Annotated in this window: 48 protein-coding genes and 1 tRNA gene (1 of these 49 cut by a window edge); 21 read left to right on the plus strand and 28 right to left on the minus strand. The window is 71.1% G+C overall.

All coding sequences use genetic code 11. The annotated features are described in order from the left end of the window. Positions 1 to 461: 461 nt before the first annotated feature. Together ACZ66S_RS30795 and ACZ66S_RS30800 are read right to left on the minus strand one after the other, a co-directional pair. Positions 462 to 2054, minus strand: coding sequence for a sodium:solute symporter family protein (locus ACZ66S_RS30795; RefSeq protein WP_469904824.1), 1593 nt, complete (start codon positions 2052 to 2054; stop codon positions 462 to 464). Positions 2055 to 2181: 127 nt separating this feature from the next. Continuing rightward, complete coding sequence (locus tag ACZ66S_RS30800) at positions 2182 to 2970, minus strand: SDR family oxidoreductase (RefSeq protein WP_469904825.1); 789 nt, start codon at positions 2968 to 2970, stop codon at positions 2182 to 2184. 78 nt (positions 2971 to 3048) lie between these two features. On the opposite strand from ACZ66S_RS30800, the gene ACZ66S_RS30805 reads away from it, so the two are divergent. After that, positions 3049 to 3876, plus strand: coding sequence for a hypothetical protein (locus tag ACZ66S_RS30805; protein WP_469904826.1), 828 nt, complete (start codon positions 3049 to 3051; stop codon positions 3874 to 3876). A gap of 32 nt (positions 3877 to 3908) precedes the next feature. Here ACZ66S_RS30805 and ACZ66S_RS30810 read toward each other — a convergent pair whose 3' ends face one another. Both ACZ66S_RS30810 and ACZ66S_RS30815 read right to left on the minus strand, forming a co-directional pair. Next, entirely contained in the window at positions 3909 to 5762 is a 1854-nt protein-coding gene (locus ACZ66S_RS30810) for an MFS transporter (protein WP_469904827.1), read from the minus strand. A gap of 155 nt (positions 5763 to 5917) precedes the next feature. Then, positions 5918 to 8395 (minus strand): D-alanyl-D-alanine carboxypeptidase, encoded by a 2478-nt coding sequence (locus ACZ66S_RS30815; protein WP_469904828.1) that lies wholly within the window; start codon positions 8393 to 8395, stop codon positions 5918 to 5920. A gap of 235 nt (positions 8396 to 8630) precedes the next feature. Between ACZ66S_RS30815 and ACZ66S_RS30820 the strand changes: the two genes are divergently transcribed. The 3 genes from ACZ66S_RS30820 to ACZ66S_RS30830 all read left to right on the plus strand — a co-directional run bounded on the left by ACZ66S_RS30820 (position 8631) and on the right by ACZ66S_RS30830 (position 10991). Next, complete coding sequence (locus ACZ66S_RS30820; protein WP_469904829.1) at positions 8631 to 9386, plus strand: GOLPH3/VPS74 family protein; 756 nt, start codon at positions 8631 to 8633, stop codon at positions 9384 to 9386. Positions 9387 to 9728: 342 nt separating this feature from the next. Continuing rightward, positions 9729 to 10598 carry a helix-turn-helix domain-containing protein gene (locus ACZ66S_RS30825; RefSeq protein WP_469904830.1) on the plus strand — a complete coding sequence of 290 codons (870 nt, stop codon included), beginning with the start codon at positions 9729 to 9731 and terminating at the stop codon, positions 10596 to 10598. A 201-nt stretch (positions 10599 to 10799) separates the two neighbouring features. Next, complete coding sequence (locus ACZ66S_RS30830; protein WP_469904831.1) at positions 10800 to 10991, plus strand: DUF397 domain-containing protein; 192 nt, start codon at positions 10800 to 10802, stop codon at positions 10989 to 10991. 177 nt (positions 10992 to 11168) lie between these two features. Here the strand turns inward: ACZ66S_RS30830 and ACZ66S_RS30835 are convergent, their stop codons facing one another. Beyond that, entirely contained in the window at positions 11169 to 11672 is a 504-nt protein-coding gene (locus tag ACZ66S_RS30835) for a glutathione peroxidase (RefSeq protein WP_469904832.1), read from the minus strand. Beyond that, entirely contained in the window at positions 11669 to 12673 is a 1005-nt protein-coding gene (locus tag ACZ66S_RS30840) for an ArsR/SmtB family transcription factor (protein WP_469904833.1), read from the minus strand. Before ACZ66S_RS30840 ends, ACZ66S_RS30835 begins: the two co-directional genes overlap by 4 nt. A 72-nt stretch (positions 12674 to 12745) precedes the next feature. Here ACZ66S_RS30840 and ACZ66S_RS30845 point away from each other — a divergent pair, with 72 nt between their 5' ends. Continuing rightward, positions 12746 to 13960, plus strand: coding sequence for an MFS transporter (locus ACZ66S_RS30845; protein ID WP_469904834.1), 1215 nt, complete (start codon positions 12746 to 12748; stop codon positions 13958 to 13960). Here ACZ66S_RS30845 and ACZ66S_RS30850 read toward each other — a convergent pair. The 4 genes from ACZ66S_RS30850 to ACZ66S_RS30865 all read right to left on the minus strand — a co-directional run bounded on the left by ACZ66S_RS30850 (position 13926) and on the right by ACZ66S_RS30865 (position 17762). Then, positions 13926 to 15071 (minus strand): DUF2235 domain-containing protein, encoded by a 1146-nt coding sequence (locus tag ACZ66S_RS30850; protein ID WP_469904835.1) that lies wholly within the window; start codon positions 15069 to 15071, stop codon positions 13926 to 13928. The two genes, ACZ66S_RS30845 and ACZ66S_RS30850, sit on opposite strands and share 35 nt — an antisense overlap. A gap of 130 nt (positions 15072 to 15201) precedes the next feature. Next, positions 15202 to 16119 (minus strand): peptidoglycan recognition protein family protein, encoded by a 918-nt coding sequence (locus ACZ66S_RS30855; RefSeq protein ID WP_469904836.1) that lies wholly within the window; start codon positions 16117 to 16119, stop codon positions 15202 to 15204. Between the two features lie 297 nt (positions 16120 to 16416). Beyond that, positions 16417 to 17094, minus strand: coding sequence for a polysaccharide deacetylase family protein (locus tag ACZ66S_RS30860; RefSeq protein ID WP_469904837.1), 678 nt, complete (start codon positions 17092 to 17094; stop codon positions 16417 to 16419). Further along, positions 17094 to 17762 carry a glycoside hydrolase family 11 protein gene (locus ACZ66S_RS30865; RefSeq protein WP_469904838.1) on the minus strand — a complete coding sequence of 223 codons (669 nt, stop codon included), beginning with the start codon at positions 17760 to 17762 and terminating at the stop codon, positions 17094 to 17096. The genes ACZ66S_RS30860 and ACZ66S_RS30865 overlap by 1 nt, the downstream gene beginning before the upstream one ends. Before the next feature lie 324 nt (positions 17763 to 18086). Here ACZ66S_RS30865 and helR point away from each other — a divergent pair, with 324 nt between their 5' ends. Further along, positions 18087 to 20252, plus strand: coding sequence for an RNA polymerase recycling motor ATPase HelR (gene helR / locus ACZ66S_RS30870; protein ID WP_469904839.1), 2166 nt, complete (start codon positions 18087 to 18089; stop codon positions 20250 to 20252). 7 nt (positions 20253 to 20259) lie between these two features. Here the strand turns inward: helR and ACZ66S_RS30875 are convergent, their stop codons facing one another. Then, positions 20260 to 21504, minus strand: coding sequence for a hypothetical protein (locus tag ACZ66S_RS30875; RefSeq protein ID WP_469904840.1), 1245 nt, complete (start codon positions 21502 to 21504; stop codon positions 20260 to 20262). Positions 21505 to 22224: 720 nt separating this feature from the next. Between ACZ66S_RS30875 and ACZ66S_RS30880 the strand changes: the two genes are divergently transcribed. Beyond that, positions 22225 to 22566 (plus strand): hypothetical protein, encoded by a 342-nt coding sequence (locus tag ACZ66S_RS30880; protein WP_469904841.1) that lies wholly within the window; start codon positions 22225 to 22227, stop codon positions 22564 to 22566. A gap of 239 nt (positions 22567 to 22805) precedes the next feature. Further along, the gene (locus tag ACZ66S_RS30885; RefSeq protein WP_469904842.1) at positions 22806 to 23444 is read left to right on the plus strand and encodes a DUF6928 family protein; all 639 of its coding nucleotides are present in this window, start codon (positions 22806 to 22808) and stop codon (positions 23442 to 23444) included. A 182-nt stretch (positions 23445 to 23626) separates the two neighbouring features. On the opposite strand, the gene ACZ66S_RS30890 is transcribed toward ACZ66S_RS30885, so the two are convergent. From ACZ66S_RS30890 to ACZ66S_RS30900, 3 genes are all read right to left on the minus strand, one after another. After that, positions 23627 to 23702 (minus strand) — tRNA-Arg (locus tag ACZ66S_RS30890). Between the two features lie 73 nt (positions 23703 to 23775). Further along, on the minus strand, positions 23776 to 25362 hold the full coding sequence (locus tag ACZ66S_RS30895) for an IclR family transcriptional regulator domain-containing protein (RefSeq protein ID WP_469904843.1): 1587 nt from the start codon (positions 25360 to 25362) through the stop codon (positions 23776 to 23778). Positions 25363 to 25618: 256 nt separating this feature from the next. Next, a complete protein-coding gene (locus ACZ66S_RS30900; protein WP_469904844.1) occupies positions 25619 to 26899 on the minus strand; it encodes a M6 family metalloprotease domain-containing protein in 1281 nt (426 codons plus the stop codon). Positions 26900 to 27146: 247 nt separating this feature from the next. Here ACZ66S_RS30900 and ACZ66S_RS30905 point away from each other — a divergent pair, with 247 nt between their 5' ends. Together ACZ66S_RS30905 and ACZ66S_RS30910 are read left to right on the plus strand one after the other, a co-directional pair. Continuing rightward, on the plus strand, positions 27147 to 27785 hold the full coding sequence (locus ACZ66S_RS30905) for a TetR/AcrR family transcriptional regulator (protein ID WP_469904845.1): 639 nt from the start codon (positions 27147 to 27149) through the stop codon (positions 27783 to 27785). A 198-nt stretch (positions 27786 to 27983) separates the two neighbouring features. Further along, positions 27984 to 29525: an MFS transporter gene (locus tag ACZ66S_RS30910; protein ID WP_469904846.1), complete on the plus strand. Its 1542-nt coding sequence runs from the start codon at positions 27984 to 27986 to the stop codon at positions 29523 to 29525. Between the two features lie 107 nt (positions 29526 to 29632). Here ACZ66S_RS30910 and ACZ66S_RS30915 read toward each other — a convergent pair whose 3' ends face one another. Continuing rightward, entirely contained in the window at positions 29633 to 30142 is a 510-nt protein-coding gene (locus tag ACZ66S_RS30915; protein WP_469904847.1) for a MarR family winged helix-turn-helix transcriptional regulator, read from the minus strand. 119 nt (positions 30143 to 30261) lie between these two features. Here ACZ66S_RS30915 and ACZ66S_RS30920 point away from each other — a divergent pair, with 119 nt between their 5' ends. After that, a complete protein-coding gene (locus ACZ66S_RS30920) occupies positions 30262 to 31053 on the plus strand; it encodes a dioxygenase family protein (protein WP_469904848.1) in 792 nt (263 codons plus the stop codon). 16 nt (positions 31054 to 31069) lie between these two features. On the opposite strand, the gene ACZ66S_RS30925 is transcribed toward ACZ66S_RS30920, so the two are convergent. Then, on the minus strand, positions 31070 to 31600 hold the full coding sequence (locus tag ACZ66S_RS30925) for a GNAT family N-acetyltransferase (RefSeq protein WP_469904849.1): 531 nt from the start codon (positions 31598 to 31600) through the stop codon (positions 31070 to 31072). Positions 31601 to 31793: 193 nt separating this feature from the next. Between ACZ66S_RS30925 and ACZ66S_RS30930 the strand changes: the two genes are divergently transcribed. Then, complete coding sequence (locus ACZ66S_RS30930) at positions 31794 to 32792, plus strand: sigma-70 family RNA polymerase sigma factor (RefSeq protein ID WP_469904850.1); 999 nt, start codon at positions 31794 to 31796, stop codon at positions 32790 to 32792. 580 nt (positions 32793 to 33372) lie between these two features. On the opposite strand, the gene ACZ66S_RS30935 is transcribed toward ACZ66S_RS30930, so the two are convergent. Then, complete coding sequence (locus ACZ66S_RS30935; RefSeq protein WP_469905026.1) at positions 33373 to 34344, minus strand: helix-turn-helix transcriptional regulator; 972 nt, start codon at positions 34342 to 34344, stop codon at positions 33373 to 33375. A 62-nt stretch (positions 34345 to 34406) separates the two neighbouring features. Here ACZ66S_RS30935 and ACZ66S_RS30940 point away from each other — a divergent pair, with 62 nt between their 5' ends. From ACZ66S_RS30940 to ACZ66S_RS30960, 5 genes are all read left to right on the plus strand, one after another. Next, on the plus strand, positions 34407 to 35933 hold the full coding sequence (locus ACZ66S_RS30940; protein ID WP_469904851.1) for an MFS transporter: 1527 nt from the start codon (positions 34407 to 34409) through the stop codon (positions 35931 to 35933). Positions 35934 to 36190: 257 nt separating this feature from the next. Next, positions 36191 to 36952: a DeoR/GlpR family DNA-binding transcription regulator gene (locus ACZ66S_RS30945; RefSeq protein WP_280850968.1), complete on the plus strand. Its 762-nt coding sequence runs from the start codon at positions 36191 to 36193 to the stop codon at positions 36950 to 36952. Then, positions 36949 to 37896 carry a 1-phosphofructokinase gene (pfkB, locus tag ACZ66S_RS30950; RefSeq protein ID WP_469904852.1) on the plus strand — a complete coding sequence of 316 codons (948 nt, stop codon included), beginning with the start codon at positions 36949 to 36951 and terminating at the stop codon, positions 37894 to 37896. Before ACZ66S_RS30945 ends, pfkB begins: the two co-directional genes overlap by 4 nt. A gap of 220 nt (positions 37897 to 38116) precedes the next feature. Beyond that, complete coding sequence (locus tag ACZ66S_RS30955) at positions 38117 to 40219, plus strand: PTS fructose transporter subunit IIABC (protein WP_469904853.1); 2103 nt, start codon at positions 38117 to 38119, stop codon at positions 40217 to 40219. 99 nt (positions 40220 to 40318) lie between these two features. After that, the gene (locus tag ACZ66S_RS30960; RefSeq protein ID WP_469904854.1) at positions 40319 to 40573 is read left to right on the plus strand and encodes a hypothetical protein; all 255 of its coding nucleotides are present in this window, start codon (positions 40319 to 40321) and stop codon (positions 40571 to 40573) included. A 19-nt stretch (positions 40574 to 40592) separates the two neighbouring features. Here the strand turns inward: ACZ66S_RS30960 and ACZ66S_RS30965 are convergent, their stop codons facing one another. From ACZ66S_RS30965 to ACZ66S_RS30980, 4 genes are all read right to left on the minus strand, one after another. Beyond that, positions 40593 to 41339: a DUF6227 family protein gene (locus ACZ66S_RS30965; protein ID WP_469904855.1), complete on the minus strand. Its 747-nt coding sequence runs from the start codon at positions 41337 to 41339 to the stop codon at positions 40593 to 40595. 189 nt (positions 41340 to 41528) lie between these two features. Further along, positions 41529 to 42755 carry a L,D-transpeptidase gene (locus ACZ66S_RS30970; protein ID WP_469904856.1) on the minus strand — a complete coding sequence of 409 codons (1227 nt, stop codon included), beginning with the start codon at positions 42753 to 42755 and terminating at the stop codon, positions 41529 to 41531. A gap of 674 nt (positions 42756 to 43429) precedes the next feature. Further along, on the minus strand, positions 43430 to 44458 hold the full coding sequence (locus ACZ66S_RS30975) for a P1 family peptidase (protein ID WP_469904857.1): 1029 nt from the start codon (positions 44456 to 44458) through the stop codon (positions 43430 to 43432). Positions 44459 to 44577: 119 nt separating this feature from the next. After that, positions 44578 to 45777 carry a low temperature requirement protein A gene (locus ACZ66S_RS30980; protein WP_469904858.1) on the minus strand — a complete coding sequence of 400 codons (1200 nt, stop codon included), beginning with the start codon at positions 45775 to 45777 and terminating at the stop codon, positions 44578 to 44580. Between the two features lie 149 nt (positions 45778 to 45926). On the opposite strand from ACZ66S_RS30980, the gene ACZ66S_RS30985 reads away from it, so the two are divergent. Then, a complete protein-coding gene (locus ACZ66S_RS30985) occupies positions 45927 to 46109 on the plus strand; it encodes a hypothetical protein (RefSeq protein WP_469904859.1) in 183 nt (60 codons plus the stop codon). Between the two features lie 22 nt (positions 46110 to 46131). Here ACZ66S_RS30985 and mscL read toward each other — a convergent pair whose 3' ends face one another. From mscL to ACZ66S_RS31015, 6 genes are all read right to left on the minus strand, one after another. Further along, positions 46132 to 46605 (minus strand): large conductance mechanosensitive channel protein MscL, encoded by a 474-nt coding sequence (gene mscL / locus ACZ66S_RS30990; protein WP_469904860.1) that lies wholly within the window; start codon positions 46603 to 46605, stop codon positions 46132 to 46134. Positions 46606 to 46743: 138 nt separating this feature from the next. After that, positions 46744 to 47295: a hypothetical protein gene (locus ACZ66S_RS30995; RefSeq protein WP_469904861.1), complete on the minus strand. Its 552-nt coding sequence runs from the start codon at positions 47293 to 47295 to the stop codon at positions 46744 to 46746. 133 nt (positions 47296 to 47428) lie between these two features. Beyond that, positions 47429 to 48262 (minus strand): S-methyl-5'-thioadenosine phosphorylase, encoded by an 834-nt coding sequence (locus tag ACZ66S_RS31000; protein WP_469904862.1) that lies wholly within the window; start codon positions 48260 to 48262, stop codon positions 47429 to 47431. Between the two features lie 98 nt (positions 48263 to 48360). Next, positions 48361 to 48684 (minus strand): FmdB family zinc ribbon protein, encoded by a 324-nt coding sequence (locus ACZ66S_RS31005; RefSeq protein ID WP_469904863.1) that lies wholly within the window; start codon positions 48682 to 48684, stop codon positions 48361 to 48363. 68 nt (positions 48685 to 48752) lie between these two features. Continuing rightward, complete coding sequence (locus ACZ66S_RS31010; protein ID WP_469904864.1) at positions 48753 to 50021, minus strand: MFS transporter; 1269 nt, start codon at positions 50019 to 50021, stop codon at positions 48753 to 48755. 198 nt (positions 50022 to 50219) lie between these two features. After that, on the minus strand, positions 50220 to 51755 hold the full coding sequence (locus tag ACZ66S_RS31015; RefSeq protein WP_469904865.1) for a potassium/proton antiporter: 1536 nt from the start codon (positions 51753 to 51755) through the stop codon (positions 50220 to 50222). A gap of 245 nt (positions 51756 to 52000) precedes the next feature. Between ACZ66S_RS31015 and ACZ66S_RS31020 the strand changes: the two genes are divergently transcribed. Continuing rightward, positions 52001 to 54844: a penicillin acylase family protein gene (locus tag ACZ66S_RS31020; RefSeq protein ID WP_469904866.1), complete on the plus strand. Its 2844-nt coding sequence runs from the start codon at positions 52001 to 52003 to the stop codon at positions 54842 to 54844. 45 nt (positions 54845 to 54889) lie between these two features. On the opposite strand, the gene ACZ66S_RS31025 is transcribed toward ACZ66S_RS31020, so the two are convergent. Continuing rightward, the gene (locus ACZ66S_RS31025) at positions 54890 to 55474 is read right to left on the minus strand and encodes a 5-formyltetrahydrofolate cyclo-ligase (protein WP_469904867.1); all 585 of its coding nucleotides are present in this window, start codon (positions 55472 to 55474) and stop codon (positions 54890 to 54892) included. Positions 55475 to 55606: 132 nt separating this feature from the next. On the opposite strand from ACZ66S_RS31025, the gene galU reads away from it, so the two are divergent. Together galU and glp are read left to right on the plus strand one after the other, a co-directional pair. Continuing rightward, positions 55607 to 56509 (plus strand): UTP--glucose-1-phosphate uridylyltransferase GalU, encoded by a 903-nt coding sequence (galU, locus tag ACZ66S_RS31030; RefSeq protein WP_469904868.1) that lies wholly within the window; start codon positions 55607 to 55609, stop codon positions 56507 to 56509. 5 nt (positions 56510 to 56514) lie between these two features. Then, positions 56515 to 56800, plus strand: the start of a protein-coding gene (gene glp, locus ACZ66S_RS31035) for a molybdotransferase-like divisome protein Glp (protein WP_469904869.1). It continues 1037 nt past the right edge of the window; only the first 286 of its 1323 coding nucleotides appear in the window; the start codon lies at positions 56515 to 56517; its stop codon lies beyond the right edge, outside the window.

Raw genomic sequence — 56800 nt, forward strand, 5'->3', positions numbered from 1 at the left:
GCCCGTGGCCCGGGGACCTGAAGCCCGAGCCCGTGGCCCGGGGACCTGAAGCCCGAGCCCGTGGCCCGGGGACCTGAAGCCCGAGCCCGTGGCCCGAGCGCGAGGCCTGAGCCTGAGGCCCGTGGCCCGAGCCCGAGCCTGAGGCCCGTGCCCCGAGCGCGAGGCCCGAGCCCGTGGCCCGTAGCCCCAGCCCGAGTGCGAGTGCGAGTGCGAGGCCTGAGCCTGAGGCCCGTAGCCCGAGCCCTGAAGCCTGAGCCGGAGGTCCGTGGCCCGACCCCGAGGCCCGAGGCCTCGAGTCCGAGGCCCGACCCCGAGGCCCGAGGCGCGAACCGAGGCCTGAAGCCCGAACCCGAGCCCCGAGGCCCGAGGCGCGAACCGAGGCCTGAAGCCCGAGCCCGAGGCCCGAGCCGAGGCCCGAGGCTTGAAGTCCAGGGCCCAGGCCCAGGCCCAGGCCCCAGGGGCTAGGACCGCGGCTGGTCCTTCGCTCCCGTGCTGATCACGTCCTCCACGCCGCCCGCCGGCGTCGGGATGGCCGCGGCTGCGCCACCCTCCCCGTCCCCGTCCGTGTTGATCTTCTCGATGATCGCGAGGCGCTCCGGGCTGTCCTCGGGCTTGACGAACCCGATGAGGATGTACAGGACCAGGGAGACGGCCAGCGGGATCGAGACCTGGTACTGGAGCGGGACCCCGCCGTCCACCTCCCAGTTGATCGGGTAGTTGACCAGCCAGAACGCGAGCAGACCCATCGACCAGCTCGTGAGCGCGGCGGTGGGGCCGGAGCGGCGGAAGGGCCGGAGCAGGCCGAGCATCATGGGGATGGCGATCGGGCCCATGAGACCGGCGACCCACTTGATCACGACGGTGATGATGTCCTTGAAGGTGGGGGAGTTGACCTGGGTGGCCACCGCCATCGACAGGCCGAGGAAGACGACCGTGGTCACCCGGGCCGCGATCAGGCCGGACCGGTCGTTCCACGCTTGTGCCTGCTTGGACAGCACCGGTGCCACGTCCCGGGTGAAGACGGCGGCGATGGCGTTGGCGTCGGAGGAGCACATGGCCATGGTGTGCGAGAAGAAGCCGACGATCACCAGGCCCAACAGGCCGTGCGGCAGGAGCTGTTCGGTCATCAGGCCGTAGGAGTCGGAGCCGTCCGGCTTCTGCGACTGGACCAGCAGCGGGGACATCCACATCGGGAAGAAGAGGACGACCGGCCACACCAGCCACAGGATCGCCGACAGCCGGGCCGAGCGCTCCGCCTGGTGGGCGTTGGCCGTGGCCATGTAGCGCTGGGCCTGGTTGAGCATGCCGCCGTTGTACTCGAAGAGCTTGATGAAGAGGAAGGCGAGCAGGAACACCGTGCCGTACGGCCCGACCAGCGGCTCACCGTGGCCCTGGAGCTCCGGCTCGTCCCAGGCGCCGAAGAAGCCGATGCCCTTGTCGTTGAGCTTGAGGACGACGGCGACGAACATCGCGACACCCGCGAGGAGTTGGATGATGAACTGGCCCAACTCGGTGAGCGCGTCGGCCCACAGTCCGCCGATCGTGCAGTAGATGGCGGTGATGCCGCCGGTGATCAGGATGCCCTGGTTGAGGGAGATCCCGGTGAACACCGACAACAGGGTGGCGATCGCGGCCCACTTGGCGCCCACGTCCACGATCTTCAGCAGCATGCCGGACCAGGCCAGCGCCTGCTGGGTCTTCAGGTCGTAGCGGTTCTTGAGGTATTCGAGCGGGGAAGCCACGTGCAGGCGTGAGCGCAGCCGGTTGATGCGCGGCGCGAACAGCTTCGATCCGATCGCGATGCCGAGGGCGATGGGGAAGGACCAGGTGACGAAGGACGTGACGCCGTAGGTGTAGGCGATGCCCGCGTACCCGGTGAACATCACCGCGCTGTAACCCGACATGTGGTGCGAGATGCCCGACAGCCACCACGGCATCTTGCCGCCGGCGGTGAAGAAGTCACTGACGTCGTCCACGCGTTTGTGCGACCAGACGCCGATCGCGACCATCACGCCGAAATAGCCGATGAGCACGGCCCAGTCGAGACCGTTCATATGCGCCCTCCCAGGGGATCAGCCCGGCGCTCATCGTGGGCGCCACCGCGTGGACACGACAAGGCGGTGTAGGGTCAAGGGGAGGTAAAATCATTCGAGATGATGGCCTGCGTTCACCTACGTGAACTCACCGCATCAGCTCCCCCGCGTTGACCAGCAACGACTGTCCGGTGATCGCCCGGGCCCGGTCCGAGGCCAGGAACACCGTCGCGTCGGCCACGTCCCCGTCGGTGGCGAGCTCGGGCAGCGCCATCCGGTCGGTGAGCCGCTTCAGCACCTCCTCCTCCGGCACCTTCTCCGTGTGGGCCGTGAACTGCACGTACGCCTGCACCGGCGGCCCCCACATCCAGCCCGGCAGCACGGTGTTGACCCGGATCCGGTCCGGCCCGAGCTCCCGCGCCAGCGAGTACATCGCACTGGTCAGCGCCCCCTTCGAGGCGGCGTACGCGGCCTGCCGCACCTGCGAGGGGGCGGCCACGGCCGACTGGGTCCCGACGAACACCACCGAGCCCCCGCCCGCCGCCCGCAGCCCCGCCAGACAGGCCCGGGTCATCCGCAGCGATCCCAGCAGGTTCACGTCGATGACCGACTGCCAGGTCGCGAAGTCCGCGTCCGCCAGCCCGCCGAAGTAGCTGTCCCACGCGGCCACCTGCACCAGGGCGTCCAGCCGCCCGAACCGCTCCACCGCCAGCTCCGCGAGCGCCGCGCACTGCTCCTCGTCGGTGATGTCCGTCGCGCGGTACGCGGTGTGCGCCCCGTCCGGGTCGATCTCGGCGGCGCTCTTCGCGAGGTTCGCCTCGGTCCGCGCGGCCAGCACGGCGTTGCCGCCGTCCCGTACGACGGCCGCGGCGACCTGGTGCCCGAGCCCGGCGCCCACTCCCGACACGACGACGGTCTTCCCGGAGAGAAGTGACATACCGGCGGCCTCCCTGCTCTGGCGCATCATCTGACGGAGCGTCAGAGTATGGGCGAGCGCTGGAGGAGGGAAGGTCCCATGTCAGAAGAGACCCGCAGCGAGACGTACGCCGAACTGGCCGCCACCGGACCCTACGGAGTCCGCCCCGGCCACGCCCTGATCACCTTGGTCGAACCGCATCCCGGCCACGAGCACGCCTACAACCGCTGGTACGAGGACGACCACTACTACGCCGGCGCGATGGCCATGCCCTGGATGTTCGCGGGCCGCCGCTGGGTGGCCACCCGGGACCTCCAACTCCTGCGTGTGCCGGAGAAGTCGGCGGTGGCCCAGCCGGTGACGACGGGCTGCTACCTCTCCGTGTACTGGGTCACCGAGGGCCGCTACGACGACCACATGAAGTGGACGGTGGCCATCAACAAGCGCCTCAACCGCGACGCCCGCGTCTACCGCGACCGCACCCACGTCTTCACCGCGTTCCAGGACCACGAGGCCACCGTCTACCGCGACGGAGCGGCGGGCCCGCGGGACTTCCACGCCCTGGACCACCCGTACGCGGGCCTGGTGCTGGAGGTGCTGGACACGGAAACCCCGCAGGAGCGGGGCGAGTTGCTGGAGTGGCTGGTGGCGCGCCACCTCCCGAAGCGGCTGGCGGGCTCACCGGCGGCCATGGTGACCGTGTTCCGCCCCACCCCCCTGCCCGGCGACCGCATGACGTACGTGAAGCAGGTGGAGGGCGTGGACACCCGCCTCACCCTCCTGTGGTTCCTGGAGAGGGACCCGAGAGAGTGCTGGGACCCTCACTTCACCGACCTGGAAGAGCCGGCGGTGGGCCGCCGCGAGCTGTTGGCGTCTTTCCTCCCGACGGTTCCGGGCACGGACACCTACGTGGACCGACTGCGGTAAGCCCTTGAGGGGCGCGGGGCTGTGCCGACGAACTACTTCAGCTCATCAGGACAGGGCGTCCCGCGCGGCACGGTATAGGGCGCAGCCAACCGGTACGTCCCCGCCCGCGGAGCGAGCAGCATCGTCCACTTGTCCCCGTCCGCGTCCTCAGGCGTCTCCATCAGGCACCCGTTGACGTTGTCGAAGGTCTTCGGCTCGCCGTCCTCGCGGTCCTTCGAGGCGTCCGTCTCCTGCGGCGGCTTCAGCTTCTTGCCGTCCGCGTCGACGATCGACAGCCAGGGCGAGTACGGGATCCGGATGAGGATGCGCCCGGCCTTCTTCACCCGCATGGTCATCTCGCCCTGCGCGGCCCGGTCCACCACGGTGTTCGGCGAGGCGAGCGGCGCCGGGTCGGTCACCCGGAAGAGCTGCCAGTTCGCGTCGCCCCAGATCTGCCGCAGATACGGCATCCCGCGCTGGACCAGCTCCCGCTCGCGCTCGCCGCCGTCCCCGTCGGGCTCGTCCTTGGGCACGACCACGAAGTGCACGGCCCAGCGCTGGAGCCACTCGTGGTAGTTCGCGGAGTTCAGGGTGTCGTCGTAGAAGAGCGGGTTGCGCTCCATGTCGGCCTGCCGGTTCCAGCCCCGGGCGAGGTTGACGTACGGCGCGAGCGCGGACGCCTCGCGGTGGGAGGCGGCCGGTACGACCTCGACGCGGCCCTTCTCGGCGCCGACCTCCTGGAGCTCGTTGACGAGGGGGGCCAGCTCGCGCGCCCAGGACGCCGTGGGGGTCGTGTGGACGACGTCGTCGACGGACTTGAAGCCGATCCACACGGTGAAACCGGCGAAGGCGACGACGACGGCGTACCACTTGCGGGTGCGCGGCACCGTGAACGGCAGCGCGGCCGCCAGCGCCACCCCCGCGAACAGCATCGACAGACGCGAGATGTTGGAGCCGATCTGCGAGCTGACCAGCCACACCAGGACGACCGAGAGGCTGTACACCCCGGCGGTGATCCGGACCGTCGTCCACTCGCGCGGGACGAGGAGGAGGACCAGGACGCCGTAGACCAGGGGCAGCAGCACCGAGGCGATCTTCATCGGCTGGGTGCCGGCGAACGGGAAGAGCCAGGCGGACAGAGCGACGACGACTGTGGGCGCGAGGCCCAGCGCCCAGGCGCCCGGACGCCGTTTCTGCAGGAAGAGGGCGACCGCGACCAGGCCCACGAAGAGACCGGCGACCGGTGAGGCCATGGTCGCCAGCGCCGCGAGCGGGGCCGCGCACAGGGCCTTGGCCCAGCGTTTGTAGCGCCAGCGGTGCGGCCAGCAGAAGACGACGGCGACCGCGCCGAGCGCGAAGACCGTGCCCAGCCCGAAGGTCACCCGGCCCGAGGCCGCGTTGCACAGGAAGGCGTACACCCCCGCGAGCGAGGCCCACAGCGGGTTCCGCACCGACCGGCTGCGGATCAGGACTAGGGTCAGCAGCCCGGCCGAGACGGTCCCGGCCAGCATCATCGTCGTACGGACGCCGAGGACCGACATCAGGTACGGCGAGACGACGCTGTACGACACCGGATGCATACCGCCGTACCAGGCCAGGTTGTACGCGGAGTCCGGGTGCCGGCCCACGAACTCGGCCCAGGCGTCCTGCGCCGCGAGGTCACCGCCGCTGTTCGCGAACGTGAAGAACCAGACGATGTGGAGGACACCGGAGAGCGCGGTCATGGAGAGGACGGGGTGCCGCAGCAGCTTCTCGCGCAGTGCGAGGAGCGCGGTCCAGGTCCGGCCCCGGACGCCCTTGGGCGCCCCACCGCCGCCGGTGCCGGAGTCGGCGGGCACGCCTATTCGCGGGCCGGTACCCGGGCCCGGGTCGGTGTCGTCGGCGCGTGTCGGCTCCGCAGTGGCCACCTGAAGGCACTCCCCGTGGTGTCCCGTCTTCATTTCTCGGCCGCGCCCCAGCGTCGACCTGCCCCGGTTCGTGACGCTAGCACGCGGCCCGCCGACCGGAACCCGGGCGGGGTCCGGCCGACGGGCCGAGAAGGTGAGTGCGTCCCGTCCCGGGGTCAGCCGACGCGGGTCAGCTTGGCGGTGAGACCCGGTTCGCTCAGGTCCTTCTGGAGGGTGACCGGGACCTTGACCGCACCGCCCTCGCCGTCGCCGACGGTGAGGGTGCCGACCTTGGTGCCGGCCTTCGCGGTGTGCGGTACGTCGTCGGCGGCGAAGGACAGCTTCACCTTGTAGCCGGCCCAGCCGACGGCGGTGACGTCCTTGGTCAGCACGACGGGGGTGTGGCCGCCGAGGCCGTCGTCCACATAGCCGACGACGTCGCCCTTCTTCAGGATCTTCGCCGAGGTCAGGTCGTCCTGGGCGGCGAGCATCGCGACCCGGCTGACGTCGTTGACGGTCTTGATGATCGGTGCCTTGTGCTGGCCGAGGATCGCGCCGACGAGGGTGACGGTCTCACCGCCGACCTCCTTGCGCGCGGCGAAGAGGAGATTGCCGCCGGCTGCGCTGGTGGTGCCGGTCTTGATGCCGATCGCGCCGTTGTAGGGGACCAGATAGTTGTAGTTGTACCACTTCTGTCCGGACGGATCGATCCACTGCCCCATGGACGTGATCTCCGTCAGCGCCGGGATCTTCACGAGCTCGTTGCCGAGCTTCACCTGGTCCTCGGCGGTGGAGACGGTGCTCTCCTTCAGGCCCGAGGCGTCGGTGTACGTCGTGTTCTTCATGCCGAGTTCCTTGGCGGTGGCGTTCATCTTCGCGATGAACGCCTTCTCGGAACCGGCGTCCCAGCGGGCGAGCAGCCGGGCGATGTTGTTGGCGGACGGAATCATGATCGCCGCGATCGCCTGCTTCTGGGTCAGGACGTCGCCCTGCTTCACGGTGTCGAGGGTCGACTCGCCGTCCTTGTTGTAGCCGCCCTCCTTCTCGGCGAGCGCGTCGACGGTGATCTTCGCGCCCTCCTCGCCGGACTTGAGGGGGTGGTCCTTCAGGACGATGTAGGCGGTCATGGCCTTGGCCACGGAGCCGATCGCGACCGGGGTCTGCTTGCCGAAGTCGCTCATCGTGCCGACCCCGTTGACGTCCATCCAGCCCTGGCCCTGGGTGGGCCACGGGAGGGTGACCTTGCTGCCGTCGAAGGTGTAGGAGTCCTCGGCGGTCAGGCTGAGCGTGGGCTCCGGCAGCGGACGCAGGGCCTGCACGGTCGCAAACGCGACGACCAGCAGGATGACCAGCGGGGTCCAGATCTTGACCCGGCGCCCGAAGGTGCGCAGCGGGCTGGGCGGGGGCGGCGGAGTGTTGGTGAGCTCCGCGAGCAGGTCGAGGGGCGGCTTCGGCGGCAGGGGCTGCTGCCTGGTCCGCTCCGGGCCGACCTGCGGGACGGCGGCGGTCACGTCCGGACCCGGCCGTGCCTCGCGGGGCTCGTCGAGGGCCTTCAGCGCGACGAACTTGCTCGTCCGCTCGGCCTCGGCCTCCGGCTGGGGCTTGGACCCCTTCCCGGGCTCGGGCTTCGCCTCGGGCTCCGCCTCCGGCTCGGCATCCGGTGCCTTGCCGAGCTTGAGCATGGTGGTGGGCTGGTCCACGGGGGGCCGGGGAGCCTTGAAGACGGCCGTGGGCTGGTCGACGGGGGGCTTGTCGGCCACGTCCGCGTCATCGGGCACGCGGTCCTCGGGAGCGTCTTCGGGCTCGGGCTCGTCTTCGGGCTCGTCGTCCGGCTGCGGGCCGGTGGGGGCCGGTCGCGCAGTTCCCCGCGCCCCTGGGGTGTCCGACTCGCCGGTGTCCGGATCGTCGGCCTCGTCGGCGGGCTCGGCGTCCTTGTCGCCGGGCTTCTCCTCGGGCTCGACGGGCTTCACGGCGTCCGAGGGCTCCGCGGTCTCCGCCTTGCCGGAACCGGCCTCGGCGTCGGCACCGGCCTCGGAGCCGCTCTTGTCCCCCGTGGCGACCCACGCCGCCACCGCGTCCCGCAGTCGCGCGTCGCCCGCCGCGGCCGGCTCGTCCCGCTCGTCCGGGTCACCGGCCTCGCCGGCGGCCTCGTCGGCGCTCCCGTCCGTATCGGAGTCACCCGTGTCGGACTTCTCCGCCCCGTCCGGTTCCTCCGCCGAAGCCGCGTCCCCCGACTCGTCCACTGCGTCGTCGTCCGGGTCATCCGACCCGTCCCCCGTCTCGTCCGCCGCGTCGGCGGCCTCCGGGCGCTCCTCCGCGGGCGCAGGGGCGTCCTCGGGCTCCCCGGTGCCGGAACCGTCCGTTCCGGCCGCTGCGGGGCTCTCGTCGCCGTCCTTGGGGCTCTCGCCGCTCTCGCCGCTCGCGGCGTCCTCGGGGGCCTCCGGGTTCTTCGGGAGGTCACGCACCGAGAAGACCTTCGTGGCCGTGTCGACGCCTCCGAGGGAGACGGACTCCCGCGCCACCGCGAGCCGGGGATCGCGGGCGGAACTCCTCGCCTCGGGAACCGGACTCGCGCTCCCCGACGTCGGTTCTGCCGACGACTCGCGCTGCTTCGACCTGTCGGGGGACTCGCCCGCCACCGATGCCTCCTCCATGTGCCGCGGGTGATCGGTCTCCGTCACCCTGCGTCTGCCGAACCGTTGAATCGCCGCCCGGACAGCCGCCACACCACGCTGTCCGAACCATGTACCAGTGTCCTGTGTGCGGCCCTGCCCCAAGCGGTAGACGAGAACGACATACCTACCGGTTCCACTACGAACAGGTCACGCACCCTCGACAGACCAATGTGAGAGGGGTCACCCTGTCTTTCATCCACGCGGGGAGGCATGGATGGGCAGGAGCCGCAGAACACTTCCGGAGGAGCTTCTGCTGCTGGCGTTGGACCCGGCCACGGGTACCACCGCACAGCCGCAGTCGCTCGACCTCGGTCTGGCCGGAGCACAGCTAGTGGAGCTGGCGCTGGCCGGACGGATAGCCCCAGACGGGGATCGTATCGCCGTGGTAGCCCCACGGCCGACTGGAGATCCGACTTTGGACTGCGCGTTGGAGTTGCTGCGAAGGCGTGGCGCTCCCGTGCGGGCAGTGAACTGGATCGGCGGGCCGCGACTGGGGCTCCGCCAGACCTACCTCTCGCATCTGGAGCGGTGCGGCATGGTGCATGCCGTGGCGGGCCAGATGTGCGGAGTGCTGCCGACGACCCGCTACCAGGCGACGGACAACGAGATCAGCCGGGAGATCAGGGCCCGGCTGGACTCGGCGATCCGCACCGGCGTACCGCCGGACCCGCGGACCGCGGCGCTCGCCGCCCTGGCACACGCGGTCGGCCTCGGCAAGCACCTGTATCCGGGCAACGAGGGCCGTTCCTCGCGCTCCCGGCTGCGGGACCTGATCAGGCACGACCCGATGGGCGGACTCGTCGCGCACGCCGTGATGGACGTCCAGAACGGCGTGGCGGCACAGCCACGTCGTAGCCCGGCACCGGCCGGCCGTCAGGCCGCCCCCGGAGCCAGGCCCGCGCCGGAACCCGCTCATGGCGTTCCGATGCAACCGCGCCGAGGACCGATGGCGCGCGCCGTGGCTCACTGAGCCGCAGACCCTCGGCACGCACCGCCGGCAGCACGACCGCACCACGCACGACCCGCACCAGGCACGACCCGCACCACTCAGCCGCCGCACCGTCAGTCCCCACAGACCGGTTCGGGAGCCGCTGGTCCGCGCGGGGCGACGGAACCGTACGTCCGGACGACGCCGGGTTCCGACGCCCCGCGCGGCCGCATGTCCGGGCAGGGGCGGCCGGGCGGCCCCAACTGTCGTGCACGCAGCGCATATACACGGTTTCCCAGCGGTAATAAGCACCTTGGTGGCAGTCTGCTCAACAGCAGATACGCAAAGTCAAGAACGAGGCACGCAGCCGGAGGTGCACGTCCCGTGGCGTCCAATGTCAATCCCACCGTCAGGCGGCGCCGGCTGGGCCAGGAGCTGCGCAGGCTCCGCGAGCTCAAGGGCATGACGGCCGAAGAGGTGGCGGAGCGGCTGCTCGTGTCGCAGTCGAAGATCAGCCGGCTGGAGAACGGCCGGCGCAGCATCAGCCAGCGCGACGTCCGTGACCTGTGCGGGGTGTACGAGGTCGAGGACCAGCGGATCGTCGACTCGCTGATGCAGATGGCCAAGGACTCGCGGCAGCAGGGCTGGTGGCACGCCTTCGGGGACATCCCGTACAGCGTCTACATCGGCCTGGAGACCGACGCCGAGTCGCTGCGCGTCTACGAACCCCAGATCATCACCGGCCTGTTGCAGACCCGGCCGTACGCCGAGGCCATCGTGCGCGGCGGTGCGCCGGAGGCCACCGAGACGGAGAACGACAAGCGCGTCGAGGTGCGGCTGCGGCGGCAGAGCCGGGTCTCGGCCGAACGGGACCCCCTGCGGCTGTGGGTCGTGCTGGACGAGGCGGCCCTGCGCCGGGTGGTGGGCAGCCGCCAGGTCATGCGCGAGCAGCTCGAGTACCTCGTGGAGATGTCCCAGCAGCCGCACATCACCGTGCAGGTGCTGCCGTTCGACGTCGGCGCCCATCCCGGGCTCAGCGGGCAGTACTCCATCCTGGAGTTCTCGGACGCGGCCGACTCCAGCGTCGTCTACATCGAGGGCGTCACCAGCGACCTGTACCTGGAGAAGGCGCACGACGTGCAGAAGTACACCGTGATGTACGAGCACTTGAGGGCGCAGGCGCTCAACGTCGACCAGTCGCGTCAGCTCATCGAGGACCTCGCCAAGGAATACGCCCGGGAGTACGCCCGGTGAGCCGCCGCTGAGCCGCTCCCGGACAGGGCGGGCCGGATAGTACACCCCGGCCTCGTCCGGCTGGAAGAGTCCCTTGGAATATGCCGCCAGAAGAGTGAATGACTGCTCCGAAAGAGGAGGCCGGCGAGTAGCGTCGATCACGCCAACGATCAGTAAAGGTTGGCGTAATCCGAACACTGCGCATCTGGCTACGGAGCGAATATGGCAATTCGTCTGGGCACCCTGGACACATGGACGACCTCCACCTACACCAACGCCAACGGGGCGTGCCTGATGGTGCGGTCGACCGAAGAGGAAGCACTCGAACTCGGCGACACGAAGATCCCCGAGGGTCCCAAGCTGGCCTTCCCCGCCGAGGCGTGGAGCGTCTTCGTGGCCTCGGTCAAGGTGTGACACCACGCCACACCGCAACTACAACTGCACAAGCACCACCACAGGGCCCTCTCGACCAGATCGCCGTCCTTGCCGAGGGGGCCTGCGGCACTCTCGCCGTGGGGTTGTGTCTCGGGTGCGGGCGCGGGCGCGGGTGAGTTGTGGCCGGCCCCCACCGGCCCGCACCCGACCGACGTCCTAGCCCAGCGCACCCTCCACCGCGGCCACGACCTCGTCCGACTCCGGCTCGGTCTGCGGGGAGAAGCGGGCCACCACCGACCCGTCCCGCCCGACCAGGAACTTCTCGAAGTTCCAGCGGATGTCCCCGGTGTGCCCCTCCGCGTCGGCGAAGCCCACCAGCCGCTCGTACAGCGCGTGCCGCCCGTCGCCGTTCACCTCGACCTTCTCGGTCAGCGGGAAGGTCACGCCGTACGTCGCCGAGCAGAACTCCGCGATCTCCTCGGCGCTGCCGGGCTCCTGCCCGAGGAACTGGTTGCAGGGCACGCCGAGCACGGTGAAGCCCTGGTCCGCGTACCGCTCCTGCAGCTTCTCCAGCCCGTTGTACTGCGGGGTGAGCCCGCACTTGGAGGCCACGTTCACGATCAGGACGGCCTTGCCGGCGTACTGGGCGAGGTCGGCGGAGCCGCCCGTGAGGGCCCCGATCTCGACGCCGAGGGGGGAGGAACCATCTGTAGTCGTCATGAGCGGATGCTAACTCCGCCCGGTGCCTCCCCGGCGCCTGCCCCCGAGGCCTCCACCAGCACCTCCCCGGCCGCGGTCCGCACGTACAGCACCGACCGCCCCGCCCGCCGCCGCTCCACCAGCCCCGCGTCCCGCAGCACCCGCAGGTGCCGGCCCACCGAGCCCAGCCCCTGCCCGGTCACGGCGACGAGCTGGCTGGTGCTCAGCGGGGAGTCCAGGAGGACGAAGACCTTCGCCCGCCCGGCGCCGAGCAGGGTGCCGAGGCTCGCGGGCACGCTCCGGGCGTCCGGGTCGGCGAGGGCACCCGCACAGCCGTAGACCAGGGCGTAGCGCCCCGGCTCCTCCCACGTCGCCCAGCCGCGCCCCGGGGTGACCGGGACGAAGACGAGTTCGGCGCCGCGGATGTCGCGGGGCGGGCGCTCGTACCGGTTGACCTGGAGCCGGTTGTCGCCGAGCCAGCGGGTCTGCCCTGGCAGCAGGGAGTCGATGACGGCCGCCCAGCCGCCCCGGCTCACCTGCGCGGTCCGGGCCACCACGTCCGCCTCCAGGATCCGCCGCCGACGGTCCCAGTACGGCCGTACGGTCGCCGTCCAGACATGGGCGAGGAGTGCGGCCGCCCGCTCGGGGAGGTCGTCGCGGTCCAGGGCGGCGGGCAGCGGGCCGCGCAGCGAGACCTGGAGGTCGGCCCGCGCGCGAGCGGGATCGGTGGCCCGGATCCGCGCCAGGGTCTCCTCCAGGGGCGTGCCCTCGCGCGGCAGGGGCGCGAGGAAGTCGGCGATCCAGGACGTGCCCATCCCGGAGCGCACCAGCAGCGCGGTCACCGGGTCGGCCGCGAGCCGGGCGCGGTAGCCGGGCAGATGGGCGCGGAGCCAGGCCTCCTCGCCCGGGTGGGCGCCGACGCCCTTGTCCAGCAGTCGCAGGGTCGCGAAGGTCTCGGTGAACGGGCAGACCACGAACCGGCTGCGGACGAGGGTGTCCCCGTCGACCTGCCACCAGCCCATGAAGCCCCCCGTGGTTTCGCGACCGCGCGAAACACTAACCGTCAGCCGCCGCCCGCTCCGAGACTCCCCCGCATGCGCAGCTACCGCACCCTCCTCCGCACCCCGGAATACGCCCCCTTCCTCCTCTCCTTCGCCGCCCACGCCGCCGCCCAGACGATCGGCGGCCTCGCCCTCGCCACGCTGGTCTACCGGGCCACCGGCTCCCCGCTGCTGTCGGCGGTGAGCATGTTCGGACCGCAGCTCGCGACCCTGCTGGGGGCCGCGTTCCTGCTCTCCGGCGCCGACCGGCTGCCCCCGCGCGCGCTCCTGACCGTCATCTCCCTGGCGTTCGCGGCGGGTACGGCGGTGCTGGCGCTGCCCGGCCTGCCGGTCGGGGCCGTCTTCGTCGTCCTGCTCCTGCAGGGCCTGGTCGCCTCGCTGGGCGGGGGAGTGCGCGGCGGACTGCTGAACGACATCCTCCCCAAGGACGGCTACGTCCTGGGCCGTTCGGTCTTCAACATGCTCTGGGGGCTCGTCCAGATCACCGGCTTCGCCGCGGGCGGCGCCCTCCTGGCATTTTTGACCCCGCGCGCCTGTCTGCTCCTCGCGGCCGCCTTCTACGTGGTCTCGGCCCTCGTCAACCACCTGGGCCTCACGCCCCGCCCCCCGCGCGCGGCGGGCCGGCCCTCCGTCTCCGCGACCTGGCGCACCAACGCCCTGCTGTGGTCCTCCCGCCCCCGCCGCCTGGTCTACCTGGGCCTGTGGGTCCCCAACGGCCTGGTCGTCGGCGGTGACTCGCTCTACGTCTCCTACGCCCCCGCGGCCGCGGGCACGATGTACGCCTGCGGGGCGCTCGGCATGTTCGTGGGCGATCTGGCGGTCGGCCGCCTGGTGCCGCCCGCGCTGCGGCCCCGCCTCGCGACCCCGCTGCGCCTGCTCCTGGCCGCGCCCTACCTGTTCTTCGTCCTACGGCCGTCGGTGCCGCTGTCGGTGCTGGCCGCCGCCGTGGCCTCCGTCGGCTTCGCCGCGAGCCTGGTCCTCCAGGAACGCCTGATGGCCCTCACCCCCGACGAGCTCGCGGGCCAGGCGCTCGGCCTGCACAGCACCGGCATGGTCGCCCTCCAGGGCGTCGGCGCGCTCCTCGCCGGCACGCTGGCCCAACTGACGTCCCCGGCAACGGCGATGACGCTGATGGCGGCAGCGTCGACCGCGGTGACCCTGACGCTGTTCGCGCTGGAGCGGCGCCCCGGCCCCGACGAGGGGACCGCGGACCTCAGGGAACCTCGACAGGCGCGCGGCCGAAGCTGAGCGGGACCTCGTCGACGTCCCGCTCCCCGACGTCCTCCAGGTAGGTCTCCAGCGCCGGCGGACGATAGCCGGGGTCGCCCTCGCGGCGGCGCAGCACCGTGTCGGCCAGGTGCTCGTTGCCGACGAGGCGGCCCTGCTTGTCCCTCTCCTGCCCGATCGGCCGGTGCAGGGGCCGGAAAAGCCGGTAGAAGCCCTTGCGGGAGGGGTTCCACGGGCCCATCGGATCGGGCTGGACGGCGAAGTCGGCGCACTCCTGCGGGCGCATGCTGTCCGGCCCCTCCGCGCTGAGGACCGCCGGGTCGAACTCCAGGCCGTACCGGACGGACTGCCGGACCATCCACAGCAGGGTGATGTCGGACAGGCCCGAGTCCTTCTCGCCGCCCCCGACGGAGAGGTGCACCCCGGCGAACCACACCTGCCTCAACTCCTGGTCCCTCTCGGCCCCCTTCTCCTGCTGCCACAGCGTCGGCGGGAACGCCGAGCGCTCCTCGTCGACGGCCAGCGCGTGGAAGGCGCCGTTCACCGACTTGCTGAGGGTGGTGTCGTGGAAGGCCCAGCGGTGGTTGAAGCGGTCCACGAGCGGCTGGAGGAATCCGGGCGCCGGGACGGGGATGCCCAGGGAGCCGACCGTGTCCCAGACGCCCACGAAACGGATCTCCGTCTCGTGCGCGTAGGCCCCGCGGAACAGGGTGGCGGCCACGCTGGTCGGTTTGTCGGCGCGGCTGCGGTACAGCGCCCACGCCTCGTCGATCCGGTCGGCCTGTTCCGGGCGCAGGATGCCGCAGTTGCGGACCAGTCCGGCCAGGCTGCGCGCGGTGAACGCGCCCCGGCTGAACCCGAACAGGTACAGGGCGTCCCCCGGTTCGTAGGTGTGGATCAGGAAGCGGTAGGCGTCGAGCACGTTGTGCGACAGGCCCATTCCGAAGGCCCCGCCCCGCAACCGGTCCTTGCGGCTCGTGCCGACCCCGCTGTGGTAGTACACCCGCTGTTCCGTTCCGGACGCGGTGCGTCGCCGTACGGCCAGGGCCACCTTGGCGACGTTCGTCTTGCTCGGCTGGTCGGCGAGATTCCACGTCCCGTCGCAGCAGACCACCAGACGCTTGGCCATCATGTGCCTCCTCTCCCTGTAGAGAGGACCCCGCGACTGCTCGGTAGATACAGCCAGTACCGCAGGGACCGCGCCGACCCGCAACTCGGCGCCCGGGAGGGGGCCGGCGCGGGTCGGCGGCGGGGTGCGCGGGTCAGGCCACGACGGTGAAGAGCCCCGTCCTCTCGCCCAGCCTGGACAGCGAGATCTTGCCGGGGATGCCGTTGGCGTCGGCGCCCGTGTAGCCGAGATGGCGCTGCCACTTGGCGTAGGCGGCGACGGTCGTGCTGCCGAACGACCCGTCCCCGGCGTACGACTTGGCGAGATAGCCGAGTTCGACGAGGGCGGCCTCGGTGAGGTTGGTGCCGGCCAGGTAGCTGACGTGCCCCTGCTTGGCGCCGGGGTCGGTCCTCGCGGCCGCCACCAGGCGGGACAGGTCGACGCGGGGCTTGCCGGCCGGCTTCGTCGGCGTCGTCGCTCCGGCCCCCGCGGCGAGCTGCTTCTTCACGGCGGCCCGGAAGTCGTCCATGTCGAAGCTAGGGTCGATCTTCCCCGGCTGGCACTCCTTGTGCCCGGCGACGGACTTCTCGCTCCAGCCGTGCGCCCGGCAGATCGCCGCCGCCCACAGCACGGCCTGCTTGTACTGCGCCGCGGGGTAGGGGTCACCGCCCTTGCCGAGGTTCTCGATCTCCAGGCCGTACAGGCAGTCGTTGCCGTCCGCCTTCGCCACGTCGTCGTGGGGGAGGGGCTTCTCGTCCCGGATGGCGTTGAGGACATCGATGTCGGCGTAACCGGCGTGGTTGGTACGGCCGTTGCCGATCATCCACAGTCCCGCGGTCTTGCCGAGCCAGGCGTGGCACAGCGGTCCCGGCAGATCGGATCTGCCCTTGAAGCAGAGCTCCTTGTCGTTGTGGCCGCCGGTGTGGTGGATCAGCACCCCGATGACGGGCCCGAAGGACTTCCCGGACGCCGCGTCGCGGTTGTGGGTCTTCCAGCCGGCGTGCTCGTGCACGGTGAGGCCCTCGGCCTTCAGTGCGGCGAGCATCTTCGCGGCGGACAGGGGAGTGGCCATGACTGCGGTTCCCTCCGGGGCGACGCGCCCGACGACGCGTCAAGTGGGCTACGGATCATGTGCGTTGAGGTACGAATGGCATACGGTGGGGCCTGCCCGCCCCACCGCCGCTCATGATTGCGGGCCGTGGCCCGCTCCGTCGGGGAAACCGCGTCATTCACAGCCGAACGGAGTCACCTCGCGCACTCCGGGCCCGCCCACGGCGTAGGTGGTCGGTGTTCGGCGGCCCGTGTGCGGCGCGGCGGCCCAAGGGGGAACGACCGCCGCGCCGGGGCCGGACGGCTGTGGCCGGACGGATCAGCCGGGTGCCACCGCGCGGCCGGTCTGGGGCGAGATCATGCCGGAGCACAGCCCCTTGGCGGCCAGTGTCTGCGCGATGCGCGGGATCGCCGCGCGGGTGTTGGCGGGCCAGTCGTGCATGAGGATCACCTGGCCGTTGGTGAGCCGGCCGACCGCCGCGACGATCGCGTCGGTACTGGCGTTGTTCCAGTCCTGCGAGTCGACGTTCCAGATGATCTCCGTCAGCCCGTACCTGGCCTCCACGGCCTTCACCGTGGCGTTGGTCTCGCCGTACGGCGGCCGGAACAGCCTCGGTGTGCCGCCGCCCGCGTTCGCGATCGCCTGCTGGGTGCGGGAGATCTCCGAGTCGACCGTGGCCTGGCTCTGCTGGGTCAGATGCGGATGCGTGTAGCTGTGGTTGCCGACCCACATCCCGGCGCTGACCTGGGCCCTGACGAGCGCCGGGTTGACGGCGGCGTTCTGGCCCGTGTTGAACATGGTGGCCCTGAGGCCGTACTGCCCGAGGGAGCCCAGCAGGGCGGTGGTGCCGCTGCCCGGGCCGTCGTCGAAGGTGAGGCCGACGTATCCGGAGCAGGCGGCGGCCTGCTCGGGGGCTGCGGCGGCGGGGACGGTGAGGGTGCCGGCGGCGGCCAGCGCGGCGGCCGCCAGTAACGGGAGGTGCGCCCGGGCCCTCATCACGCCACCGTGATGTTGGAGCTGCCGCTGCTCTGGTACCCCTCGGTCGCGAGGATCATGTAGTACTTGAAGCTGCCCATGGGCATGCCGGCGCGGGCCCACGCGTCGAAGTGGTTGCCGGTGGTGATGGAGCCGCCGGTCCGCCTGGACTGCCGGACGCTCCAGTACTGGTTGAAGGTCTTGGTGCCTTCCACGGACGGGGCGTTGTAGCGGGTGGTCTGGTAGATGTCGTACGTCCCGCCGTCGCTGCTCACGGTGCCCTTGTACGTTCCGGTGGGCCGGTAGGTGCCCCAGTTGTCGACGATGTAGTACTCGACGAGCGGGTTGGACGTCCAGCCGTACAGGGCGAGGTAGGCGTTGCCGGACGGGTTGAAGCTGCCGGAGTAGCTCACGGTCCTGCGCGAGCCGTTGCTCCAGCCCTTGCCGGCCACGAAGTTGCCGGTGTTGCGCCAGGACGTGCTGTAGTTCCCGCCGGAGTTCAGGGTCATGGAGACCGTGCCCTGGGCGTCCGTCCAGAACGAGTAGTAGTAGCCGTTGTTGGTCCCGGTCTGGTTCGTGGTGATGACCGTGGCCGCCTCGGCGGTGCCGGGCAGGGCCAGCGTGGCGCCGGTGGCCAGCAGGAGGCCGCAGACGCTGCGGCGCGTCGGGTGTGCGGGTGTGTCAGTCATGCCCCACAGTTTTGGCCTGCCCCTGTCAAGCGTCAACAGTTTCGACGGATGTTTCGAATGCTTCGAGAAGCCTCCCACCTCAGCAAACCAACGAAATCTTTCGGAAGATCACAGGGAGGTGCTGGCATATGTGGGAGTTAATTCTCCGAATGTTTCGAAGACCTTCCGGATGGCTGCGGGCAAAAGAAAAGGCAGGGAGGTCAGCACCTCCTTGCCATGTTCAACCTATAGCGCACCGGGGGACTTGCGGCAAGGCCCCGGTCAAGGCGCACACTTACCGGCCGTAGGCCCCACGGCCGCCGAACCCACCCCGGAGCTGTCCACTTGAGTACCCTGCCCACCAGCGTGTTCGACCTTCCCGAGCGCCTCGCCGCCAAGGCCGACCCGACGCTGACCGCCGCCGACGAGGAACACTTCGCGGCCATCGCGGAGTGCCTGGAGCAGACGATCGCCGAGCTGTCCGACACCCTCGCCGCCACCCTCCGGGCGCCCGGCGGGATCGGCCAGGAAGCCATGGACCGCGACACCGAGATCCACCGCCTCAGCGCCCGGCTGCGCACCCTGCGCCGCTTCGGCCTGGACCTGTGCCTCGGACACATGGTCGGCGCGGACGACCCCGAGCCCGTGTACGTCGGACGGCTCGGCCTCACCGACAGCACCGGCCGCCGCCTGCTCGTCGACTGGCGTTCGCCCGCCGCCGAGCCGTTCTTCGGGGCCACCCACGCCCACCCGATGGGCCTGGCCAGCCGCCGCAGGTACCGCTGGCGGAACGGCCGGATCGGCGACTACTGGGACGAGGTGTTCGCCCCGGACGGCTTCGCCGGGCACCACGCCTCTCTCGACGACCAGTCCGCCTTCATCGCCAGCCTCGGCAGCGACCGCTCGGAACGGATGCGGGACGTCCTCGGCACCATCCAGGCCGACCAGGACGCCATCATCCGCGCGAGCTCCCGCGGCGCGCTCGTCGTCGACGGCGGCCCCGGCACCGGCAAGACCGTCGTCGCCCTGCACCGCTCCGCCTACCTCCTGCACTCCGACCCGCGCCTCGGCCACCGCCGCGGCGGCGTGCTCTTCGTCGGCCCGCACCGGCCCTACCTGGCCTACGTCTCCGACGTCCTGCCCAGCCTCGGCGAGGAGGGCGTGCAGACCTGCGTCCTCAGGGACCTCGTGGCCGAGGGCGCCACGGCCGGCGTCGAGACCGACCCGGAGGTGGCCCGCCTGAAGTCCTCCGCGGACCTGGTGAAGGCGGTCGAGAAGGCCGTCCGCTTCTACGAGGAGCCGCCCACCGAGGGCATGACCGTCACCACCCACTGGTCCGACATTCCCCTGACCGCCTCCGACTGGGCCGAGGCCTTCGACGCGGCGGAGGGCGCCCCGCACAACGACGCCCGCGACCAGGTCTGGAACGAACTGCTCACCCTCCTGGTCGACAAGTACGAGGGCGACGCCCCGGAGGCACTCCTCCGCAGGTCACTGCGCCAGAACAGGGAGCTGCTCACCGCCTTCAACCGCGCCTGGCCGCTCCTGGAAGCCGCCGACCTGGTCTCCGACCTGTGGACCGTCCCCGCCTATCTGCGGATGTGCGCCCCCTGGCTGGACCGCGACGAGGTACGGGCCCTCCAGCGCGCCGACGGCCAGGCCTGGACGGTGTCCGACCTGCCGCTCCTGGACGCGGCACGGCAGCGGCTCGGCGACCCGGAGATCTCCCGCCGCAGACGGCGCGACGAGGCCACCCTCGCCGCCGAGCGCGAGCGCATGGCGACGGTCGTGGAGAACCTGAGCGCGGTCGCCGACGACGAGTACGGCATGGGCCTGGTGACCATGCTCAAGGGCGAGGACTTCCACCACGCCCTCGTCGACGAGAGCGCCCTTCAGGTGAGCGATCCCGACCTGCTCGCCGGTCCCTTCGCGCACGTCGTGGTCGACGAGGCGCAGGAACTGACCGACGCGGAGTGGCAGATGCTGCTGCTGCGCTGCCCGTCCCGCAGCTTCACCATCGTCGGCGACCGGGCCCAGGCGCGGCACGGATTCACGGAGTCCTGGCAGGACAGGCTCGCGCGGGTGGGCCTCGACCGCGTGCAGATGGCGTCCCTGACCGTCAACTACCGCACCCCGGAAGAGATCATGAAGGAGGCCGAGCCGGTCATCCGCACCGCCCTCCCGGACGCCAACGTCCCCACGTCGATCCGCAGCACCGGCGTCCCCGTCACCCACGGCCCGGTCACGGACCTGCCCGTCCTGCTGGACACCTGGCTCGCCACCCACCCCGAGGGCATCGCCTGCGTCATCGGCGCCCCGGCCTTCGAGCCGGCCCCGCGCGTGCGCTCCCTCCCCCCGGCCCTCTCGAAGGGCCTGGAGTTCGACCTGGTGATCCTCGTGGACCCGCGGAACTTCGGCGAGGGCGTCGAGGGAGCGGTGGACCGGTACGTGGCGATGACGCGGGCGACCCAGCGACTGGCGATCCTGACGAGCGCCGGCACGGGAGGCTGAGGGCCGGTCACAGCCGTTGGATCACCTCCGGGACCAGGGCGACGACGGCGGGCACCAGCAGGTAGAGCGTGAGCCCGGTGATGGCCCTGCGGGTCGCCACGGGCAGCACCGGGACCGACCACACCTGGGCTGTCGCCGCGTCCCGGTCGGCGGGGGAGACGTTGCCCGAGTGCAGCGACCTGACGTACGACTCCTTCACGGCCAGCGCGGAGTGGTAGCCGATGGAGGAGGGGTAGATGATCACGACGGTGTCGACCACCATCACGCCCACCACGACGAAGAGCATCCACGGAGAGGCGGGCAGCCAGACCAGCGAGAGGGCCAGCAGACCGACCATGTGGGCCAGCGCGGAGCCGTAGGTCCACAGCATGAACTGGCGCAGGGTCCGCAGCCCGCGGAAGCCGTCACTGTCGTACGTCATGTTCGGGGTCACCCCGAAGCCCAGCGCCGCGGACCGCTTCAGGTAGATCGTGAAGACCACGCCCATGGCGAGCTGCTTGGTCAGGAAGTAGAAGGCGTACGTCCCCGCCGCGCACAGCGCCAGGGCCAGCTCGGGATGGGTGTGCAGGTTCGCCCACCAGCCGGCGTACACCCGCGACCGCCAGACCGTGTCCGGGAGCAGGGTGGAGTTCCAGGTCTGCATGAGGCCGTACTCGTTGACGAACGTGAACAGCAGGGCCGTGCCCACCGCGACGACCGTCATGACGGCCAGCGAGACGCCCCGGCGGCCGAGCATCCCGAACGACCGGTTGGTCCGGGCGACCAGCCGGTTGTGCTGCTGTACCTGCCGTGCGGACAGATGCTCCGCGCCCCCGTTGCGCTCGTTCATCGGCACGAAGTCGGCGATGGCGCGCACCTGTTGGCAGTAGAAGACGGGGGTCACGAAGACGACGGCCAGCACGATCAGACCGGCCGGGTCCTGGAGCAACGCGAGACTGACCGCGCTCGGCCGCGCGTGCTCGGAGAAGAGGTAGCCGAGCGCCGGCCGCGGCTCCCCGTCCATGGGCGCCACCAGCACGCCGTCTGCCTCGGCCAGCCCCAGGATCGTCATGGAGGCGGACAGACCGATCAGCAGGAACCTCGTCTTGGGCGTCAGCGGCGAGTACCAGAGCCGCACGACCAGCCGCACCGCGCCCCGCCACGGCAGCGGCACCCGGCGCAGCAGCCGCATCACCCGCCGGATCCCGAACGGCCTGGGCACCCGGAACACCGCCCCGATCAGTTGCGGCTCCAGGGGTCTGAGCAACGTCATCCACGCCCCCGATCGCGACATCGCACTCCCTGGCTATATAGCCGCCGGGGACCGGGCCAACCCACGCTGGGGGTGGGGGAGTTGCGGTGAGTTGCGGTGGGTTGCGGTCCGTTGAGGTACGGGGTCGAACACGCGCCGGGTTACGCCCGCGAGTCAATCGACGAACTCGGACGCCGAGCACGCGAAAGCCCGCGTCCCGCTGTGTCTGGCCCCGGAGGACCTCGGGCATCGACCGCCCTGCACAAGCACGGCTTGAGCTGCTGAGGAGACCTGCGGCTCACTGGTGTCGCACGGGGCCGCCGGTTGTCGCCGCCCCGGGAGGTCAGCGGAACAGCCCGGGTACCGGGCAGATCTCCAGCGGTTCGTCCGGTCGGTCCGCCCAGCGCCACCAGGCATGTCCATCGGCACATCGCCACAGCGACCGACAGGCCCGCCGGCCGTCGTCACGCGCGGAGAGCACCAGACCGCCCGACTCCAGGGGCCGACAGCACTCCGGACAGGCCGGCGTGTCATTGGGCATGTCCGCACCCTAACCGAGTGACCATTTCGTCCCGACACAACTCGGGTGGGGCGCTGGTTGCCGTCACGCAGTCAGAGACTTACGCACCTGCCTCGGAACCGTGAATGGCGCGTTCGCTGTCGTGTCATGTCGTGTACACAGCCGAGCCGAGATCCCCGTCCTGTCTTCCCTGGGCAGGCTCCGCATTGTTCGGAGCTGCCATGGGCTGCGTAGCCTGGTCGCTGACCGTGTGGGCGCGCGCATACTGCGACGCGGGGTACGACGCCGGCGGACGACTCGAACTCAACCTCTTGCTGCCGCTTGTCGTCGGAGGCGAAGCACTCGTGGGACTCGTGGCGTTGACCATCGGGCGAAGCGTGGCGGTTCGCGTGCCGACGACGGTCCGCGTCGCACTGCCGACGCTGCTGGTGGTCGTCACGACGGTGTCCTTGGCATGGTGGCTCTTCACGACCCGGGGGACGCTGAACGGCTATCCCGGCGACTCCGGCCTCTGCCCCGCGAGCAACGTCCCTCCACAGTGGCCTGACTGGATCCCCGTCTGACCCCCGCTGCGGCCCTGGTGAACGCCTCGACACGAGCGGGTCCCACGATGACCATCCCGGTACGACTCCCGATCTTGACTGTCAGTGCCCGCGGCTATGGTGCGTCCGCCGACAAGGGCAATGTTCTGGGGAGGGGCCGTGGGAGCCAAGACGGGACTGCTGGTGTACGCCGACGGTGACGTGCCGGCGTTGCTGCGACAGGTGGGGGGGCTGCGGACCTGGATCGGACGGTCGCCATGATGAGGCGGCTCTACCCGGGCAGTGAGATCGAGCAGTGCAAGGGGTCGAACCTCGGGCACGGCGTGTATCCGCAGAAGGGGACGGCGTACGCGGCCAGTTGGCCAGGCATGGATGTCATCGGCGATCAGAGGGTGATGATCGACATCCCCTCCCAGCTCCCGGAACACCTCGTGTCGGCAAGCATCGGCCGACGGCTCGTCCTGCATGCCATGCACAGCGTCGTCGACTGGCTGGCGTTCGCCGTGTGGGAGGACGGACATCTCGTCCGGTCCTTGAGCCTGTCCCCGGACTGCGGCGTCATGGAGAACATCGGGGAACCTCTCCCCTTCGAACGGCCCTACTGGGCCGGAGACCGACCGGCTGACATCGTCCCCTGGCCCGACGAGGAAGAAGAGCCGTACGCCCTGCCCTTTCACCCCTTGGAACTGGGCGAAGACGCATTGCGGGCGCTCTGCGGGTTCATCCAGGAGGGCTTTCCCCACCCCGATGACGTCGACGCGGACGCCATCAATCTGTACGGCTTCCACGTACGGGATGCACACGGTCCTGATCCGGCGGAGCGGGAAGCGGAGCTGCGCAGAGCGGCGGAAGCCGCGGATCCGCCGCGTTTTACACCCTCAGCTCCGACGGCACACTGATCGAGCGCGACGGCCTTTAGCTCCAGACCTGGTCGTCGCGACGCAACGTGGGTGCGGCCTTGGACCGTTCGCATGAACATGCTCAACCAACTCCAACCGAGCCGCGTACACACTGAGCTGCAACACGACCAAGCGGTGGACGTCAAAGGCCCCGGACCAAGATCGGTCCAGGGCCTTTTGGCTGGTGCCCCCGGCAGGATTCGAACCTGCGACACCCGCTTTAGGAGAGCGGTGCTCTATCCCCTGAGCTACGAAGGCGGACGGTGGCCGTGAAGGTCACTGGCGTCAGCGTACCGGATGTGCTGGGCTGCGGCGTGGGGGTTCCCCGGCGTCAGAGGAGGGGGATCCGGGTGAAGCGGGCCGCCGCGCGGAGTTCCTCCTCGATGCGGGTCGCCGTGCGGCGGAGTTCGGGCAGGAGGTCGGCGACGCACTCCTCGGCCGTGCGGCCCGCCGCGTGCAGGGCCACGTTCACGGCGGCGACGGCCCGGCCCGTGCGGTCGTGGAGGGGGACGGCGATCGTGCGCAGGCCGTCCTCCCAGTCCTCGTCGAGCAGGGCGTGGTCCGGCGCGTCCGGGAGCAGCACCCGGCCCAGCGAGGTCGCCGAGGCCGGCAGCCGGGTGCCCACCCTGATGTCGACGCCCATGATCCGCGGGGACACAGCCCGCGCCGTGTACTGGATCTCCGCGGTCGGCCCCGTGGACACCAGGATCGCCAGTGCCGTCGACTCGCCCACCCGTGCCGAGAGGTCGGCCAGGTGGGGGGCGGCGATGCGGGGGAGGGTCGTACGGGACAGGGGCGGGAAGCCGAGAGAGAGGACGCGCGGGGTGAGGCCGAAGGTGCGCGAGTCCGGCTGCTGGCGGACCAGGCCCAGGTGTTCGTGGGTGATCAGGGCGCGGCGGGCCGTCGCGCGGGTCAGGCCGGTCGCCCGTGCCACGTCCGTCAGCGTGAGCGCGGCCCGGCCCTCGCCGAAGGCCGTCAGGACCGTCAGTCCGCGCGCGAGGGACTCGATGAAGTCCCGGCCCAGTTCGGTCTTGGACGCGCCGATCCAGGCGGCCGACCCGGCGGGCGGCGGGCCCGGGTCCGGCTCGGGGGCGGTAGCCAGGGCGCGTTCCATCTCGGCGACCGTCGCCCGCAGCCGTGGCAGCAGCGTGTCGCGCAGGTCCGTCGCCGTGTGCCGGCTGGTGTGGCTGACGACGCTGGCCACGCAGGCGATCCGGCCCGTGCGTGGATCCCGTACCGGGACGGAGACCGCCACCAGCCCCGGCTCGATCAACTGGTCGTCCAGAGCCCAGCAGTCCCGGCCCGCCCGTGCCGCCGTCGCCTCGAACTCGTCGCCCGCCAGCGGGAGTTGCCGCGGGGGTACGGCCGGGAAGTCCCGGTTCTCCGGGTCCGCCGCCCGGCGTGCGCGCCATGCCCGCCAGTCCCCGTCGGTCCACTCGGACGCGAACAGGGGGCCCGGCGCGGTGCGTTCGGCGGGCAGCAGGTCGCCGATGCGGAAGCTGAGGGACATCGCGCGGCGGCGGGTGGCCTGGTGGATGAAGCGGATGCCGTCGCGGTCGGAGACCGCCAGCGACACCGACTCGTCCAGTTCGTCAGCGAGCGTGTCGGCCCGGCCGGACAGCAGGGCGGGCAGGCGCAGGGCGGCGAGATAGGCGTTGCCGAGTTCCATGAGGCGGGGGGTCGCCACCGCGTCCCGGCCGTCGAGACGGACGTACCCCATGCGGGCCAGCGTCGAGGTGACGCGGTCCACGGTGGAACGCGCCAGGCCCGTCGCCCGTTCCAGGCCGCTCAGGCTCAGTGTGCCGCCCGCGTCGGTCAGTTCCCGCAGCACCCTGACCCCCCGGATCAGCGGCTCGACCGCCTCGGCCGGCACGGCGGACTCCGGTACCGGCGGGGGAGTGGTCGTCTCAGCGGGCATCGGCTCTCCGGTACGGCGGTCGCGGCAGGCCTACGGTAATCCGCCGAGCCACCCGCGACGCGCCACGGGCCCGCGCGTGCGCCATGGGCACGCGCGCCACCAGCCAGGAGGGTGCCGGTGGTCCGGCCCCTGCCCCATCGAGCGCTACGTCCCACAGCGAGCGGGTGGTCCGGCCCTTGCCCCATCGCGCGCCACGTCCCACAGGGAGCCCGCGGCCGCCCCCAGCCCCGGCTCACCCCTGGTCACCACCCCCCGTTCACCTCCCCCGAGTGACCCACACCCGATACCCCCCGTCCCCGTCCCCGCCCACGACCCGGACCCGGACATCCCTGGCCGGATCCCGGAACTCCTCGCCGGCGGTGAACGGGGCGTCCGAGAGTTCCGCGTGGACGTTGGGGCTCCGGGTGCAGCCGCCGCTGTCGCGCCGGGCGTCGTACACGCGTACCGGGCCCCGCCCGGTGTCCACGTCCGCGTCGACCTTGTAGACGAGGACGCCCGGCCGGCACACCGTCTCGTCGTTGCCCTCGCGGGTGCGGACCTCGATCGCGTAGCCGGTGCGGCGGCCGAGGGGGACGAACAGGAGCTTGGTGCCGAGGCCGGCCCGGGCCAGCGGGGTCAGCGTGTACTCCGAGGTCCCGGGCGCGGTCACGCAGTTGACCTGCGTCGGGTCCAGCCAGCCGAGCTTCCACTTGTGCCAGCCGAGGAGGTCGTTGTTGCCGCCCCAGTCCTCGCTCATGATGTCCCAGTGGCCGACCGCGCCGCCGCCGTTCTGGGTGTAGAGGTCGGGCAGGCCGAAGACGTGGCCGTTCTCGTGGGGCAGCACCCGGTAGCCGGTCTGCGGGTAGGAACCGGAGCCGTCGTCCTGGCGGGAGTACACGAAGGAGGCGTTGGCGACGGGGACGCCGTCGGCGACCGGGGCGTCGGTGTTGCCGGCGAAGGTCACCGACAGGACCGTGTCGAGGGCGGAGGGCCCGGCGTTCGGGGTCACCAGGACGTTGAGGAAGTCGTACGACCGGAAGTCCACCTTGGGGTCGGCGGCGGCCACGATGTCCTGGACGAGGCGGCGGTAGCCGGGGTCGAAGGGGGCGCCGCGCTCTATGCCGTAGGCCCGGAAGGACTTCGGCATGCGCAGCCAGTCGGTGATCGGGGCCTCGGGGCGGTAGTCGAGGCGGCCGTAGGAGCTGGTGCGGAACCAGTGCTGGGTCTGCGGGAAGAACTCGTCGAAGCGGCTCCTGGCGGTGCCGGAGCCGGGCGCGTCGGAGAAGTCGATCATCAGGGTGAGGGCGCGGACGGTGCCGGTGGAGCGGGAGTAGCCGCCGGGCGTGGGCAGGCCCTCGGACATCTGGACGGCCGGGCCGCCGCTGATCTGACAGGCGCCGTGGGAGTCGGAGCGGGCCAGTGCGACCGGGCCGGCGGTCGTGGTCCCGGGGGCGGGGCGCTCGGTGCCGGCGGCGGTGCTGACCGCGAGGGTGAGTGCGGACACGGAGACGAGGGCGGCGACGCGGCGCGGGCGTATGCGACGTCTGGTCCACGGCATGCGAGCACCTCTCGGAGCGCGGCAGCCGCTGGTCAAAAGGCTGCTCCTCTCCGATCACCCTGTGCCGGGGGAGGGGCGCACGCGCGCTGGAGGAGACCGAACGTGGGTATCGCGAGTCTGTGACTCAGGTCACAACATAATTTCTCCTCAACCCGAAATAACCGGGGAGCGTCTCCCCGTTTAGACATGTGTCCGAGCGAAACGGGGACCGAGTCCCCGGATCCCCGTCCGACCCGAGGAGCACACCGTGCAGACCGCTCTCTCCGTGCAGCGCAAAGCGCCCCGCGCCGATGCCCTGCGCAACCGCGAGCGGATCGTCACCGCCGCCAGCGAGATGTTCACCGAGTTCGGCCCCGACGTGCCGCTCGACGAGATCGCCCGCCGGGCCGGCGTCGGCAACGCCACGGTGTACCGCAACTTCCCCGACCGCGACGCACTCGTCCGTGAGGTCGTCTGCTCCGTCATGGACCGGACGTCCGAGGCGGCCGAGCTCGCGCTCGCGCAGACCGGGGACGCCTTCAGTGCTCTGGAGCGCTTCGTGCACGCCTCCGCCGACGAGCGGATCACGGCACTGTGCCCGATGGTCCAGAGCACTTTCGACCAGTACCACCCCGACCTGGTGGCCGCACGCGTACGCATCGAGCAGCTCGTCGAGCAGCTCATGGACCGGGCCAGGGCGGCCGGTCAGCTCCGCGCGGACGTGAGCGTCGGTGACCTGATGGTCGCCGTGGCCCAGCTCTCCCGGCCCCCGGCCGGTACCGGCTGCCTCACCCTCGACGGGTTCGTGCACCGCACCCTTCAGCTCTTCCTGGACGGACTGCGGGCCCCGGCCCGCTCCGTACTGCCGGGCGCGGCCCTGACCATGGAGGACCTCCGACAGGCCTGATCCGACCGACGAGAACCGCTTAGTCCAGAGACCGCTTAGTCCAGAGACCGACTAGTCCAGGGACCGATCAGTCCAGAGACCGATTAGTCCAGAGCGCGAGAACAGTCTCCACAACGACTTTCGACCGGCCGTCACCGACGACGGACCGTCCCCTTTAGACACCTTTTTCCGTTCCGAAGTCCCGAAGTGGGTACCCCCATGTCTGAAACAGCCGCAAAGGCTCCCGGCGCACCGGCCTCGTCCGGCGACGCCAACCGCTGGAAAGCGCTCGTCTTCATCGCGCTCGCCCAGCTCATGGTCGTCCTCGACGCCACCATCGTGAACATCGCCCTGCCGTCGGCCCAGACCGACCTCGGCATATCCGACGGCAACCGGCAGTGGGTCGTCACGGCCTACGCCCTCGCCTTCGGCGGACTCCTGCTCTTCGGCGGCCGCATAGCCGACCTGTGGGGCCGCAAGAACGCCTTCGTCGTCGGTCTGATCGGCTTCGCCGCGGCCTCCGCGCTCGGCGGTGCCGCGACCTCCGGCGCCATGATGTTCGGCGCCCGTGCCCTCCAGGGTGTCTTCGGCGCCCTGCTCGCGCCCGCCGCGCTCTCCCTGCTCGCCGTGATGTTCACGGACGCCAAGGAGCGCGCCAAGGCGTTCGGCATCTACGGCGCGATCGCCGGTGGTGGCGGTGCCGTGGGCTTCATCCTCGGCGGCGTGCTGACCGAGTACATGGACTGGCGCTGGACCTTCTTCGTGAACATCCCGTTCGCGATCGTCGCCGCGCTGGGCGCGTACTTCGTCATCCGTGAGCCCGAGGGCGGCCGCAACCGCAACCCGCTCGACATCCCCGGCGTCCTGCTGTCCACGCTGGGCCTGGTCGCGCTGGTCTACGGCTTCACCCGCGCCGAGTCCGACGGCTGGGGCGACTCCGTGACCATCGGCATGTTCGTCGCGTCGGCCGTCCTGCTGATCTCCTTCGTCGTCACCGAGGCGAAGGTCAAGGCCCCGCTGCTGCCGCTGCGCGTCGTCACCGACCGCAACCGCGGCGGGATCTACCTCTCGCTCGGCATCGCGATCATCGCGATGTTCGGCACCTTCCTGTTCCTCACCTACTACCTGCAGATCGTGAAGGGCTACACGCCGATCAAGACCGGCTTCGCCTTCATGCCGATGATCGTCGGCATGATGGTCGGCTCCACCCAGATCGGCACCCGTCTGATGACCCGCCTGCCGGCCCGCATGCTGATGGGCCCCGGCTTCCTGGTCGCCGCGGTCGGCATGCTCCTGATGACCCAGCTCGAGATCGGCTCGTCGTACGCCTCGACGATCCTGCCCGCGATGCTGCTGCTCGGCCTCGGCATGGGTACGGCCTTCATGCCGGCCATGTCCCTGGCCACCCTGGGCGTCGAGCCGCGTGACGCCGGTGTCGCCTCCGCGATGGTCAACACCTCGCAGCAGGTGGGCGGCGCGATCGGTACGGCCCTGCTGAACACGATCGCCGCGTCGGCCACGACCTCCTACATCGCCGACCACATCGGCTCCGCGACCTCCCGGTCGCAGCAGCAGCTCGTGGCGCTGGAGGGCCAGGTGCACGGCTACACCAACGCGATCTGGTTCGCCGTCGGCATGCTGGTGCTCGCCGCCGTGATCGTCGGCACCCTCGTCAACGCCGGCCGTCCGGACACGTCCGCCGTGGCCGGTGCCGGTGAGGGCGCGGAGGAGGAGCTGGCGGTGCCGGTCGTCGCCCACTGACGACGACCGTCCGGCGGTACCCCTTCGAAGACCTCGTGCGTACGGGGATGGGGACGCTCCGTACGCACGGCCCCAGGAACTGCCCTGGTTCCCGCTGAGTGAGCGGCTCAGCGGAGCCAGGGCAGATCCGCGCCCGCCTCGTCCGGCTGGAGTCCCTCGGCGACGATCTGCATGATCTCGCCGAGGGACTTCTGCTGTTCCGGGGTGAGCCGGTCGAACAGGGCGTTGCGCACGGCCCGCACATGGCCCGGCGCGGCGCCCCGCAGCATCTCCAGGCCCGGGTCGGTGAGCACCGCGAACTGGCCGCGCTTGTCGTCCGGGCAGTCCTCCCGGCGCACCCAGCCGTTGCGCTCCAGGCGGGCGATCGCGTGCGAGAGACGGGAGCGGGTGATCTTGGCCTTCATGGCCAGCTCGGTCATCCGCAGCCGCCGGTGCGGGGCCTCGGCGAGGCCGACGAGCAGCCCGTAGTAGATGTGCGGCATACCCGCGTCCCGCTGGAGCTGGCGGTCGAGGTGGTCCTCGAGCAGGGTCGTGGCGTGCACGTAGGAGCGCCAGACGCGCTGCTCTTCGTCGTCGAGCCACTGGGGCTCCTCGTCGGGGGCGGATGCCGTGTTCATGTGTCCCACTCTACGAGCTCTCTCCTTGAAGCTTAAACAAATGAGGCGTACAGTCAGGTCGGAAGAAGCTTTAAATTTGAAGCACTAGTCGCATCGGAAGTACCGGAGGAGTCCCCGCCATGTCCGCCGACACGCTGGAGCGCATGCCCGCCCTCTATCTGAGTCACGGGGCCCCGCCGCTCGCCGACGACCCGATCTGGCCCGGTGAGCTCGCCGCCTGGTCCGCGGGCCTGCCCCGCCCCAAGGCGATCCTCATGGTCTCCGCCCACTGGGAGGAGGCCCCCCTCGCCCTCGGCGCGGTCACGCCCGTCCCGCTCGTCTACGACTTCTGGGGCTTCCCCGAGCACTACTACCAGGTGACCTACGGCGCTCCCGGCGCCCCCGAACTCGCCGAGTCCGTGCGCAAGTTGCTGCGCGCCCCCGGCACCCCCGTGCAGGACATCCCGGACCGCGGACTGGACCACGGGGCCTACGTCCCGCTCGTCGAGATGTTCCCCGAGGCCGACATCCCCGTCCTGCAGATCTCCATGCCGACCCTCGACCCGGTCCGGCTCATGGAGATCGGCCGCAAGCTCGCCCCGCTGCGCGACGAGGGCGTCCTGATCGTCGGTTCCGGCTTCTTCACCCACAACCTCGCCGCCCTGCGCCACACCGGCGCCGGAGTGCCCACCTGGTCCTCCGAGTTCGACGACTGGGGCCGGCGGGCCCTGGAGGCCCGGGACGTGGACTCCCTGCTGGACTTCCTCGACAAGGCCCCGGCCGGGCGCTACGCCCATCCGCGCACCGAGCACTTCGCGCCCCTCTTCGTCACCATGGGCGCGGCGGACGTCAGCGGCGAGCTGGACACGCAGAGGTCCGTCATCGACGGCTTCTGGATGGGGATGGCCAAGCGGTCCGTGCAGTTCGGCTGAGCCCTCCCGCGCGGGCCTACAGGTCCTTCTCGTACCAGGCCACGTCCCAGTAGCGGCCGAACTTGCGGCCCACCTCCCGGTAGGTGCCGACGTGACGGAACCCGAAGCGTTCGTGCAGCCGCGCGGACGCTTCGTTGGGCTGGGCGATGCCCGCGTAGGCCCGGTGCAGGTCCTCGCCCGCCAGGGCCTCGAAGAGGGCCTTGTACAGGAGCGTGCCGAAACCCCGGCCCACCGCGTCCGGGGCGAGATAGACGGTCACCTCCACCGAGGTCGCGTACGCGGGCTTCCCGCGGAAGGGGCTGGAAGTGGCGTACCCGAGGATCCGCTGTGAGGTTCCTGTCGGATCGGTGTCCGTGGCAACCATCAGCCGGTACGGGCCGTCTTCTGGGTGGGAGAGCAGCCAGGGGCGGCGCTCCTCCGGGGTGAAGACGACGGTGTCGAACGTGATCGGCGTCTCACGGACGTAGTGGTTGTAGAGGTCGGTGAGGGCCCCGAGGTCGCTTTCGGCTCCCGGCCTGACCTGCACCTCTGCACGTTCCGACGACATCACGCCTCCTCATGTGGCCGGACAGGGTACTGCAAGATCAGAAAAATAGGGTGACGGGTTGGGAATTCTGTCCGGTTTCCAGTCGTTGTTTCCATCGGATGCAGGGCACCCGAGGAGAGTCCGGAAAGCAACCGGACCCGGGACCCAGCGCCCGAAGGACCACCCGCTGACCCAACATCGCAAGGGAGCACGCATGGCAACCCGTGCCGTCGCCCGTCGTAAGTCCGCCACCGGCGGGTCTACCGACGCGGCACGCAGTGTTCGCGTCCATGGCGGCGAGATCGCCGACCGCGACCTGGTCGGCATGTACCTCGACGAGATCGCGCGTACGCCGCTGCTCGACGCCGCCAAGGAAGTCGAGCTGTCCCAGATCATCGAGGCGGGTGTGTTCGCCCGACAGGTCCTCGACGGGTACGAGGAAGCCAAGGCGGACGCGACCCGCGAAGAGCTGGAGGCCCTGGTGGAGGAGGGGGAGCGCGCCAAGGACGTGTTCATCCGCTCCAACCTCCGCCTGGTCGTGGCCGTGGCCCGCCGCTACCCGCGCAGCGGACTGCCCCTGCTCGACCTGATCCAGGAGGGCAACGCCGGCCTGGTGCGCGCGGTCGAGAAGTTCGACTACCGCAAGGGCTTCAAGTTCTCGACCTACGCGACCTGGTGGATCCGTCAGGCCATCACCCGCTCCATCGCCGACCAGTCCCGCACCATCCGGCTGCCCGTCCACCTCGTGGAGGAGCTGGGCCGCATCCGCCGTGTGCAGCGCGAGTTCAACCGCGAGCACGGCCGCGACCCGGAGCCCGCGGAGATCGCCGCCGAGCTCGGCTCCAACGCCGAGCGGGTCACGGACGTCCTGGACTGGGCCCGTGACCCGGTCTCGCTGAACATGTCGGTGGACGACGACGGCGACACCCAGTTCGGCGACCTCCTGGAGGACACGTCGGCGGTCTCGCCCGAGCAGTCGGTGCTGACGCTGCTGCGCAGCGAGGAGCTGGACGACCTCATCGGCCGCCTCGACCAGCGCACCGCGTCCATCATCAAGATGCGGTACGGCATCGAGGACGGGCGCGAGCGCACACTGACCGAGGTGGGCAAGGAGCACGGACTCACCCGCGAGCGGATCCGGCAGATCGAGAAGCACGCCCTGATGGAGCTGAAGAAGCTGGCGCGCTCCACCGGGTTCGACGCGGCGGCGTAGGCGGGGTGTGCCCGCGTACGCCGGGTGGCGGAAGACCGCGCAAACATGGCTGTACTAGGCCGCTTCAACCGGCTGGACCCTGGGAACAAGACTTCAGGGTCCAGGTGTTCGGGCCCCGAAGACCTGACCTTCGGACCCACCTGAACCAAGTCCCGACGCAATCCCCCCCCCGGCGCCGGGACTCTCCCCGAGTCGGACCTCGGCGCCCTCCCCCCGGGCGCCGGGTCCGGCTCTTTTTTGCGCCCCGGAACAGCGCAACGGTGGGTCACCCCGTACCTGAACCACGGGGTGACCCACCGAAGGGGAGATTCTGTCACATCGCGGGGTGGCCTCCGGCGGTCGAGCGGGGCCGGGGCGGGTGCAGTTCGGGGGGCGAGTGCGGGTTCGGTGGGGGCGGGCGTCCTGCGCAGTTCCCCGCGCCCCTGAAAGCCTGCGGCGGCTTGTCGTGCAACTGCGGGTCGTAGGCCCGGAAGCGCAACCTGGCAGGCGCCGGGGGACTGCAACCTGCCAGGGGCGCGGGGAACTGCGCGACCAGCCCTCACGCACCCGCTGCCGCCAGCCAGCCGAACCGCCCACCTCCTCAGGCGACCTCCCCCGACGCCCGAACCAGCCGGCCCCCCAACTCCCGCACCGCCGCCACCAGTTCCGGCGGCTCCTCGACCCGGAACTCCACCCCCGTCATCGCCAGCCGCACCGCCATCCACTCCACCGCGTCCCCCACCGACGCCCGCAGCCGGCACCGTCCCTCGCCCAGCGGCTCCGGCACCCCCATCCATCCCGGCACCCGCGCCCCCACCACCGACACGTCGGCCTCGAAGGTCACGACCAGCTCGTACGTCTCCTGACGGCGGTACATCGACTGCCGCAGGTACTCCGCCGCGCTCCCCGACGGCAGCTCCCGCGGAGCGAACCGCGCTCCCGTGGCGAAGGGGTCGTTCACCCGGTCGACCCGGAAGGTCCGCCAGTCGCCCCGGTCGAGGTCGTAGGCGACGAGGTACCAGCGGCGCCCGGTGGAGACCAGGCGGTAGGGCTCCACGACCCGGCGGGACTCGACGCCGTCCTTCGCCCGGTAGGCGAAGCGCAGCCGCTCGTGTCCGGCCACCGTCGAGGCCATCACCGTCAGCGTCTCGGTGGGGATGCTCGCCCCGTCCCCGCTGGTCAGCGGAGTCGTCGCGGCCTGGAGGGTGGAGACGCGGTGCCGCAGGCGGGACGGCAGGACCTGCTCCAGTTTCGCCAGCGCCCGTACGGACGCCTCGTCCACCCCCTCGACCGCGTGCCCCGCCCCCGCCCGCAGCCCGACGGCGATGGCCACCGCCTCCTCGTCGTCCAGGACGAGCGGCGGCATGGCCTTGCCCGCCACGAGCCGGTAGCCGCCGTCGGAGCCCTTGGACGCCTCGACGGGATAACCCAGTTCGCGCAGGCGGTCGATGTCCCGCCGGACCGTGCGGCGGGAGACCCCGAGGCGGTCGGCGAGCTCGCCGCCGGGCCATTCGCGGGGCGTCTGGAGGAGGGAGAGGAGCGTCAGGAGCCGTGCCGGGGTGTCCGTCGTCATGAGTTCGAGGATGCCGTAGAAGTAGGACACGATCTGACCTAGTGGGGTCATAGCTTGACGACATGACCTCCACCGAGACCACCCTTTCGGGCACCCTCGACGCACGCCCCGCCCCGGGCGACCGGCGTCGCTGGTTCGCTCTCGCCATCGTGATGACCGCGGCCTTCATGGACCTCGTCGACGTCACCATCGTCAACATCGCCATCCCGTCCATCCGGCAGGACGCCGGCGCCTCCGTCAGCCAGATCCAGTGGATCACCGCCGGTTACGCGCTGGCCTTCGCCGCGGGACTGATCACCGGCGGACGGCTCGGTGACATCCACGGGCGCAAGCGGCTGTTCCTCGTCGGCATCGGAGGGTTCACCGCCGCGTCGGCGCTGTGCGGCTTCGCCGCCAACCCGGAGATGCTGGTCGCGGCCCGGATCCTGCAGGGCGGCATGGCGGCGATGATGGTCCCGCAGGTCCTGTCGATCGTGCACGCGACCTTCCCGGCGCACGAGCGGGGCAAGGTGTTCGGGCTCTTCGGCGCGGTCGTCGGGCTCGGGGCCGTCTCCGGCCCGCTGCTCGGGGCGCTGCTGACCGAGTGGAACCTCTTCGGCCTGGAGTGGCGGCCGATCTTCCTCATCAACCTGCCGGTCGGGATCATGGGCCTGATCCTCGGGAGCCGCTTCATCACCGAGTCCAAGGCCCCGCGGGCGCTGAAGCTGGACCTGGCGGGCGTGGCCATGGTCGTGCTCGGGCTGCTGATGCTGCTCTACCCGCTGACCCGCGGCGAGGAGCTGGACTGGCCGGTGTGGGGATACGTGTCGATGGCCGGCGCGCCCCTCGTGTTCGCGGCGCTGGTGGCGTACGAGAAGCGCAAGGGTGAGCGGGACGGGTCCCCGCTGGTCGAGCTGTCGCTGTTCAAGGTGAAGAGCTTCGCCGCGGGCATCGCCGTGCAGACCGTGTTCGGGATCGGGCTCGGCATCTTCTTCCTGGTGTGGACGCTGTACATGCAGACCGGCCTGGGCTGGAGCCCGCTGCGGGCGGGGCTGACCGGGGTGCCTTTCTCGATCGCCGTCTCCACGGCCGCCGGGCTGTCGGTGCAGAAGCTCGTGCCGCGCTTCGGGCGCGGGGTGCTCCAGGCCGGTGCGCTGCTGATGGCGGTGGGCGTGCTGCTCTACCTGTGGGAGGCCGAGCGGTACGGCATGTCGATCAGCTCGTGGCAGATGGCGCTGCCGCTGGTCGTGATGGGCGTGGGCATGGGGCTGATCGTCGCGCCGCTCACCGACGCGGTGCTGTCGGAGGTGCCGCGTGAGCACGCCGGTTCGGCGTCGGGGCTCATCAACACCGTGCAGCAGATGGGCAACGCGCTCGGGCTCGGACTGGTGTCGGTGGTCTTCTTCGGGGTCATCGGCGACGACCTGCGGCCGGAACAGGTGGGGCCGGCCTTCGTGGACGCCTTCCAGCACGCGCTCGGGTGGGTCGCGGCGGTGATGGGCGTGATCTTCCTGCTGATGTTCGCGCTGCCGAGGCGGCCGGCGCAGCACGTGGAGGGGGCCGGCGAGCTTCCCGCGGTGGAGGAGAAGGAGCCCGAGCTGGTCTCCTGAGAGTGAAGACGAGGTGAGGGGCTCGGTACCTGCTGAGGTACCGGGCCTTTTGCTTGTCGGACTCGTACTCGGACTCATACGGCCTCGGACTCATACGGCCTCGGACTCGTACGGACTCGTACTCGAACCCAGCCTCGCGCCCGGCCGGAAGTCCGTTCGTGCCCGGACGGGGTCCGAACCTGTTTACTTTCCGGAAATCCGGGCGTAGCCTCCCGACTGAAACCACACGTTCGGGCATCAGTCGGAGGCGAGCGGACATGTACGCACCGGAGCGGCAGCAGGAGATCCTCCGGCTCGCGCGTGACGGCGGGCGGGTGGACGTCGTCTCGCTCGCCGAGGAGTTCCAGGTCACCGCCGAGACCATCCGGCGCGACCTGAAGGCCCTCGACCGCGCGGGACTGCTGCGCCGGGTGCACGGCGGGGCCATCCCGGCCGGACGCCTCGACTTCGAGCCGGACCTCGCCGAGCGCGAGACGACCGCGGCCGACGAGAAGGACCACATCGCCAAGGCGGCCCTGGCCGAACTGCCGACCGAGGGCACCCTGATCCTCGACGCCGGCACCACCGTGGCCCGTCTGGCCGCCGCCGTCCCGCTGGAGGCCTCGCTCACCGTCGTCACGCACAGCCTGCCGATCGCGGCCCGCCTCGCGGACCACCCCGGCATCCAGCTCCACCTGGTCGGGGGGCGGGTACGGCACCGTACGCGCGCCGCCGTGGACGCCTGGGCGCTGCGGGCGTACGGCGAGATCCGGGCCGACGTCCTCTTCGTGGCGGCCAACGGCTTCTCCGCCGAGCACGGCCTGACCACCCCCGACCTCGCCGAGGCCGCGGTCAAGCGGGCCGCGCTCGCCGCCGCCCGCCGCGTGGTGCTGCTCGCCGACTCCTCCAAGCACGGCCAGGAGCACTTCGCCCGCTTCGGTGACCTGAGCGATGTGGACCTGCTGATCACCGACAGCGGGCTGAGCCCCGAAGACGCCGTCGCCATCGAGCGTGGCGGCACGGAAGTAGTGCGCGCATGATCCTCACCGTCACCCCGAACCCGTCCCTGGATCGCACCTACGAGGTCCCGGCCCTGGAGCGCGGCGAGGTTATCCGCGCCACCGGGGAACGCATGGACCCCGGCGGCAAGGGCGTCAACGTCTCGCGTGCGGTGGCGGCCGCCGGGCAGCGCACGGTCGCGGTGCTGCCGCTGGGCGGGGCGCCGGGAGCGCTGGTCGCGGACCTGCTCGACGCACAGGGCATCGAGGTCGCGCCGGTCCCGGTCGCCGGGGCGACCCGGTCGAACATCGCGCTCGCCGAGTCGGACGGGGTGCTCACGAAGATCAACGCGCCGGGTCCCGAACTCTCCCCCGAGGAGCAGGAACTCCTTCTGGAGACCGTGCGCGAGCAGTCGCGCGACGCCTCCTGGATCGCCTGCTGCGGAAGCCTGCCCCGCGGGCTCGCGCCCTCCTGGTACGCCGAGGTGGTCGCGCGGGCGCACGCCGGCGGCGCCCGGATCGCGCTGGACACCTCGGGGCGCGCGCTCCTGGAGGCGCTGCGCGAACGGCCCGACGTGGTGAAGCCGAACGCCGAGGAGCTCGCGGAGGCCGTCGGGCGCCCCCTGTCCACGGTGGGTGACGCGGTCAAGGCGGCCGAGGAACTGCGGGAGATGGGTGCGCGGGCGGTGCTCGCGAGCCTGGGCGCCGACGGCCAGTTGCTCGTGGACGGCTCGGGCGCCTGGTTCGGCAGCGCCCGCGTGGACGCCGTACGCAGCAATGTCGGCGCCGGCGACTCGTCGCTGGCCGGCTTCCTGATCGCCGGCGGCAGCGGCCCCGGGGCCCTCGCCTCCGCCGTCGCGCACGGTGCGGCGGCCGTCCGGCTTCCCGGCAGCGTCATGCCGGCCCCGGGTGACCTGGACCCGGACGCCGTGACGGTCACGGCCGAGGTGCCGGTGGACCGCACGCTGACGGAGCCGGTGTCATGACCGCCCCCCTGGACCGCGCGACGACGCCGAAGCGGCGAGGCTCCCCGTCACCCGCCGCGGCCCACGGGCGGCGGGGCCGTCTGAGCCGCCCCGTCGTTCGGTGGGGGCGGGGCTTCCCCGGCCCCGTCCCCGCCACCCCCGAGACCCCACACCGCTGCACCCCCGTCCCCACCCCCGCCCACCCCACTCCCCGGGCGATACGCGTGCGAAGGAGCCCGCGATGAGCGAGATGATCACCGCGGACCTGGTCGATCTCGACCTGTCCGCCGATACCAAGGAAGCGGCGGCCCGTGCCCTCGCCGCGCGCATGGTCGCCCAGGGCCGGGTGACCGACCTGGAGGGCTTCCTCGCCGACGTGGCCGCCCGCGAGGCACAGATGCCGACCGGCCTCGACGGCGGCATCGGCATCCCGCACTGCCGCAGCGCACACGTCACCGAGCCGACCCTCGCCTTCGGGCGCAGCTCCGCCGGGATCGACTTCGGCGCCGCGGACGGACCCGCCGACCTGATCTTCCTGATCGCCGCCCCGGCCGGCGCGGACGACGCCCACCTGACCATCCTGTCCTCCCTCGCGCGGCAGCTCATGAACACCGAGTTCACCGACGCGCTGCGGTCCGCCGGCAGCGCCGAGAGCGCGGCTGCGCTGATCCGCGGGGACGAGGCGCCCGCCGACGGCGCCACCGAAGGCTCCGTTGCGGCATCGGCGGCGGCCTCCGCCGATGCCGCAACGGCCGGCACCCCCCGGCCCGCCGATGCCGCGACGGCCGGCACCCCCCGGCCCGCCGATGCCGCGACGGCCAGCACTCCTCGGCCCGCCGACGAGGACGCGCGCCCCTTCCGGATCGTCGCCGTCACCTCCTGCCCGACCGGGATCGCCCACACCTACATGGCGGCCGAGTCGCTGGAGAACGCCGGCCGCGAGGCGGGCGTCGAACTCGTCGTCGAGACGCAGGGCTCGGCCGGCTTCGAACGGCTCGACCCGGCCGTCGTCGCGGCGGCGGACGGCGTGATCTTCGCGCACGACGTCCCGGTGCGCGACAAGGACCGCTTCGCCGGCAAGCCCACCGTCGACGTCGGGGTGAAGGCGGGCATCAACCGGCCTGCGGAACTCATCACCGAGGTGCGCGGGAAGGCCGCGCGCGGTGAGGTGACGGCGGGGGCGACCGGGGGCGGGACGCCGGTCGAGCGGGCCGGTGAACCCGGCGACGGCTACGGCACCAGGCTCCGCAAGTGGCTGATGACCGGCGTGAGTTACATGGTTCCCTTCGTCGCCGCGGGCGGTCTGCTGCTCGCCCTCGGCTTCGCGATCGGCGGCTGGCAGATCGCGAGCGCGCCCTCGGTCATGAAGCACTTCTCCTGGACCGAGATCGACAGTTGGGGCGCCCTGCTCTTCCAGATCGGCCAGGTCGCCTTCGGCTTCCTCATCCCGGTCCTCGCCGGATACATCGCCTACGGCATGGCGGACCGTCCCGGACTCGTCCCCGGCTTCGTCGGCGGCATGATCGCCTCCAACATCGCCGCGGGCTTCCTCGGCGGTCTGGTCGCCGGTCTGCTGGCTGGTGCCGTGGTCCTGTCGATCCAGCGGATCAGGATCCCACCGGTGCTGCGCGGCATCATGCCGGTGGTGGTGATCCCGTTGATCTCCTCGCTGATCGTCGGGTTCCTGATGTTCGTGGTGATCGGCAAGCCCATCGCCGAGGCCCAGAAGGGCATGACCGACTGGCTCAACGGCCTCTCCGGCACCAACGCGATCCTGCTCGGCGTCCTCCTCGGCCTGATGATGTGCTTCGACCTCGGCGGCCCGGTCAACAAGGTCGCGTACGCCTTCGCCACCGCGGGCATCGCCGTGCAGGACCCGAGCGACTCCGCGATGAAGGTCATGGCCGCCGTGATGGCCGCGGGCATGGTCCCGCCGCTGGGCATGGCCCTCGCGACCACCGTCCGCAAGAAGCTCTTCACCGAGACCGAGCGCGAGAACGGCAAGGCCGCCTGGGTCCTGGGCGCCTCCTTCATCTCCGAGGGCGCGATCCCGTTCGCCGCGGCCGACCCGCTGCGGGTCATCCCGGCCTCCATGGCGGGCGGCGCGGTCACCGGCGCCCTGTCGATGGCCTTCGGCGCCACCCTGCGCGCCCCGCACGGCGGCATCTTCGTGGTCCCGCTGATCGGCAGCCCGTTCCTCTACCTGATCGCCATCGCGGCGGGCGTGTGCGTCACGACCGCGCTGGTGGTCGTCCTGAAGAGCATGCGCAGGCCCGCCCCGGAAGCGGCGGCCCCCGCGGCGCCCGCCGCCACGGCGGAGGCCAAGCAGCCCGTCGCCGCATAGGAACCGCCCCTTTGGGGTGGCTGTGAGGTGTTCACGGCACCTGCGAGATACGTCACGGTCCGGGGCCAAAGTCCCGGACCGTGGTGTCTACTGGACGGCATGCCTGAGCACGTCTCCGTCTACCAGTTGCTTGGTGTGACCCTGCTGGTCCTGGTGGTCTTCGCCTGGACGGCGGGGTTGGCCTACATGCTGCGCCACGGCCGCCACGAGGCCGTCGTGTGGCGCGTCGCCCACGGCCTGCCGGCCCTCCCGCGCCCGCGCCCGGCCGCCCCCGGCCACGAGTGCGTCGAGCTGACCCCGGCGGAGAAGGACGCGTTCGCGGGTCTGGTACGACAGCTCGGCGACGGCCGCTGACCTCGAACCGTCGGCCGGTTCAGGACAGTTGCGCCGCCCGGCGCTCCATGGCGTCCCGGGCCGCGTCCTCGGTGACGTACACCTCGCACATGTGCCGCCCGTCCGGTGTCGCCGTGTGCTCGACCTCCCACAGGGAGATCTCCGCGCCGTCGCGCAGCAGGAACGCGTGCTCGTACAGCGAGAACCCCAGCCCGGCCCGCCCCGCCCGGCAGGGCCGCCCGAACGCCTGGGTGATCTGGTGGGCGAACGCCTCCGCCAGCAGCGCGGCCGTCTCCGGGCCCGGCCGGTCCGGGTTCTCCGCGCGGCGCAGCAGCCGGCGCGCGTGGTCCGCCGAGTCGTCCGGGACGTAGGCGTGCCGCGGCGGCTGCGCGGGCGCGAGCTGCACCGTCACCGGCAGCTCGAAGTCCGGGGTGTCCGGCGGCAACGGCAGCCGGGCGGTCGCCGCCCGCAGCTCCTCCTCGTCGACGTACACCTCGTGCTGCGGGACGCTGTCCCGCGCGGTGTTGTGGACGAGCTCCCACAGAGTGAGCGCCGAGCCGTCGGCGAGCAGCCAGGTGTGCCGGTACGTCTCCCGGTGCAGCCCCGCGCTGTGGTGCGCGGAGTGCAGCGAGCTGTCGTACGCCAGCGCGCAGTCCAGTCTCCTGATCACCTCGTCGGGCAGCTCGAAGGAGTTCAGGGCACGACCGAGGAGCCGCGCGAGGTGCTCCTCCGGAGACTCGGGCGACTCGGGTGGTTCGTACGCTGCCGTCTCGTACGGAACGCTCAAGGTTTCTCCCGGCGTTGCTGCATGTCACCTTGTGGGTGCATACCGTAGCCCCTCGGTCGGACATCATGTCCGGGAACCGAGAAAACGTATGCCCGGAAAACGGCCGGGCCGCGCAGGAAATTCCCACGCGGCCCGACGAACCGTCAAAGATCCCCGGTCAAAGGCTTCTTGCGCTGCTCTCCACGCGGCTCAGGACGAGCCGACGGCACTCCCTGCGACCCACTCGTCCCACGACATGTTCCAGCCGTTGAGCCCGTTGTCGGGCGCCACCGTCTTGTCGGGGGAGTTCTTCACCACCACCACGTCCCCGACCAGCGAGTTGTCGTAGAACCACTTCGCCGGGGTGTCCGCCTGGCCGCCCTTGACGTCCCGCAGACCGACGCATCCGTGGCTGGTGCCGGTGCGGCCGAAGGGCGGATTGCTCTTGCTGTACCAGTAGTTGCCGTGGATGAAGGTCCCCGACTGCGTCAGCCGCATGGCGTCCGGGACGTCGGGGATGTCATAGGCGTTGGCCAGCGCGACCGTCCGGCTGTCCATGCGGATCTTCTTGTACTTCTCGGAGATCACCATCTGCCCGTTGTAGGTGGTGAACTCCGGGCTCCCGGTGGAGATCGGCACGGTCCTGACGGTCTTCCCGTCCCGTACGACCTTCATGGTCTGGGTGTCGGCGTCCACGGTGGACACCTGCGAGCGCCCGATCGTGAAGCTGACGGTCCTCTCCTGCACCCCGGTGACGCCGTTGGCGCCCTCGACCCCGTCCAGGTCGATCTTCATCGTGACCTTGGAGCCGGCCTTCCAGTACTCCTCGGGCCGGAAGTCGAGCCGCTGCGCCCCGAACCAGTGCCCGACCACCTGCTGCCCGCTGCTGGAGCTGACGGTGATGTGCGACTGCACGGCCTTCTTGTCGCTGATCGCCTTGTCGAAGTTGAACGACACCGGCATCCCCACACCGACCGTCGTCCCGTCGTCCGGCGTGTACGTCCCTATGAAGCTGTTCGCCTTGGAGACGGTCGTGAACACGGACTTGGCGGTCACCGCCTTGCCGTCCGAGTCCTTCGCCGTCGCGGCTATCTCGTACTTCGTCCCGCGTTCGAGCTGTTCCTCGGGCTTCCAGGTCTTCCCGCCCGCGGCCAGCGCCCCCGGCACTTCCTTCCCCGTGCCGGCCACCGTCATCCTCACGCCGGTCAGCATGCCGTCGCTGACCTTCACGCCGGTCCTGTTGATCGACGCGCCCGTCGAACCGTTCTCGGCGGAGATGACGATCCGCGCCGCGGAGGTCTTCGCGGAGTCCTTGCCGCCCTTCCCCTCGCTCTTGGCGTCGGAACCGCCTCCGCACGCGGTGAGGGTGAGGGCGCCGACCATCAGGACGGCAGAGGCCCCCAGTGCGCGCCGTGCTGTTGTGTCCGGCGTTGTCACGTGATGCTCCAGATTCTCGCGATGTGCGTCGTCCGCCCCACTCCGTAAAGAAAGAGGGACCCGGTCCCCACCCGGGTTCCCACAGAACTAGACGAATGCCATGACCGCTGCGCTGGGCTTGGGTCGGGCGCGTAGGGGATGCCGGGTTCGGTTGTGTGGCGGGTGCGGGTCCGTCGTGGCCGGTCGCGCAGTTCCCCGCGCCCCTAGGGGGTTGGAGTCGCCCGTGTCACAAGGGGCCCGTCTGGCGAGTGCGGGTCCGCCGTGGCCGGTCGCGCAGTTCCCCGCGCCCCTGGGGGGTTGGGGTCGCCCGTGTCACAAGGGGCCCGTCTGGCGAGTGCGGGTCCGCCGTGGCCGGTCGCGCAGTTCCCCGCGCCCCTGGGTGGGCCATGTGGACGCTCGTGCAGACGCGTACGGCGGTGAGGGGACGGGGTGGGGGGTGTCCGCCCGCAGCGGCCGGCGTCCGTTGCAGAGCACTACTCAAGTGACCGAGGCGCCGGACCGAGGACGGATACCCCCCACCCCGGCACCGACCCACCCACCGGACCCAAGGCGCTACACGAACCCCCACCGGGACCGCGCAGGCCGCCGCAGGCATTTCAGGGGCGCGGGGAACTGCGCAAAACGCCCGCCCCCACCGAACCCGCACCCGCACCCGAACCCGCACCCACCCCACGTCACCCCCCGCCGTACAACTCCCCATAACTCGGCCACACACCCCCCACCCCCACCACCGACTCCGCCCTCCGCACAGCCCGCACAATCGCCCGCGTCACCACATCCGCCCCCGCCGCCAACACCCCGTTGAGCGCGAGCGGATCCCCCGCGTCGAGCGACCGCGCACCCGTCGCCAGGGCGAACACCGTGTCGCCGTCGTGCAGCAGATGCACCGGCCGCACGGCACGCGCGATGCCGTCGTGCGCGGTCCCCGCCACCTTCTGGGCCTGCGCCTTGGACAGGTCCGCGTCCGTGGCGACCACCGCGAGCGTGGTGTTCAACGGCGGCGCCCCGTTCCCCGCCGCGGTCTCGGCGAGCCGCCGCCGCGCGGCGTCATGCACCCGCTCCTCCGGATACCGCACCCGCCCGTCGAACATCTCCCCGTAGAGCACCCCCGTCTCCGGATCCGCCACCGCCCCCACCGCGTTGGCCACCACCAGCGCCGCCACGGTGATCCCCGACGGCAGCACGACACTCGCCGTGCCCACTCCGCCCTTCATCGCCCCGACCGCGGCCCCCGTACCGGCCCCCACACACCCCTCCGGCACCACCGCCCCGAAGGCGCTCGCCGCGGCCGCCTCGACGGCGGCCCGCCCCATCGACGCGTCCGGCCGGGCCCGGAAGTCGCCGCCCCGCCCGAGGTCGAAGACACAGGCGGCGGGCACGACCGGCACCACGTGCGAGGGATCCGGCCCGACCCGTACGCCCCGCCCCTGCTCCTCCAGCCAGGCCATCACCCCGGAGGCCGCGTCCAGCCCGTACGCGCTGCCCCCGGTCAGCACGATCGCCTCGACCTTCTGCACCAGGTTGCGCGGGTCGAGCGCGTCGGTCTCCTTGGTTCCGGGACCGCCGCCGCGCACGTCCACCGCGGCGACGGCCCCGCCCTCCGGGGCGAGCACGACGGTGGTGCCGGTGAGCCAACCGTCGCCGGTGCGTGTCGCGTGCCCCACACGCACCCCGGCGACATCCGTCAGAGCGTCAACTGTCATGGACCCAGTCTCGTCCAGCCCCACCGCACTCCCCGGAACCGGCGGTCCGGACTCCCCACGGCCCCACCCGGACACGGTTCCGGCCCGGCAAGGCCCCGCAAGGCCCCGCAAGGCCCCGCTCACGCCACCCGAGCCGGCTCCTCCCGCTCCCGTGCCGCCATCCGCGCGGTCAGCGTCGTCCCGGTCACCACGGCCAGCGCCGACACGATGCCCGCCGCGAGCACCGCCCAGTCGCGGAGGAAGGTGCAGCAGATCACCAGCAACGCCGTGACCGGCAGCACCAGTTGCTGCGCGATGCCCACCTTGAAGTACCGCGAGTGCAGGAGCCAGACGGTAAGCAGGTAGAGCGCGGTCGGCAGGGTGACCGCGGCGGACGCGGCAAGGGTCGAGATGTGCGCCTTGCCGACGGCCTGCTCCACGGCCACCTCCAGGCCCGCCCCGATCGCCGCGGCCGAGGCGAACACCACGTAGTGGCCGTAACCCCACAGGAACGCCTGCCGGTTGGAGCGCAGGTGGCCGTGGATGGGCACCACGAAGTAGATCCACCAGGCCGCGAAGATGATCAGGAGTCCGCCCGCGGCGATCGGCAGCAGCTCGTCCAGCGCGTCGTTCTCGTCGATGCCGGACTTCACGGCGACCGTGGCCGCGGCGATCGTCTCGCCGAGCACGATGATCGTGAACAGTCCGTAGCGTTCCGCGATGTGGTGCGGGTGCCACGAGGTCGGATGGTCCCGCTCGGCGAAGGGCGGCACGCACATCTCCAGCACCGCCATCACCAGGAACACCCAGGGCCGCCCGCCCTCGGGCAGTACGAGCAGCCCCATCCAGCCGACCTGGCACAGCAGCACGCCGAACGCGTACCGCAGGGCCATCGTCCGCTCCGCGCCCTCGGTCGAGCGCGCCACCCGCAGCCACTGCGCGATCAACGCCAGCCGCATGATCACGTAGCCCACCAGCACGGCCAGGAAATCGTGGTCCTCGAACGCCCGGGAGACCCCGGCCGCCAGCACCAGGACGCCGGCGATCTGGATCAGGGTGACGATCCGGTACAGCGCGTCGTCGTTGTCGTACGCCGAGGCGAACCACGTGAAGTTCATCCACGCCCACCAGATGGCGAAGAACACCATCGCGTAGTTGAGGATGCCCTCGCCGGCGTGCGCCTCGGCGACGGAGTGCACCAGGGCCACGCCCGCCTGGGCGATGGCCACCACGAAGCACAGGTCGAAGAGGAGCTCCAGCGGCGAGGCGACCCGATGGGCCTCGTCCCGGCCGCGGGCGGTGAGTCTGCGCAGTGGGCTGCGCGGGGGACTGGACGTCATGGAGCCAAGCACAGCAGATGTCGTCGGGAAACGCTTGTGCACCCCCCACCGGCGCCGACGGACCGGGAGCCCAGGCCGGCACCAGGGCGGGACCCGGAGCGGGCGGCCGTCCCCGACCTGTGTGACCGGCAGGGCCGTACCCTGGAGACATGAGCAGCGCCCCCCGCCCCGAACCCCGCGAGCCGAAGCCCACGCTGGTCTTCGACGATCCGCTGGACCAGCAGTCCGCGGACGACACCGACCGGGGCTGGGGCGACCGGCCGCGCTCCGACGGCGACAGTGCGGCCGACCTGAAGCGCTTCCTCGACGAGAAGCCGCCCCACCACATCTGAGGGTGCGGCGGGACCCGGCGCGCTAGCGCCCGTCGTGTCCCGAGCCCCGCTGCGCGACCAGCGCGTCGCGGATCTCCTTGAGCACCTCCAGCTCGGTCACCTCGATGACCTCGTGCGTGCCCTCCTTCGCCTTCCGGCGGGCCTCCACCCGGGCGAGGTACTTCGACATCGGCAGGACCATCAGGAAGTAGACGACGGCCGCGGTGATCACGAAGGTGAGCGTCGCGCCGAGCACCGATCCCCACCGGATCGGAATGCCGCTCACCACGGTGCCGTCGGCCGTGACCTTGCAGGGGTCCCGCAGACACGAGCTGTAACTGTCGAGGTTCTTGGTGCCGATCGCTCCGACCAGCGGGTTGATGATCCCCTTCACCACGGAGTTGACGATGTTGGTGAAGGCGGCGCCGATGACCACCGCGACTGCCAGATCGACGACGTTCCCGCGCATCAGGAAGGCCTTGAAGCCCTCCCAGACGCTCGGCTTCTTCTCGCTCACCTAGAGGCCTCTTCTCGCACGCACAGGTTGTGGAACAAACAGCTCCGCAACCTACGTCAACGCGAGGTGACCCTGTCCAATTGGGTAGCTCGAAAGGGGGACTTGACGCAAACCCCCGCAACAGGCGGATCACACGGCTCACCACAGCGTCACCGCCAGCCGTGCCGTGGTGCTCGCGCCCGCGAGTCGTGCCGCCGTCGCCCGCGGCACCGCGAGCACGACCAGCGCGCCGTTCCCGGTCACCCCGTCCGCCGGCTCCGGTACCTGCGTCACGCGTGCCCCGCGGGCCACCACCCGGGCGTCCCCGCCGAGCGCCGACTCCTCGGCGGCGATGACGTCCACCCGGTCCCCGGGCCGCAGCAGCCGGACCGTGGCCCCGTCGGCGATCCGCACCGGCGCCGACACCGACTCCGCGGCCCGGTGCCCGCGCACGGGCCCGGTCGGATGTCCCCGCGCCCCCTTGTCGTCCCGCGTCGCGTGGTCGCCCCGCGGGCCCGCGGCCACCAGCGCGGCCGCGGTGACGGCCAGGCCGAGGGCCACGGCCCGCCTCCGGTGCCGTACGAGCCGCCGTAGCCGCTGCCGGCCGCCGCGCACCCGCACCGGTGCGAAGTGCGGGACCTCGCAGGTCGGGGGAGCGTCGGTGCCGGGCGGGCACGGGACCAGGGGAGAGGGGGAGGGAGCGAAGGACATGGGAACCACCACCAGCGACGGGAGATCGGCTTGCGTTGCCACGATGAGGCTTCGCGCCGGATCCCGCCGGGACCGGTGGACCACCGCCCGGTTGTGGAGAACTCCCTCACCCGAACGAGAACTTCCGCCCCTGCTAGGGCAGTTCGAACCCCGGGTTCATCCCGCCCAGCGCGTTCGCGCACAGGCAGTCCCGCTCCCCGTTCGCGGGCAGCGCCGCCACCGCGTCGAACAGCACGCCCCGCAGCCGGTCCACGTTGGCCGCGAACACCCGCAGCACCTCGTCGTGCGAGACGCCCTCACCGGTCTCCGCGCCCGCGTCGAGATCGGTGACCAGGGTCAACGACGTGTAGCAGAGCTCCAGTTCACGGGCGAGGGACGCCTCGGGGTGGCCGGTCATGCCCACCACCGACCAGCCCTGCGCCTGGTGCCACAGCGACTCGGCGCGGGTCGAGAAGCGGGGCCCCTCGACCACGACCAGCGTGCCGCCGTCCACGGCCTCCCAGTCCTGCCCGCGGGCCGCCTTCAGCGCGGCCGCCCGCCCGACGGGGCAGTAGGGGTCGGCCAGGGACACGTGCACCACGTTCGGCACGGCGCCGTCCGGCAGCGGCAGCCCGTCGAAGTACGTCCCCGCCCGGGACTTCGTGCGGTCGACCAACTGGTCCGGCACGAGCAGCGTGCCCGGGCCGTACTCGGGCCGCAGCCCGCCGACCGCGCACGGCCCCAGGACCTGCCGTGCCCCCACCGACCTGAGCGCCCACAGATTGGCCCGGTAGTTGATCCGGTGGGGCGGCAGATGGTGGCCGCGGCCGTGCCGGGGCAGGAAGGCGACCCGCCGGCCGGCGACCTCGCCGAGGAAGAGGGAGTCGCTGGGCGGACCGTAGGGGGTGTCCACCTGGACCTCGGTCACGTCGTCGAGGAACGAGTAGAAGCCCGAGCCACCGATCACGCCGATCTCTGCGTTCGCCATGTCCGCACAGTATCCGGCGCCGGAGAACCGCGGTCGCCGGGCCCGGGAAACACCGAAGACCCCGCCGTCCTACGACGGCAGGGTCCCGGAAGTGAGACCTATGCGGCGGAGCTGCTGCTGGACGAGCTGCCCGAGCTCGACGACTTCGAGTCCGAGGAGGATGAGGAGGTCGACGAGGAAGAGGACGACGAGGTGGACGTCGACGGCTTCGAGGACGAGGACGCCGGCGAGCTGCTCGACGAGGAGCCGCGGCTGTCGTTGCGGTAGAAACCGGAGCCCTTGAAGACGATGCCGACCGCGGAGAACACCTTCTTGAGGCGACCCTGGCAGTTGGGGCATTCGGTCAGAGCGTCGTCGGTGAACTTCTGCACCGCCTCGAGGCCCTCGCCGCACTCGGTGCACTGGTACTGGTAGGTCGGCACTTGTCTTCCTCCTGGCACTCTCACTCAATGAGTGCTAACGAGGGTCCATAGTGACGTATTCCCGGGGATCAGTCCACTGCCACCGGTACTCGGTGACCCATGCCACGTGCGACGGTCCGGCCGCCGGGCCGTGCCGCGAGGCGTGAACGCAGCGCCACCAGGGTCGCCAGGGCGAGCAGGGTGCCGCCCATCGGCACCAGGAACCCGGCACCGCCCCAGAAGCGGTCCTCCAGTTGTCCGGCGATCGTGACCGCGGCCGCCTGGCCGAGGGCCACCGCTCCGGTGAGCCAGGTGAAGGCCTCGGTGCGGGCGCCGGCCGGGACCAGGTTCTCGACCAGGGTGTAGCCGGTGATCAGGGCGGGCGCGATGCACATGCCGACCAGGAGGCCGAGCCCGGCCAGGACGAGCACCGAGTGCGCGGCCCACAGGCCGGAGGCCGTCAGCGCGAGGGCCCCGTAGCCGACGAGCAGGCGCCGCTGGGGGGCCACCTTCCAGGCGATGGCTCCGCAGACCAGGCCGGAGAGCATGTTGCCCGCGGCGAAGACGCCGTACAGGACGCCGTTCAGGCCGGGCTCGCCGATCGACTCGCTGAACGCGGCCAGCGACACCTGCATGCCGCCGAAGACGGAACCGATGCCCAGGAAGGTCACGATCAGCACCCGCACCCCGGGGATGCGCAGCGCCGAGGTGCGCTCCACGCGCGCGTGTGCGTCGACCGCGGCGACCGTCGGCTGGGTGCTCTTCTGCGCGGCGAACAGCAGGCCGCCCAGCAGCGTCAGCGACGCCTCCGTCAGCAGGCCGGCCGCGGGGTGGACGGCGGTGCACAGGGCGGTGGCCAACAGCGGGCCGAAGACGAAGGTCAGCTCGTCCGTGACGGACTCGAAGGCGGCCGCCGTGGTCATCAGGGGCGAGTCCTGGAGCTTGACGCCCCAGCGGGCGCGCACCATGGGCCCGATCTGCGGCACCGAGGCGCCGGTGGGCACGGCCGCGGCGAACAGGGCCCACAGGGGCGCGTGCGCGAGGGCGAGGGCCGTCAGGGACAGGCCCGCCAGGGTGTGCACCAGGACGCCGGGGACCAGTACGGCGCGCTGCCCGTAGCGGTCCGCGAGACGGCCGCTGTAGGGCGCGAAGAGCGCCATGGAGACGCCGGTGACGGCCGCGACGGCGCCCGCCGCGCCGTAGGAGCCGGTGGTGTGCTGCACGAGCAGCACGAGGGAGAGGGTGAGCATCGCGAACGGCTGGCGTGCCGCGAAGCCGGGGAGCAGGAACGTCCAGGCGCCGCGGGTGCGCAGCAGCCGTCCGTATCCCGGGCGGGAGGAGGTGACCGTGGATGCCACGGCCCGTGCCTTTCTGCCGCCTGGTAGCGCGCCTGTGCGGGGGCGCCGAGAGCTGTCCTCTTGCGCGGACTGCGGTAGATGCCGAGGTCCGCTCTCGGGGACGTCCCGGCCGCCATACGGTCGCGCCAGCTCTGCGTCAGGCAGAGTTGGTTCGATCAGGGGTCGGCCCCCATCGTACAGGGGGCGCCTGCCCCGCCCTCAACGTGCGCCTTCGTCCCCGCCGGTGCCCAGCCAGTCGGCCAGCTTGCCACCGTGGCCCACCGCGCGCAGCCGTCGCTCGGCGGCGTCGCGGACCGGGTCGGTGGCGACGACGAGCAGTTCGTCCCCGCGCCGCAGCACGGTCGTGGGCAGCGGCACGAACGATTTTTCGTCGCGGACGACCAGGGTGACCGCCGCGCCGGCCGGCAGCCGCAGTTCGTTGACCTCGACGCCGTGCATCCGGGACCCCTCGGGGATCGCGACGGACAGCAGGTGCCCGCGCAGCCGCTCCAGGGGCGCCGACTCGATGCCGAGGTCGGCGGCCTCGGAGTCGCCGCCCAGATGCAGCTTGCGCGCGAGCCAGGGCAGCGTCGGGCCCTGCACGAGGGTGTAGACGACGACCAGGACGAAGACGATGTTGAAGACCCGGCGGCTGCCCTCGATGCCGCTCACCATGGGGATCGTCGCCAGGATGATGGGCACGGCGCCGCGCAGTCCGGCCCAGGACATGAGGGTCTGCTCCTGCCACGGCACCCGGAACGGCGTCAGGCACAGCACGACGCTCAGCGGGCGCGCCACCATGGTGAGCACCAGCCCGATGACGAGTCCGGGCAGTACGTCGTCGCCCAGCTCGTGCGGGGTGACCAGCAGGCCGAGCAGGACGAACATGCCGATCTGGGCGATCCAGCCGAGCCCGTCGGCGAATCCGCGGGTGGCCGGCCAGTGCGGCAGTTTGGCGTTGCCCATCACCATGGAGGCCAGATAGACGGCGAGGAACCCGCTGCCGTGCGCCAGCGCGCCCGCCGCGTAGGCCGTGAGGGCGATCGCCATGACGGCGATCGGGTAGAGGCCGGAGGCGGGCAGGGCGACGTGCCTGAGGCCCCAGGAGCCCAGCCAGCCCACCGCGATGCCCAGGGCGGCGCCGATGGCCAGTTCCAGCGTTATCTCGGCGACGAGCGTGTACCAGTGCTCGATCGGGCCGGTCTGGGAGAAGGCGACCACCAGGATGACCACCGGGGCGTCGTTGAAGCCCGACTCGGCCTCCAGCGTGCCCGTCACGCGCGCGGGCAGGGGGATCTTGCGCAGCACCGAGAAGACCGCCGCGGCGTCCGTCGAGGAGACGACCGCGCCGATGATGAGCGCCTGGCGCCACTCGAGGCCGATCAGGTAGTGCGCGGCCGTCGCCGTCACCCCGACGCTCACCGCGACCCCGCCCAGCGCCAGCGCCGTGGCGGCCGGCAGGGCCGGCTTGATCTCCTTCCACTTCGTGCCGAGTCCGCCCTCGGCCAGGATCACGACCAGGGCCGCGTATCCGATGACCTGGGTCAGTTCGGCGTTGTTGAAGTGGATGTCGCCGATGCCGTCCTGACCCATGGCGATGCCGATCCCCAGGTACACGAGCAGGCTGGGGAGCCCGCTGCGCGAGGAGATCCGGACCGCTGCCACGGCGACGAGCAGGACGAGCGAGCAGACGAGCAGGAGCTGGTTGAGGTGGTGGACAGTCAGCGGCCGTTCCCTTCCCTGGCTCACCGGCATCACGCGCGTGTGAGCTCACGTACAGAGGACACGAGCCGAGAGGGCTCCGCATCCAAGTACTTCGTTACCTTACCTAACTCTTGACGATTTCTTGACGCTTCGCGTGGCGAGATCGAACGGTCGTCCGCGTTCGTTCCCGACTCCGCGTCAAGTCGGCCCGAGCCCTGCGCCTATGGTTGCTCCAGCCGCTTCCCGTCAGAAGCACAGCCCGCCCTGCCGCTCGCGTTAGGACAGCAAGGACAGCGATGCCCCCCACCACCACCGCCTCATCGGGTCAGCAGCCCGGCAAGTCCGGCAGGAAGAAGGGGCGCCGAGCCCGCCTGATCGTTCTCGTGCTCGTACTGGCCGTCATCGGCGGTGTCGCGTACGGCGGGTACTGGACGGTGAGCACCGTCCGCGCCTCCTTCCCGCAGACCAAGGGCTCGATCGAGCTCGAGGGTTTGTCGGGCCCCGTGGACGTCAAGCGGGACGGTTACGGCATCCCGCAGATCTACGCCTCCTCCGACGAGGACCTGTTCATGGCGCAGGGCTACGTCCAGGCGCAGGACCGGTTCTACGAGATGGACGTGCGCCGGCACATGACCTCCGGGCGTCTGTCGGAGATGTTCGGCAAGGGCCAGGTCAAGGACGACGAGTTCCTGCGCACGCTGGGCTGGGACCGGGTCGCGAAGAAGGAGTACGACACCAAGCTGTCGGCCTCCACCAAGAAGTACCTCCAGGCTTACGCCAAGGGAGTCAACGCCTACCTCCAGGGCAAGGACGGCAAGGAGATCTCCCTGGAGTACGCGGCGCTCGGCTTCGAGAACGACTACAAGCCCGAGAAATGGACCCCGGTCGACTCGGTGGCGTGGCTCAAGGCGATGGCCTGGGACCTGCGCGGCAACATGCAGGACGAGATCGACCGCGCCCTGATGACCAGCCGCCTCGGCCCCAAGCAGGTCGCCGACCTGTACCCCGACTACCCGTACAGCCGGAATCAGGCGATCGTCCAGGAGGGCCAGTTCGACGAGCTGACCCAGACCTTCCAGCAGAACGGCAGCTCGCAGGGGAACGGCCTCTCCGGCTCGGGCACCTCCACCGACGGCACCTCCACCGACGGCACCGGCACCTCCACGAGCGGCTCCGGAACGGCCGTGGGCGGCACCGCGGTGGGCACGTCGGCCTCGACCTCCTCCTCGACCGCCTCGGCCCTCCAGAGCCAGCTCTCGGGCCTCTACGAGGTCCTGGACGACGTCCCCACGGCCGTCGGCGTCAACGGCCAGGGCATCGGCTCGAACTCCTGGGTCGTCGCGGGTTCGCACACCATCACCGGCAAGCCCCTGCTCGCCAACGACCCGCACCTGTCGGCCTCGCTGCCGTCCGTCTGGTACCAGATGGGCCTGCACTGCCGGACCGTCTCCGCCAAGTGCCAGTACGACGTCTCCGGCTACACCTTCGCGGGCATGCCCGGCGTGGTCATCGGCCACAACGCGGAGATCGCCTGGGGCATGACGAACTCCGGCGTCGACGTCACCGACCTCTACCTGGAGAAGCTCTCCGGCGACGGCTACCTCTACGACGGCAGGACCAAGCCCTTCACCACGCGCGAGGAGACCATCAAGGTCGCCGGCGGCGCGTCCAAGAAGATCGTCGTCCGCGAGACGAACAACGGCCCGCTGCTGTCCGATCGCTACGACGAGCTCGTGAAGGTCGGCAAGAAGGCCACCGTCGACAACGCGGCCCCCGACCGCGGCGACGGCTACGGCGTCGCCCTGCGCTGGACCGCGCTCGACCCCGGCACCACCATGGACGCCGTGTTCGCGATCGACAAGGCGTCGAACTGGAGCGAGTTCCGCTCGGCGGCGGCCCTGTTCGACGTGCCCTCGCAGAACCTCGTCTACGCCGACGCCGAGAACATCGGCTACACGCTGCCCGGCCGCATCCCGATCCGCGCCAAGGGCGACACCGGCGCCATCCCGGCCCCGGGCTGGGACCCCAAGTACGCCTGGACCGGCAAGTACATCGAGCAGGACGAACTGCCCTATGAGTACAACCCGGAGCGCGGCTTCATCGTCACCGCCAACCAGGCCGTGATCGACAAGGACAAGTACCCCTACACGCTCACCACGGACTGGGGCTACGGCACCCGCAGCCAGCGCATCACCGACCTGATCGAGCAGAAGATCAAGGGCGGCGGCAAGATCTCCACCGACGACATGCGCCAGATGCAGCTCGACAACAGCAGCGAGATCGCCAAGCTGCTCGTGCCGAAGCTGCTGAAGATCGACGTCGAGGACAAGGACGTCCGGCAGGCGCAGGAGCTCCTGGAGGGCTGGGACTACACCCAGGACGCCGACTCGGCCGCGGCCGCCTACTTCAACTCCGTCTGGCGCAACATCCTCAAGCTCGCCTTCGGCAACAAGCTGCCCAAGGAGCTGCGGGTCAAGGGCCAGTGCCTGTGGGTCGACCCGGTCAGCACCACCGGGCCCGCGGACGAGACGGAGAAGGTCCGCGAGTGCGGCCAGCGCGACGCCGACCAGGCGCAGCCCGACGGCGGCGACCGCTGGTTCGAGGTCGTGCGCAACCTCATGGACGACGAGAACAGCGACTGGTGGAAGACCCCCAAGGGTGTCGGTGACCGCCCCCCGGCCGCCAACCGCGACGAGCTGTTCAAGCGCGCCATGATCGACGCCCGCTGGGAGCTGACCGCCAAGCTCGGCAAGGACATCGACACCTGGAGCTGGGGCCGGCTGCACCGCCTGTTCCTGAAGAACCAGACCCTCGGCCTGGAGGGCCCCGGCTTCGTCCAGTACATGCTCAACCGCGGCCCGTGGAAGCTCAGCGGCGGCGAGGCGACGGTCAACGCGACCGGCTGGAACGCCGCGGGCGGCTACGGCGTCGTCTGGGTGCCGTCGATGCGCATGGTGGTCAACCTCGGCGACCTCGACAAGTCGAAGTGGATCAACCTCACCGGCGCCTCCGGGCATGCCTACAGCGCGCACTACACCGACCAGACCGGCAAGTGGGTCAAGGGCGAGCTGCTGGACTGGTCCTTCTCGGACAAGGCCGTCGACGAGAGCACGTCCGACACCCTGGTCCTGAAGCCGTAGCACCCGACGAAGGGCCCCTCCACGCGCGCGTGGAGGGGCCCTTCGTCATTCCGGGTCCTGGAAGCGGCGCACGGCGGACGGCGTGACCACCGCGTGCACCGGGCGGTCGTGCGCCTCCTCCGGGACCTGCGCGACGACCTCGGAGTCGTACAGGAGGACCACCAGCGCCGGTCGTGCGCCCGCGCGCTCCAGGCGCGCGAGCACCCGGTCGTACGACCCCCCACCGCGCCCCAGGCGCATCCCGCGCCCGTCCACCGCGAGGCCGGGCAGCAGCACCACGTCGGCGCCGGTCACGGCCTCCGGTCCCAGACGTTCCCCGGCGGGCTCGAAGAGGGCCATTTTTCCGCCGTGTTGGACGCGCGCGAGAGAGCCCTCGCCGCTGTAGGCGCCCCAGTCCAGGTCGTTGTCCGGCAGGAGCGCCGGGAGCAGGACCCGCACGCCCCGCTCGCGCAGCGCGTCCAGGAGCGTGAGCGTGCCCGGTTCGCTCCCCACGGAGACGTACGCCGCCACCGTGCGCGCACGCGCCAGCTCGGGCAGCTCCAGGGCCCGGCCGGCCAGCGCGGAAGCGGCTTCCCGCACGTCATCGGCCGTCAATCTGTTCCTCACCGCCAGGTACTCTCGTCGCAACATTCGCTTGTCAGGCTCGGTGGGACGTCCGACGTGACTCAAACTATGCACCCGTACCCTTCCAATACGCTCATATAAGAGCTTATTAACCGGAGCCCCAGATTCCAGGCAAAGGCACCGGATAGGGTTGCGGACATGACTCAGTCGCACCCTCGGATCAGCAAGGCTGTCATTCCGGCAGCAGGGCTCGGCACCCGCTTCCTGCCGGCCACCAAGGCCACTCCCAAGGAGATGCTGCCGGTGGTCGACAAGCCGGCGATCCAGTACGTGGTCGAGGAGGCCGTCTCCGCCGGCCTCGACGACGTCCTCATGATCACGGGACGCAACAAGCGCCCCCTCGAGGACCACTTCGACCGCAACTACGAGCTCGAGTCCGCCCTCCAGAAGAAGGGCGACGCCGGCCGGCTCGCCAAGGTGCAGGAGTCCAGCGACCTCGCCACCATGCACTACGTCCGCCAGGGCGACCCGCGCGGCCTCGGCCACGCGGTCCTGTGCGCGGCCCCCCACGTGGGCCACGAACCCTTCGCCGTCCTCCTCGGCGACGACCTGATCGACGCCCGCGACCCCCTGCTCCAGCGCATGATCGAGGTGCAGGAGCAGCACGGCGGCAGCGTCATCGCGCTCATGGAGGTCGCACCCGAGCAGATCCACCTCTACGGCTGTGCCGTCGTCGAGGAGACCGAGGACAGCGACGTCGTCAGGGTGAGCGGCCTGGTCGAGAAGCCCGACGCGGCCGACGCCCCGTCGAACTACGCGGTCATCGGCCGCTACGTCCTCGACCCGCACATCTTCGACATACTCCGCAAGACCGAGCCGGGCCGGGGCAACGAGATCCAGCTCACCGACGCCCTCCAGCAGCTCGCCCAGGACGAGAAGGTCGGCGGCCCGGTGCACGGCGTCGTCTTCAAGGGCCGCCGCTATGACACCGGGGACCGCGGCGACTATCTGCGTGCCATTGTCAGACTCGCGTGCGAACGTGAAGACCTGGGCCCGGACTTCCGGACCTGGCTTCGCAGTTACGTAGCCGAGGAGATGTAGGCATTTTGAGCAGCGCCGCGCCCCGCCCCGCCGACCAGGACCACCTCTGGTCGGTGGACGAGCACCTGGAGGACATCCTCGCGACCGTCCGCCCCCTGGAGCCCATCGAGCTGCAACTGCTCGACGCCCAGGGCTGCGTCCTGGTCGAGGACGTCACCGTCCCGGTGTCCCTGCCCCCGTTCGACAACAGCTCCATGGACGGGTACGCGGTACGGGTCGCGGACGTGGCGGGCGCGAGCGAGGAGTTCCCGGCCGTCCTCGACGTGGTCGGGGACGTGGCCGCGGGACAGG

The organism is Streptomyces sp. NPDC107471, assembly GCF_055582845.1.

Bases quoted from the DNA above. Each gene is read 5' to 3' on its own strand.
- ACZ66S_RS30795 (WP_469904824.1), bottom strand. From the start codon at position 2,054: ATGAACGGTCTCGACTGGGCCGTGCTCATCGGCTATTTCGGCGTGATG.
- ACZ66S_RS30800 (WP_469904825.1), bottom strand. From the start codon at position 2,970: ATGTCACTTCTCTCCGGGAAGACCGTCGTCGTGTCGGGAGTGGGCGCC.
- ACZ66S_RS30805 (WP_469904826.1), top strand. From the start codon at position 3,049: ATGTCAGAAGAGACCCGCAGCGAGACGTACGCCGAACTGGCCGCCACC.
- ACZ66S_RS30815 (WP_469904828.1), bottom strand. From the start codon at position 8,395: ATGGAGGAGGCATCGGTGGCGGGCGAGTCCCCCGACAGGTCGAAGCAG.
- ACZ66S_RS30820 (WP_469904829.1), top strand. From the start codon at position 8,631: ATGGGCAGGAGCCGCAGAACACTTCCGGAGGAGCTTCTGCTGCTGGCG.
- ACZ66S_RS30830 (WP_469904831.1), top strand. From the start codon at position 10,800: ATGGCAATTCGTCTGGGCACCCTGGACACATGGACGACCTCCACCTAC.
- ACZ66S_RS30835 (WP_469904832.1), bottom strand. From the start codon at position 11,672: ATGACGACTACAGATGGTTCCTCCCCCCTCGGCGTCGAGATCGGGGCC.
- ACZ66S_RS30840 (WP_469904833.1), bottom strand. From the start codon at position 12,673: ATGGGCTGGTGGCAGGTCGACGGGGACACCCTCGTCCGCAGCCGGTTC.
- ACZ66S_RS30845 (WP_469904834.1), top strand. From the start codon at position 12,746: ATGCGCAGCTACCGCACCCTCCTCCGCACCCCGGAATACGCCCCCTTC.
- ACZ66S_RS30850 (WP_469904835.1), bottom strand. From the start codon at position 15,071: ATGATGGCCAAGCGTCTGGTGGTCTGCTGCGACGGGACGTGGAATCTC.
- ACZ66S_RS30855 (WP_469904836.1), bottom strand. From the start codon at position 16,119: ATGGCCACTCCCCTGTCCGCCGCGAAGATGCTCGCCGCACTGAAGGCC.
- ACZ66S_RS30860 (WP_469904837.1), bottom strand. From the start codon at position 17,094: ATGAGGGCCCGGGCGCACCTCCCGTTACTGGCGGCCGCCGCGCTGGCC.
- ACZ66S_RS30865 (WP_469904838.1), bottom strand. From the start codon at position 17,762: ATGACTGACACACCCGCACACCCGACGCGCCGCAGCGTCTGCGGCCTC.
- ACZ66S_RS30875 (WP_469904840.1), bottom strand. From the start codon at position 21,504: ATGACGTTGCTCAGACCCCTGGAGCCGCAACTGATCGGGGCGGTGTTC.
- ACZ66S_RS30880 (WP_469904841.1), top strand. From the start codon at position 22,225: ATGGGCTGCGTAGCCTGGTCGCTGACCGTGTGGGCGCGCGCATACTGC.
- ACZ66S_RS30885 (WP_469904842.1), top strand. From the start codon at position 22,806: ATGAGGCGGCTCTACCCGGGCAGTGAGATCGAGCAGTGCAAGGGGTCG.
- ACZ66S_RS30895 (WP_469904843.1), bottom strand. From the start codon at position 25,362: ATGCCCGCTGAGACGACCACTCCCCCGCCGGTACCGGAGTCCGCCGTG.
- ACZ66S_RS30900 (WP_469904844.1), bottom strand. From the start codon at position 26,899: ATGCCGTGGACCAGACGTCGCATACGCCCGCGCCGCGTCGCCGCCCTC.
- ACZ66S_RS30910 (WP_469904846.1), top strand. From the start codon at position 27,984: ATGTCTGAAACAGCCGCAAAGGCTCCCGGCGCACCGGCCTCGTCCGGC.
- ACZ66S_RS30915 (WP_469904847.1), bottom strand. From the start codon at position 30,142: ATGAACACGGCATCCGCCCCCGACGAGGAGCCCCAGTGGCTCGACGAC.
- ACZ66S_RS30920 (WP_469904848.1), top strand. From the start codon at position 30,262: ATGTCCGCCGACACGCTGGAGCGCATGCCCGCCCTCTATCTGAGTCAC.
- ACZ66S_RS30925 (WP_469904849.1), bottom strand. From the start codon at position 31,600: ATGTCGTCGGAACGTGCAGAGGTGCAGGTCAGGCCGGGAGCCGAAAGC.
- ACZ66S_RS30930 (WP_469904850.1), top strand. From the start codon at position 31,794: ATGGCAACCCGTGCCGTCGCCCGTCGTAAGTCCGCCACCGGCGGGTCT.
- ACZ66S_RS30935 (WP_469905026.1), bottom strand. From the start codon at position 34,344: ATGACGACGGACACCCCGGCACGGCTCCTGACGCTCCTCTCCCTCCTC.
- ACZ66S_RS30940 (WP_469904851.1), top strand. From the start codon at position 34,407: ATGACCTCCACCGAGACCACCCTTTCGGGCACCCTCGACGCACGCCCC.
- ACZ66S_RS30945 (WP_280850968.1), top strand. From the start codon at position 36,191: ATGTACGCACCGGAGCGGCAGCAGGAGATCCTCCGGCTCGCGCGTGAC.
- pfkB (WP_469904852.1), top strand. From the start codon at position 36,949: ATGATCCTCACCGTCACCCCGAACCCGTCCCTGGATCGCACCTACGAG.
- ACZ66S_RS30955 (WP_469904853.1), top strand. From the start codon at position 38,117: ATGAGCGAGATGATCACCGCGGACCTGGTCGATCTCGACCTGTCCGCC.
- ACZ66S_RS30960 (WP_469904854.1), top strand. From the start codon at position 40,319: ATGCCTGAGCACGTCTCCGTCTACCAGTTGCTTGGTGTGACCCTGCTG.
- ACZ66S_RS30975 (WP_469904857.1), bottom strand. From the start codon at position 44,458: ATGACAGTTGACGCTCTGACGGATGTCGCCGGGGTGCGTGTGGGGCAC.
- ACZ66S_RS30980 (WP_469904858.1), bottom strand. From the start codon at position 45,777: ATGACGTCCAGTCCCCCGCGCAGCCCACTGCGCAGACTCACCGCCCGC.
- ACZ66S_RS30985 (WP_469904859.1), top strand. From the start codon at position 45,927: ATGAGCAGCGCCCCCCGCCCCGAACCCCGCGAGCCGAAGCCCACGCTG.
- ACZ66S_RS30995 (WP_469904861.1), bottom strand. From the start codon at position 47,295: ATGTCCTTCGCTCCCTCCCCCTCTCCCCTGGTCCCGTGCCCGCCCGGC.
- ACZ66S_RS31000 (WP_469904862.1), bottom strand. From the start codon at position 48,262: ATGGCGAACGCAGAGATCGGCGTGATCGGTGGCTCGGGCTTCTACTCG.
- ACZ66S_RS31015 (WP_469904865.1), bottom strand. From the start codon at position 51,755: ATGCCGGTGAGCCAGGGAAGGGAACGGCCGCTGACTGTCCACCACCTC.
- ACZ66S_RS31020 (WP_469904866.1), top strand. From the start codon at position 52,001: ATGCCCCCCACCACCACCGCCTCATCGGGTCAGCAGCCCGGCAAGTCC.
- ACZ66S_RS31025 (WP_469904867.1), bottom strand. From the start codon at position 55,474: ATGTTGCGACGAGAGTACCTGGCGGTGAGGAACAGATTGACGGCCGAT.
- galU (WP_469904868.1), top strand. From the start codon at position 55,607: ATGACTCAGTCGCACCCTCGGATCAGCAAGGCTGTCATTCCGGCAGCA.